General features: G+C 75.4%; 55 protein-coding genes, 1 tRNA gene and 1 rRNA gene (1 of these 57 cut by a window edge). 48 read left to right on the top strand and 9 right to left on the bottom strand.

The genetic code is table 11. The features are described 5' to 3' along the window. Positions 1-9 precede the first annotated feature (9 nt). The 3 genes from rrf to ACI790_RS13300 all read left to right on the top strand — a co-directional run bounded on the left by rrf (position 10) and on the right by ACI790_RS13300 (position 2,906). Positions 10-126, top strand: a 5S ribosomal RNA gene (rrf, locus tag ACI790_RS13290). A gap of 1,319 nt (positions 127-1,445) precedes the next feature. After that, positions 1,446-2,447, top strand: coding sequence for a tetratricopeptide repeat protein (locus tag ACI790_RS13295; protein ID WP_456570246.1), 1,002 nt, complete (start codon positions 1,446-1,448; stop codon positions 2,445-2,447). Positions 2,448-2,546: 99 nt separating this feature from the next. Beyond that, entirely contained in the window at positions 2,547-2,906 is a 360-nt protein-coding gene (locus ACI790_RS13300; RefSeq protein ID WP_456570247.1) for a single-stranded DNA-binding protein, read from the top strand. Positions 2,907-2,924: 18 nt separating this feature from the next. Here the strand turns inward: ACI790_RS13300 and ACI790_RS13305 are convergent, their stop codons facing one another. Next, positions 2,925-4,235, bottom strand: coding sequence for a DUF1015 domain-containing protein (locus tag ACI790_RS13305; protein WP_456570248.1), 1,311 nt, complete (start codon positions 4,233-4,235; stop codon positions 2,925-2,927). A gap of 107 nt (positions 4,236-4,342) precedes the next feature. Between ACI790_RS13305 and ACI790_RS13310 the strand changes: the two genes are divergently transcribed. Together ACI790_RS13310 and ACI790_RS13315 are read left to right on the top strand one after the other, a co-directional pair. Further along, positions 4,343-4,768 (top strand): tetratricopeptide repeat protein, encoded by a 426-nt coding sequence (locus ACI790_RS13310; protein WP_456570249.1) that lies wholly within the window; start codon positions 4,343-4,345, stop codon positions 4,766-4,768. After that, positions 4,765-5,880: an HAD-IIA family hydrolase gene (locus ACI790_RS13315; RefSeq protein ID WP_456570250.1), complete on the top strand. Its 1,116-nt coding sequence runs from the start codon at positions 4,765-4,767 to the stop codon at positions 5,878-5,880. The genes ACI790_RS13310 and ACI790_RS13315 overlap by 4 nt, the downstream gene beginning before the upstream one ends. Positions 5,881-5,890: 10 nt before the next feature. Here the strand turns inward: ACI790_RS13315 and ACI790_RS13320 are convergent, their stop codons facing one another. Continuing rightward, positions 5,891-6,208, bottom strand: a complete 318-nt coding sequence (locus tag ACI790_RS13320; RefSeq protein WP_456570251.1) for an alkyl sulfatase C-terminal domain-containing protein — start codon at positions 6,206-6,208, stop codon at positions 5,891-5,893. A 200-nt stretch (positions 6,209-6,408) separates the two neighbouring features. Here ACI790_RS13320 and ACI790_RS13325 point away from each other — a divergent pair, with 200 nt between their 5' ends. The 5 genes from ACI790_RS13325 to ACI790_RS13345 all read left to right on the top strand — a co-directional run bounded on the left by ACI790_RS13325 (position 6,409) and on the right by ACI790_RS13345 (position 11,094). Next, positions 6,409-6,714: a hypothetical protein gene (locus ACI790_RS13325; protein ID WP_456570252.1), complete on the top strand. Its 306-nt coding sequence runs from the start codon at positions 6,409-6,411 to the stop codon at positions 6,712-6,714. Then, positions 6,714-7,511 carry a TlyA family RNA methyltransferase gene (locus ACI790_RS13330; protein ID WP_456570253.1) on the top strand — a complete coding sequence of 266 codons (798 nt, stop codon included), beginning with the start codon at positions 6,714-6,716 and terminating at the stop codon, positions 7,509-7,511. The genes ACI790_RS13325 and ACI790_RS13330 overlap by 1 nt, the downstream gene beginning before the upstream one ends. Then, complete coding sequence (locus ACI790_RS13335; RefSeq protein ID WP_456570254.1) at positions 7,508-8,557, top strand: NAD kinase; 1,050 nt, start codon at positions 7,508-7,510, stop codon at positions 8,555-8,557. The genes ACI790_RS13330 and ACI790_RS13335 overlap by 4 nt, the downstream gene beginning before the upstream one ends. Beyond that, entirely contained in the window at positions 8,532-10,313 is a 1,782-nt protein-coding gene (gene recN, locus ACI790_RS13340) for a DNA repair protein RecN (RefSeq protein ID WP_456570255.1), read from the top strand. The genes ACI790_RS13335 and recN overlap by 26 nt, the downstream gene beginning before the upstream one ends. A gap of 64 nt (positions 10,314-10,377) precedes the next feature. Further along, positions 10,378-11,094, top strand: a complete 717-nt coding sequence (locus ACI790_RS13345; protein ID WP_456570256.1) for a methylase — start codon at positions 10,378-10,380, stop codon at positions 11,092-11,094. Positions 11,095-11,236: 142 nt separating this feature from the next. Here ACI790_RS13345 and ACI790_RS13350 read toward each other — a convergent pair whose 3' ends face one another. Continuing rightward, positions 11,237-12,238, bottom strand: a complete 1,002-nt coding sequence (locus tag ACI790_RS13350) for a TetR/AcrR family transcriptional regulator (protein WP_456570257.1) — start codon at positions 12,236-12,238, stop codon at positions 11,237-11,239. A gap of 165 nt (positions 12,239-12,403) precedes the next feature. Here ACI790_RS13350 and steA point away from each other — a divergent pair, with 165 nt between their 5' ends. The 8 genes from steA to ACI790_RS13390 are packed head-to-tail and all read left to right on the top strand — an operon-like array spanning position 12,404 to position 22,847. Beyond that, positions 12,404-13,591 carry a putative cytokinetic ring protein SteA gene (steA, locus tag ACI790_RS13355; protein WP_456570258.1) on the top strand — a complete coding sequence of 396 codons (1,188 nt, stop codon included), beginning with the start codon at positions 12,404-12,406 and terminating at the stop codon, positions 13,589-13,591. Further along, a complete protein-coding gene (locus ACI790_RS13360; protein ID WP_456570259.1) occupies positions 13,588-14,535 on the top strand; it encodes a copper transporter in 948 nt (315 codons plus the stop codon). The genes steA and ACI790_RS13360 overlap by 4 nt, the downstream gene beginning before the upstream one ends. Then, on the top strand, positions 14,532-15,371 hold the full coding sequence (locus ACI790_RS13365; RefSeq protein WP_456570260.1) for a hypothetical protein: 840 nt from the start codon (positions 14,532-14,534) through the stop codon (positions 15,369-15,371). Before ACI790_RS13360 ends, ACI790_RS13365 begins: the two co-directional genes overlap by 4 nt. Continuing rightward, positions 15,368-16,993: a murein biosynthesis integral membrane protein MurJ gene (gene murJ / locus ACI790_RS13370; protein ID WP_456570261.1), complete on the top strand. Its 1,626-nt coding sequence runs from the start codon at positions 15,368-15,370 to the stop codon at positions 16,991-16,993. Before ACI790_RS13365 ends, murJ begins: the two co-directional genes overlap by 4 nt. Then, positions 16,986-18,131 (top strand): glycosyltransferase family 4 protein, encoded by a 1,146-nt coding sequence (locus ACI790_RS13375; protein ID WP_456570262.1) that lies wholly within the window; start codon positions 16,986-16,988, stop codon positions 18,129-18,131. The genes murJ and ACI790_RS13375 overlap by 8 nt, the downstream gene beginning before the upstream one ends. Beyond that, positions 18,128-20,545 (top strand): hypothetical protein, encoded by a 2,418-nt coding sequence (locus ACI790_RS13380; protein ID WP_456570263.1) that lies wholly within the window; start codon positions 18,128-18,130, stop codon positions 20,543-20,545. Before ACI790_RS13375 ends, ACI790_RS13380 begins: the two co-directional genes overlap by 4 nt. Before the next feature lie 10 nt (positions 20,546-20,555). Continuing rightward, the gene (locus ACI790_RS13385) at positions 20,556-22,244 is read left to right on the top strand and encodes a CTP synthase (RefSeq protein WP_456570264.1); all 1,689 of its coding nucleotides are present in this window, start codon (positions 20,556-20,558) and stop codon (positions 22,242-22,244) included. Between the two features lie 3 nt (positions 22,245-22,247). Beyond that, complete coding sequence (locus ACI790_RS13390; RefSeq protein WP_456570265.1) at positions 22,248-22,847, top strand: NUDIX domain-containing protein; 600 nt, start codon at positions 22,248-22,250, stop codon at positions 22,845-22,847. A gap of 13 nt (positions 22,848-22,860) precedes the next feature. Here ACI790_RS13390 and ACI790_RS13395 read toward each other — a convergent pair whose 3' ends face one another. Beyond that, positions 22,861-23,517 carry a hypothetical protein gene (locus ACI790_RS13395; protein WP_456570266.1) on the bottom strand — a complete coding sequence of 219 codons (657 nt, stop codon included), beginning with the start codon at positions 23,515-23,517 and terminating at the stop codon, positions 22,861-22,863. Between the two features lie 245 nt (positions 23,518-23,762). Between ACI790_RS13395 and ald the strand changes: the two genes are divergently transcribed. The 11 genes from ald (at position 23,763) to ACI790_RS13450 (ending at position 33,042) form a co-directional block, all read left to right on the top strand. Continuing rightward, complete coding sequence (ald, locus tag ACI790_RS13400; RefSeq protein WP_456570267.1) at positions 23,763-24,878, top strand: alanine dehydrogenase; 1,116 nt, start codon at positions 23,763-23,765, stop codon at positions 24,876-24,878. Between the two features lie 38 nt (positions 24,879-24,916). Further along, positions 24,917-25,843 (top strand): site-specific tyrosine recombinase XerD, encoded by a 927-nt coding sequence (locus ACI790_RS13405; RefSeq protein ID WP_456570268.1) that lies wholly within the window; start codon positions 24,917-24,919, stop codon positions 25,841-25,843. Positions 25,844-26,056: 213 nt separating this feature from the next. Beyond that, positions 26,057-26,962, top strand: a complete 906-nt coding sequence (locus ACI790_RS13410; protein ID WP_456570269.1) for a ParA family protein — start codon at positions 26,057-26,059, stop codon at positions 26,960-26,962. 73 nt (positions 26,963-27,035) lie between these two features. After that, positions 27,036-27,548, top strand: a complete 513-nt coding sequence (locus tag ACI790_RS13415; protein ID WP_456570270.1) for a hypothetical protein — start codon at positions 27,036-27,038, stop codon at positions 27,546-27,548. Positions 27,549-27,574: 26 nt separating this feature from the next. After that, on the top strand, positions 27,575-28,417 hold the full coding sequence (locus ACI790_RS13420) for a segregation and condensation protein A (RefSeq protein ID WP_456570271.1): 843 nt from the start codon (positions 27,575-27,577) through the stop codon (positions 28,415-28,417). Beyond that, entirely contained in the window at positions 28,414-29,232 is an 819-nt protein-coding gene (scpB, locus tag ACI790_RS13425; RefSeq protein WP_456570272.1) for an SMC-Scp complex subunit ScpB, read from the top strand. The genes ACI790_RS13420 and scpB overlap by 4 nt, the downstream gene beginning before the upstream one ends. Before the next feature lie 51 nt (positions 29,233-29,283). Then, entirely contained in the window at positions 29,284-30,129 is an 846-nt protein-coding gene (locus ACI790_RS13430; RefSeq protein ID WP_456570273.1) for a pseudouridine synthase, read from the top strand. 261 nt (positions 30,130-30,390) lie between these two features. Then, entirely contained in the window at positions 30,391-30,753 is a 363-nt protein-coding gene (gene aroH / locus ACI790_RS13435; RefSeq protein ID WP_456570274.1) for a chorismate mutase, read from the top strand. A 96-nt stretch (positions 30,754-30,849) separates the two neighbouring features. After that, the gene (gene cmk / locus ACI790_RS13440) at positions 30,850-31,539 is read left to right on the top strand and encodes a (d)CMP kinase (protein WP_456570275.1); all 690 of its coding nucleotides are present in this window, start codon (positions 30,850-30,852) and stop codon (positions 31,537-31,539) included. Next, on the top strand, positions 31,536-32,882 hold the full coding sequence (gene der / locus ACI790_RS13445; RefSeq protein WP_456570276.1) for a ribosome biogenesis GTPase Der: 1,347 nt from the start codon (positions 31,536-31,538) through the stop codon (positions 32,880-32,882). Before cmk ends, der begins: the two co-directional genes overlap by 4 nt. 86 nt (positions 32,883-32,968) lie before the next feature. Next, positions 32,969-33,042 (top strand) — tRNA-Pro (locus tag ACI790_RS13450). Between the two features lie 78 nt (positions 33,043-33,120). On the opposite strand, the gene ACI790_RS13455 is transcribed toward ACI790_RS13450, so the two are convergent. Next, entirely contained in the window at positions 33,121-33,720 is a 600-nt protein-coding gene (locus ACI790_RS13455) for a PaaI family thioesterase (RefSeq protein ID WP_456570277.1), read from the bottom strand. A 103-nt stretch (positions 33,721-33,823) separates the two neighbouring features. On the opposite strand from ACI790_RS13455, the gene ACI790_RS13460 reads away from it, so the two are divergent. From ACI790_RS13460 to ACI790_RS13485, 6 genes are all read left to right on the top strand, one after another. After that, positions 33,824-35,056: an acetyl-CoA hydrolase/transferase family protein gene (locus ACI790_RS13460; protein WP_456570278.1), complete on the top strand. Its 1,233-nt coding sequence runs from the start codon at positions 33,824-33,826 to the stop codon at positions 35,054-35,056. 238 nt (positions 35,057-35,294) lie between these two features. After that, positions 35,295-36,080: an SDR family NAD(P)-dependent oxidoreductase gene (locus ACI790_RS13465; protein ID WP_456570279.1), complete on the top strand. Its 786-nt coding sequence runs from the start codon at positions 35,295-35,297 to the stop codon at positions 36,078-36,080. Continuing rightward, on the top strand, positions 36,073-36,255 hold the full coding sequence (locus ACI790_RS13470) for a hypothetical protein (RefSeq protein WP_456570280.1): 183 nt from the start codon (positions 36,073-36,075) through the stop codon (positions 36,253-36,255). The genes ACI790_RS13465 and ACI790_RS13470 overlap by 8 nt, the downstream gene beginning before the upstream one ends. Positions 36,256-36,280: 25 nt before the next feature. Further along, entirely contained in the window at positions 36,281-37,051 is a 771-nt protein-coding gene (locus tag ACI790_RS13475) for an SDR family NAD(P)-dependent oxidoreductase (RefSeq protein WP_456570281.1), read from the top strand. 62 nt (positions 37,052-37,113) lie between these two features. Then, on the top strand, positions 37,114-38,295 hold the full coding sequence (locus tag ACI790_RS13480; protein WP_456570282.1) for a CaiB/BaiF CoA transferase family protein: 1,182 nt from the start codon (positions 37,114-37,116) through the stop codon (positions 38,293-38,295). An 18-nt stretch (positions 38,296-38,313) separates the two neighbouring features. After that, positions 38,314-39,078, top strand: a complete 765-nt coding sequence (locus ACI790_RS13485; RefSeq protein WP_456570283.1) for a crotonase/enoyl-CoA hydratase family protein — start codon at positions 38,314-38,316, stop codon at positions 39,076-39,078. 54 nt (positions 39,079-39,132) lie between these two features. On the opposite strand, the gene ACI790_RS13490 is transcribed toward ACI790_RS13485, so the two are convergent. Together ACI790_RS13490 and ACI790_RS13495 are read right to left on the bottom strand one after the other, a co-directional pair. Continuing rightward, complete coding sequence (locus ACI790_RS13490) at positions 39,133-40,617, bottom strand: FadR/GntR family transcriptional regulator (protein WP_456570284.1); 1,485 nt, start codon at positions 40,615-40,617, stop codon at positions 39,133-39,135. 124 nt (positions 40,618-40,741) lie between these two features. Further along, positions 40,742-41,407: an SDR family oxidoreductase gene (locus ACI790_RS13495; protein ID WP_456570285.1), complete on the bottom strand. Its 666-nt coding sequence runs from the start codon at positions 41,405-41,407 to the stop codon at positions 40,742-40,744. Positions 41,408-41,517: 110 nt separating this feature from the next. Here ACI790_RS13495 and ACI790_RS13500 point away from each other — a divergent pair, with 110 nt between their 5' ends. Next, positions 41,518-42,666 carry a thiolase family protein gene (locus ACI790_RS13500; protein ID WP_456570286.1) on the top strand — a complete coding sequence of 383 codons (1,149 nt, stop codon included), beginning with the start codon at positions 41,518-41,520 and terminating at the stop codon, positions 42,664-42,666. Positions 42,667-42,960: 294 nt separating this feature from the next. Here the strand turns inward: ACI790_RS13500 and ACI790_RS13505 are convergent, their stop codons facing one another. Together ACI790_RS13505 and ACI790_RS13510 are read right to left on the bottom strand one after the other, a co-directional pair. Then, on the bottom strand, positions 42,961-43,992 hold the full coding sequence (locus ACI790_RS13505) for an ornithine cyclodeaminase (protein WP_456570287.1): 1,032 nt from the start codon (positions 43,990-43,992) through the stop codon (positions 42,961-42,963). A gap of 227 nt (positions 43,993-44,219) precedes the next feature. Continuing rightward, a complete protein-coding gene (locus ACI790_RS13510; protein ID WP_456570288.1) occupies positions 44,220-44,420 on the bottom strand; it encodes a hypothetical protein in 201 nt (66 codons plus the stop codon). 56 nt (positions 44,421-44,476) lie between these two features. On the opposite strand from ACI790_RS13510, the gene ACI790_RS13515 reads away from it, so the two are divergent. The 12 genes from ACI790_RS13515 to gcvP all read left to right on the top strand — a co-directional run. Then, complete coding sequence (locus ACI790_RS13515) at positions 44,477-45,004, top strand: DUF2243 domain-containing protein (RefSeq protein WP_456570289.1); 528 nt, start codon at positions 44,477-44,479, stop codon at positions 45,002-45,004. A 189-nt stretch (positions 45,005-45,193) separates the two neighbouring features. Then, positions 45,194-47,284, top strand: coding sequence for an elongation factor G-like protein EF-G2 (locus ACI790_RS13520; RefSeq protein WP_456570290.1), 2,091 nt, complete (start codon positions 45,194-45,196; stop codon positions 47,282-47,284). Positions 47,285-47,473: 189 nt separating this feature from the next. Then, the gene (locus ACI790_RS13525) at positions 47,474-48,076 is read left to right on the top strand and encodes a CDP-alcohol phosphatidyltransferase family protein (protein ID WP_456570291.1); all 603 of its coding nucleotides are present in this window, start codon (positions 47,474-47,476) and stop codon (positions 48,074-48,076) included. After that, the gene (locus ACI790_RS13530; protein ID WP_456570292.1) at positions 48,073-48,975 is read left to right on the top strand and encodes a DUF881 domain-containing protein; all 903 of its coding nucleotides are present in this window, start codon (positions 48,073-48,075) and stop codon (positions 48,973-48,975) included. Before ACI790_RS13525 ends, ACI790_RS13530 begins: the two co-directional genes overlap by 4 nt. Positions 48,976-48,979: 4 nt before the next feature. Beyond that, positions 48,980-49,312, top strand: a complete 333-nt coding sequence (locus ACI790_RS13535; RefSeq protein ID WP_456570293.1) for a small basic family protein — start codon at positions 48,980-48,982, stop codon at positions 49,310-49,312. Further along, positions 49,309-50,100 carry a DUF881 domain-containing protein gene (locus tag ACI790_RS13540; protein ID WP_456570294.1) on the top strand — a complete coding sequence of 264 codons (792 nt, stop codon included), beginning with the start codon at positions 49,309-49,311 and terminating at the stop codon, positions 50,098-50,100. Before ACI790_RS13535 ends, ACI790_RS13540 begins: the two co-directional genes overlap by 4 nt. Before the next feature lie 59 nt (positions 50,101-50,159). Continuing rightward, on the top strand, positions 50,160-50,564 hold the full coding sequence (gene gcvH / locus ACI790_RS13545; protein WP_456570295.1) for a glycine cleavage system protein GcvH: 405 nt from the start codon (positions 50,160-50,162) through the stop codon (positions 50,562-50,564). A gap of 264 nt (positions 50,565-50,828) precedes the next feature. After that, positions 50,829-51,344 carry an oxoglutarate dehydrogenase inhibitor Odhl gene (gene odhI / locus ACI790_RS13550; RefSeq protein WP_456570296.1) on the top strand — a complete coding sequence of 172 codons (516 nt, stop codon included), beginning with the start codon at positions 50,829-50,831 and terminating at the stop codon, positions 51,342-51,344. 85 nt (positions 51,345-51,429) lie between these two features. Beyond that, positions 51,430-52,155, top strand: a complete 726-nt coding sequence (gene ftsR, locus ACI790_RS13555) for a transcriptional regulator FtsR (protein ID WP_456570297.1) — start codon at positions 51,430-51,432, stop codon at positions 52,153-52,155. Between the two features lie 113 nt (positions 52,156-52,268). Beyond that, positions 52,269-52,760 carry a bifunctional nuclease family protein gene (locus ACI790_RS13560; protein WP_456570298.1) on the top strand — a complete coding sequence of 164 codons (492 nt, stop codon included), beginning with the start codon at positions 52,269-52,271 and terminating at the stop codon, positions 52,758-52,760. Positions 52,761-53,009: 249 nt separating this feature from the next. Then, positions 53,010-53,585 (top strand): MerR family transcriptional regulator, encoded by a 576-nt coding sequence (locus tag ACI790_RS13565; RefSeq protein ID WP_456570299.1) that lies wholly within the window; start codon positions 53,010-53,012, stop codon positions 53,583-53,585. Positions 53,586-53,732: 147 nt separating this feature from the next. Next, positions 53,733-56,716 carry the 5' portion of an aminomethyl-transferring glycine dehydrogenase gene (gene gcvP, locus ACI790_RS13570; protein WP_456570300.1) on the top strand. It continues 67 nt past the right edge of the window, so the window shows 2,984 of its 3,051 coding nt (coding positions 1-2,984); the start codon lies at positions 53,733-53,735; its stop codon lies beyond the right edge, outside the window.

Raw genomic sequence — 56,716 nt, forward strand, 5'->3', positions numbered from 1 at the left:
TCACAGAGTTACGGCGGCCATGGCGAGAGGGAAACGCCCGGTCACATTCCGAACCCGGAAGCTAAGCCTTTCAGCGCCGATGGTACTGCCCTGGAGACGGGGTGGGAGAGTAGGACGCCGCCGGACATACTTCACCGAACGGGGGTCAGAGCGAGCGCTCTGACCCCCGTTCGTTTTTTCCATTCCGCCGCCGGCCGTTCCGGTCGTGTGCGGCGTCGAGCGAAGAGGTACCCAGAACAATGACTGCTCCGCGACGCGGTTCCGGCGGCGCCGGCTCCGGCGACGGACGACCGGCATCCCGCGGCTCACGCCCTCAGGGCAACCGCGGATCCGGCGCGGCCGCCGGCCACCGCGGGAGCTCCCAGGGCGACCGTCCCCAGCGTGCAGACCGTCCGCAGGGTGCTCGTTCCCAGAGCAGTTGGCAGGATCGTCGCCCCCAGGGTGATCGTCCGCAGCGCTCGGATCGTCCGCAGGGTGACCGTCCTCGTGCGGACTGGCAGGATCGCCGCCCGCAGGGTGATCGTCCGCAGCGGTCGGACCGTCCGCAGGGCAGATGGCAGGACCGTCGCCCCCAGGGGGACCGCCCGCAGCGGTCGGATCGTCCGCAGGGTGACCGTCCCCGTGGCGACTGGCAGGACCGTCGCCCCCAGGGGGACCGGCCGCAGCGGTCGGATCGTCCACAGGGTGACCGTCCCCGTGGTGACTGGCAGGACCGTCGCCCCCAGAATGACCGCCCCCGCGGTGACTGGCAGGACCGTCGGTCGCAGGGTGACCGCCCGCAGCGATCGGACCGGCCGCAGGGCAGCTGGCAGGACCGTCGCCCCCAAGGTGATCGTTCGCAGCGGTCGGATCGTCCGCAGGGTGACCATCCTCGTGGTGACTGGCAGGACCGTCGGTCGCAGGGTGACCGCCCGCAGCGATCGGACCGGCCGCAGGGCAGCTGGCAGGACCGCCGCCCGCAGGGTGATCGTCCGCAGCGGTCGGACCGTCCGCAGGGCAGTTGGCAGGACCGTCGGCCGCAGGGTGATCGTCCGCAGCGGTCGGATCGTCCGCAGGGTGACCGTCCTCGTGCGGACTGGCAGGATCGCCGCCCGCAGGGTGATCGTCCGCAGCGCTCGGATCGCCCGCAGGGCAGTTGGCAGGACCGGCGTCCCCAGGGTGGTGACCGTCCGCAGCGCTCGGATCGCCCGCAGGGCACTTGGCAGGACCGGCGTCCCCAGGGTGGTGACCGTCCGCAGCGCTCGGATCGACCCCAGGGTGATCGTCCGCAGCGCTCGGATCGCCCGCAGGGCACTTGGCAGGATCGCCGGCCGCAGGGCGACCGCCCTCGTGGTGACTGGCAGGACCGGCGCCCGCAGGGTGATCGTCCGCAGCGCTCGGACCGTCCCCAGGGGAGCTGGCAGGACCGACGGCCCTCCAGGGACGTGGCCGACCGTCGTCCGCCCGTGCCGGCCGGCCCGGAGATCCCCGAGTGGGCCGACCCGCGGGAGCTGGATCCTGCGATCCGCGCCGCCCTCCGCGGGTTGGACCCGCGCAACTCTGCCGTGGTCGCCGGACACCTCGTGGTGGCCGGGACGCTCGTCGACGAGGACCCGCAGACCGCACTCGCACACGCTCGGGCCGCACGCGACCGGGCTTCGCGCCTGGCCGTCGTCCGGGAGGCGGTGGGGGTCGCGGCCTACCACGCCGGTGACTTCGCCGAGGCCGCGCGGGAGATCCGGGCCTATCGCCGGATGAGCGGGGACCAGGGGTACCGCGCGGTCCTCGCCGACTGCGAGCGCGCGCTCGGCCGCCCCGAGGTCGCGATCCGCCTCGTCAACGAGGCGCTGACCGAGGACGTCGACTCGGCGGAGACGGTCGAACTGCGGCTGGTCGAGGCCGGCGCGCGCCGCGATCTCGGCGAGGAGGCGGCGGCGCGACTGGTGCTCGAGGCGGCACTGGGTGGCCGCCCGGATCCGACGGACCTCCGCGTCGGGGACGAGGGCCGGCTGCGGCTCGCGGCCGCCTACGCCGACCTCCTCGACGCCCAGGGAGAGACGGCTCGGGCCGAGGAATGGCTCGGTGCTGTCGCGGAGATCGACCCCGAGCTGGCCGGTGCGGATCTCGGCGTGGAGTTCTCCGAGCTCGACGACGAAGAACTCGACGAAGAACTCGACGACGAGCTCGGAGACGAGGAGTCCGGGGGCGACGACGAACTCGCGAGCGCGGTCCAGCTCCAGGAGGACGACGAGCCTGACGAGGATCCCGAGGGCGAGGCTGCAGAGCTCGGCGATGTCGAGGTCCACGCTTCGGACGCGTTCGCCGCCGACGCCGAGGGTGCGGGGCAGCGCCGGCTGAGCTTCGACGAGGAGGTCGAGGCGGAGGTCGCCGAGCTGCTCGGTGAGACCGGCGACGCCGAACCGGATGTGGCCACGGACGCTTCGTCCGAGGAGACCCCCGAGCACTGATCCCCGACGGGACGGCTCCGGTCGTCCACATGCCGGTGTCGCGTCCACAGATCGCTCCGGTGCGCCCGCAGCAGCACCGCCGGCGGCCAGGCTTCGGTCATGACCGTGGCTGTGATCGATCGCAACGACGTGGTTCTGCGGGGGCGGGTGTCCGCCCCCGCAGAACTGCGGACCCTCCCCAGCGGTGACACGCTGCTGACCTTCCGGCTGGTGGTCCGGAGACCGGCACCGAGGGTGCGGGGCCAGTCGGTGGACGTGCTCACCTGCATCACCTACGACCGGGGCCTGCAACGGCGCATCGCCGTCTGGCAGCCCGGCGACGTGGTCGAGGTCGAGGGTGCGCTGCAGCGGCGGTTCTGGCGCACGGGATCGGGCACGGCCTCGGTGTGCGAGGTGAACTGCCGGCGGGGACGCAAGATCCCCCGGTCCGCCGCGCGGACAGCCGAGGAGACCGCGTGAACTCCGCCGGCGTCCCGATCAGTCCGGCAGCGGGCGCAGCACCAGACCGGTTCGGGGCTTCGGTACGAACAGGGTCGACTTCCTGGGCATCCGGGCTCCGGCGCGTGCGACGGCGGCGACGTCCGTGGGGGAGGGGGCCCGCAGCAGCAGCGCCACGCCGGACCGGTCGAGCGCCGTCCGCACCGCTTCCTCGAGGCTGTGCGCGATGAGCACCGAGTCCACCGTGTCGGGGCGATCCCACAGCCGCCCCATCAGCCCGTGGTGAGCCAGCACCACGTCGAGGTCGCGCCAGGCCGGCGGGGCCTCCGCCGGCACCGCGGCACGGACCTCCGGTGTGGCGGCGGTCAGCCGCACCAGGCGGACGCCGTCGCTGAGCAGCAGGCCTCGCTCGGCGGGATCCCCGAGCCAGGCGCGCGCCGCCGCGACGACGGCATCCGGTCCCGATCCGTCGACCGTCAGCTCAGCTGTGACGAAACCCCGCCCGGCAGCCGTGACGGCAGCGCTGAAGGGCAGCGCGGGAACCACGCGGTGGATCGGGTCCACCCGGAGTCCGCCCGGGCCCATGGGCGTGACGAGAGCCAGGACGGCGTCGGTCCCGGACGCGCACCGCTGGGCGCGGGCATTCGCGCGCGCCGCAGCGAACCGGTGGTGGCCGTCGGCGATGACAGCCCGCGTCCGGTGCAGTGCCGAGGAGACGGCGTCGACCGTCGCGTCGTCGGTCACCCGCCAGAGCCGGTGCGCGACGCCGTCGGCGTCCCGCAGCTCGAGGGTGCGCGGCGTCCGGCGCACCGCCTCCGTCACCTGGGCCACCGCCGGCTCGGGATCGTGCGCGAGCACGATGGGCTCGAGGTCCGTCCGCGTCGCGGCCAGCAGCGCGCGCCGGCCCTCGACGGCCGCTGGATAGGTGTCCTCGTGCGGGAGCACGGCCGTCGAGTCCGCCGGTGGCAGGGTGACCGTACCGAGCCAGCCCAGCGTCGCCGCCCCGCCGTCGGCCGGCCGCAGCTCGTACAGCCACAGCGCCGGCAGCTCGTCGCGCACCAGCACGCCCTCGGCCTCCCACGCCCGCAGGGTCGCCGCCGCCAGGTCCGCGGACCCGTCGCGCTCCCCGAGGCCGGTGTCCGGCTGCGGCAGGATCAGCCGGACGACGTTGTGCGGGTCGGCATCGGCCAGCCGATCCCGGCCGGCGGGGGTGACCAGGTCGTAGGCTGGCGAGCTGACGCGGGCCAGGTACTCGGGATCGCGCTCCCGGTAGGTGAGTGCCCGGAACGGCCGGACGTCCAGCCCCGGGGCCGGTCGAGGAGTCCGGGGGCCTGGCGACGACGGGAGCACGACGAGAATCGTAGGAGCGGCACGGCGAGCCGTGGTCGGCCGCTCGTGATCGGCCCGGGGGCCGGCGCGGGAGACCGGCGCCGGAGCGGTCCAGGAGAGGAGCAGCGTTGCCGGAGGCCAGCCCGCCCGAGGAGCGTCCCGAGGCCCGCGAGACGCCCCGCGGCGGCGTCTACGAGTGGTACCGCCGGGGTCTGGAGCTGCTCGCGGACCGTCATCCGGAGGCTGCGGCCACGCTCCTCGCGCGCGCCGCCGAGGCCGAACCCGGCTCCCGCAGCATCCGGGAGGCCCTCGCACGCGCCCAGTACGACGCACGACGGTACCGCGAGGCGATGACCAGTTTCGCCAGTCTCATCGCGGCCAACCCCACCGACGACTACGCCCAGTTCGGTCTCGGTCTGGCCGCCGGCCGGGCCGGCGACCTCGCCGTCGCCGCCGAGCACCTGGCGCTCGCGGTCGCCATGCGGCCGGAGTCGGCCCACTACGCGCGGGCGCTGCGCGAGGTCCGCGCCCGCCAGACCCGGGAGTCAGCGTGACCGGACCAGCCCTTCCCCCGTCCGTGACCGGCGTGGCCGCCGGGTCTGCCGAACCGCCCGTGCGGCGGTACGACGTCGCGCTGCTGGACCTGGACGGAGTCGTCTACGTCGGCCCCGACGCCGTTCCCGGAGTGCCGGCGGCCCTGGCGGCCGCCCGTGCCGCCGGCATGCGGCTGGGGTTCGTCACGAACAACGCCGCCCGCACCCCCGAGCAGGTGGCCGCGCACCTCACTGAGCTGCACGTCGCGGCCGAGCCGGCGGACGTGATCACCAGCTCCCAGGCGGCCGCGACCGTCGTCGCCGGCCTGCTCGGCGAGGGAGCGCGCGTCCTCCCGGTCGGTGGCCCGGGGGTCGCGGCCGCGCTCACGGCCGCCGGGCTCGCCGTCGTCGACGGCGCCGACGACCGACCGGAAGCGGTGGTCCAGGGCTACGGCCGCGAGGTCGGCTGGGCGCAGCTGGCCGAGGCGGTGGTCGCCGTGCGGAACGGGGCCCGGCACGTCGCCACGAACGCCGACGCCAGCATCCCCTCGCCCCGCGGTCCGCTCCCGGGGAACGGCGCCATGGTGGCGGTGGTCCGCGGGATCACCGGGCGGGAGCCGCTGGTCACCGGAAAGCCGGACCCGGCGATGCATGCCGAGTGCGTCCGGCGCACGGGTGCCCGGCGCCCCCTCGTCGTGGGCGACCGGCTGGACACCGACATCGAGGGAGCGCGCCGCGCCGGGGCGGCCAGCCTGCTCGTCCTCACGGGCGTCACCGACCCGGCGACGTTGCTCGCCGCGGAGCCGTCCCACCGGCCGGACCTGCTGGCCGCCGACGCCTCCGGACTGCTGCACGCCCATCCCGCGGTGACCAGCGAGGGCCGGGCGTGGCGGTGCGGTGGCTGGACGGTCCGGACGGTCGAGGGCGGAGCCGGACTGGAGCTGGCCGGACCGGACGGCGACGAGCCGGCAGGGGGCGGGGACTCCGACGGCCTCGACGGCCTGCGTGCGCTGTGCGTCGCCCACTGGGCGGCGCACCCCGACGAGGGGACGCCGGCGCGGGTGATCGGCACCGGCGCGGCGGCCACCGCTGCCGTGGCGAGCTGGGGGCTCGCGTCGCCGGAGGAAGGCTGAGCTGCCGCTGTCAGAGCAGCTTGCGCAGCCGCAGCAGATCCCGCAGGCCCGCCTCGAGCTTCACCCTGCCGCTGGCCCATGCCGAGCCGAACGACAGGCGGTTCTCGGTGAGCGCCACCAGGTCGTCGCTGGTCATGGTGAGCCGGATGTCGGCCTTCGGGACGGCTGGACCGTCGGGGACCGCGTGCAGATCCTTGACCGTGCCGGAGCTCAGCCGGCCGAGCACCACCTGCTCCAGGTCGGTGAGCCGGCAGGAGAGGCTGCGGTCCAGCCCTTCGGCCGCCGGGTTCGCGGCGAGATCGCCGAGGATCCCGGTCAGGGCGGTCATGCACTGATCCATCGTGGCCACGCGGGCAGGTCTCCCAGGAGTCGTCGGCGGGTGCGCTCCCCCCGACGCTATCGCGCTGCTCCGTCCGGCCCGTCCGTGTCGTCGCCGGCCGGTAACCTCCGCAGGAGACGCACGCAGGGGGCGGCGCCCCGGTCCGACGCGTCCGCCCGCCACCCGACCCCGTACCCGAGAGGCGCACCATGACCGAGCCGACCGTGCCGCGACCGGTACCCGGGCCGTACCGGCCCGGGCCCCGGCCTGCGCCGGTCGCCGGTCCCGGAGCCGCTTCGTCCCCGGCCGCAGCCGCCCGCGGCGACGCCGACGCCCCGCGCACGGACGCCGAGCCCGACCGGGCCGGGGCTACGGACGGGCCGACGGCGTCGGGCGCCGACGCCCGGGGTGGGCTGACCGGGCTCGGTGAGCTGCCCGTGGCCGAGCACGTCGCCGTCTTCGAGTCCGAGCACGCGCGCCTGCAGCGCGAGCTCGGCACGATCGACCCCCGCTGATGGCCCGTCGCACCCGGCTGGACGCCGAGCTGGTCCGGCGCGGCCTGGCCCGGTCCCGCGAGCACGCCGTCGCGCTCATCGCGGAGGGGCGGGTCGCCGTCGCCGGTCAGGCCGCGACCAAGCCGGCCACCGGCGTGGAGGCCGGCACCCCCGTCGTGGTGCGCACCGACCCCGACCAGCCGTCGTGGGTCTCCCGGGGCGCGCACAAGCTGCTGGGCGCGCTCGAGGCGTTCCCCGTCCCCGTCGAGGGGCGCCGCGCGCTGGACGCCGGCGCCTCCACCGGCGGGTTCACCGAGGTGCTGCTGCGCGGGGGTGCGGCGGAGGTCGTCGCCGTCGACGTCGGGTACGGCGAGCTGGCGTGGTCGTTGCGCACCGACGACCGCGTCCGGGTGCACGAGCGCACCAACGTCCGCACGCTCACGCCGGAGGCGATCGGCGGGCCGGTCGACCTCGTCGTCGCCGACCTGTCCTTCATCTCGCTCCACCTGGTGCTGCCCGCGCTGACCGCGTGCGCCGGCTCCGGCGCCGACCTGCTGCCCATGGTCAAGCCCCAGTTCGAGGTCGGCCGGGAGCGCTTGGGCGCCGGCGGGGTCGTGCGCGACCCCGAGCACCGCGTGCAGGCGGTGCTCGAGGTGGGCAGAGCAGCAGGAGCGCTCGGCTGGGGAACCGCCGGCGTGGTGGCCAGCCCGTTGCCGGGCCCCGCCGGCAACGTGGAGTTCTTCCTCTGGCTCCGGTCCGACGCCGGGCCGATCGAGGAGGACACCGTCCGTCGAGCAGTCCAGGAGGGACCGCAGTGAGCGAGTCGAGCACGGCATCACCCGACGGGCAGGGGGCCCGGCGGGTCCTGCTCACCGTGCACACGGGGCGGCAGGACATCGTCGAGCTGGCCCAGACCTCCGCGGCCCGGCTGCTCCGCGGCGGCATCGGGGTGAAGATCCTCGAGGACGAGGCGCCCGAGCTCGACATCCCCGGCGCCGAGGTGGTGCCCTGCGACGAGGCTGCCGCCCAGAACGCCGAGATCGTCATGGTCTTCGGCGGCGACGGCACCTTCCTGCGCGCCGCCGAGCTGGCCCGGTACACCGACGCCGCGTTGATGGGCGTCAACCTCGGCCGCGTCGGGTTCCTCGCCGAGACCGAGCCCGAGGCGGTGGAGGAGACGCTCACCGCCATCGAGGACTGCGAGTACTCGGTCGAGGAGCGGCTGGCCATCCGGGTCGACGTCCTCGATTGCGACGGCGCGGTCGTCGGCGGCACGTGGGCGCTCAACGAGGTGTCGGTGGAGAAGGCCGAGCGCTCCCGGGTGCTCGACGTCGTCATCGCGATCGACGGCCGGCCGCTGACCAGCTTCGGCTGCGACGGCGTGCTCTGCGCCACGCCCACCGGCTCCACCGCCTACGCCTTCTCCGCCGGTGGCCCGGTCGTCTGGCCCGACGTCGAGGCGCTCCTCCTGGTCCCCACCAACGCGCACGCGCTCTTCGCCCGGCCCCTGGTCACCTCGCCGAACTCGGTGCTCACGATCGCCATCCCGGCCGACGGCAACCGGGCGCGGGTGTCGGCCGACGGACGGCGCATGGTCGAGGTCCCCGACGGCGGCCGGGTCGACGTGCGCCGGGCCAACCGGCCGGTGCGGATCGCCCGGGTGCACGCGGCGACCTTCGGCGACCGGCTGGTGGCGAAGTTCGGCCTCCCGGTGCGCGGCTTCCGGGAGGCCCGGCACGCCGGACCGGGCCACGAGCTCTTCACCAGCCGGAACGTCCTCGCCCGCGACGTCGTCACGGCCGACGACGTCGCGGACGCCGCGGCGCGGGAGGTGAGCGGTGGCGGCACGCACGACGACGCCTGACCGGCCCGCCCCGGCGGCGACCGCGACCGGGCGGCTCACGGAGCTGCGCATCCGGGGCCTCGGCGCCATCGACGACGTCACCCTCGAGCTCGGGCGTGGCCTGACGGTCGTGACGGGGGAGACCGGCGCCGGCAAGACCATGGTCGTGACCGGCCTGACCCTGCTGTTCGGTGGGCGCGCCGACCCCGGACGGGTCCGGGCGAACGGGCGCGCCGGTGTGGAGGGGCGGCTGGAGCTCCCGCCGGACTCGTCGGCCTGGGCCCGCGCCACTGACGCCGGAGCCGACCCCGACGACGACGGCAGCCTCATCCTGGCCCGCACGGTCAGCGCCGAGGGCCGGTCCCGTGCCTACCTCGGCGGGCGCAGCGTCCCGGTCGGGGTGGTGGCGGAGCTGGCGGAGAGCCTGCTGGCCGTGCACGGGCAGACCGACCAGCTCCGGCTCTCGCGGCCGGCCGAGCAGCGCCGGGCGCTGGACCGGTACGCCGGCGCCGACCACCTGGCCCTGCTGGAGCGCTACCGCGAGGCCTACCAGCGCTGGCGCGCGCTCGCGGCCGACCTGGAGCGCCGGCACGGCCAGGCCCGGGAGCTCGCGCAGGCCGCCGACGTGCTGCGGCACGGCCTGGAGGAGATCGAGGCGGTGGCGCCCGAGCCGGGCGAGGAGGAGGCGCTCGACACGCAGGCCAAGCGGCTCAGCGACGCGGACGCGCTGCGGGCCGCCGCCGACGAGGCGCGCATGGCGCTGCTCGGCGACGTGACCGGCGACCTGGGCGGGGGCGAGCTGCCCCAGGACGCCACCGCCGCGCTGGCCATCGCGGAGCGGGCGCTGGCCGCCTCCGACGACCCCACCCTCGTGCTGCTCGCCCAGGACCTCGCCGACGCCGTGGCCGTGGTGTCCGACGTCGCCGGCCAGCTCGCCGGGTACGTGGCCGACCTCGACGCCGACCCCGGCCGGCTGGCCGAGGTGCTCGACCGGCGGGCGGTCATCACCGCGCTGGTCCGCAAGTACGCCGACGCCGGAGCGGGCGTGGCCGGAGTGCTGGCGTGGGCGGAGGACGCGCAGCGCCGGCTCGCCGAGCTGGACGTCTCCGACGAGGCGCTGGAGGCGCTGGCGGCCGAACGCGACGCCGCCCGTGCCGACGTCGACCGGCTCGGCGCGGAGATCTCGGCGGGCCGCCGGGCCGCCGCGGAGGGCTTCGCGGCGGAGGTCGGGACGGAGCTGGCCGGGCTGGCGATGAAGAGCGCCCGGGTCTCCTTCAGCATCGACAGCCATCCCGACGACCCCGGCGCCGACGGCATCGACGAGGTGGCGCTGCTGCTCGCCGCCCATCCGGGCGCGCCGGCGCGGCCGGTGCACAAGGGCGCCTCCGGTGGTGAGCTGTCCCGGGTCATGCTGGCGATCGAGGTCGTCTTCGCAGGTGCGGACCCGGTGCCCGTGATGGTCTTCGACGAGGTCGACGCCGGTGTGGGTGGTCAGGCCGCCGGGGAGATCGGGCGGCGGCTGGCCCGGCTGGCCCGCGACCACCAGGTCGTCGTCGTCACCCACCTGGCGCAGGTGGCGGCGTTCGCCGACACCCACCTCGTGGTGGACAAGTCACCGGACACCGGCGCGGGGGTCACCGCCACCGACATCCGCTCGGTCGACGGCGAGGACCGGGTCCGCGAGCTGGCCCGGATGCTCTCCGGCCTGGCCGACAGCGACACCGGTCAGGCGCACGCCCGGGAGCTGCTCGCCGTCGCCGTGGACGCCGCCCGCTGACCCGCCCTCGCCGGGTCGGGTGACGCGGGGAGTGCCGGGGTGTACCCCTGGGTAAGGAGCGCCGGTGACCTGCTTCTCCTCCACCGATGAGTCCGCGCACTACGGCTTCTCGGTGTGCATGCTGCTCGACCAGTACCGCGACCAGTTGCACTGGGCGGAGGAGGGCGTCGACGAGCTGGGCACCGGTGACGCCACCGCCATCGCCGACGTCGTGCGGGCCCTTCCGGGCCTGCGGGTGCGCAGCTACGACATCAGCGCCCCGTCGGTCGAGCAGGCGCGGGTCAACATCGCCGAGCGCGGGGTGGCCGACCGCTACACCGTCGAGCTGGGCGACTTCTTCGACCAGGCCGACTCGGCCGGCGGGCTGCAGGCGTCCACGGTGATCTCCAACCCGCCCTACATCCCGGCGCCCGATCGCGACATCCTGATGCCCGAGCTGTGGGGTGGGGTCCGCGGCAACGACCTGGTGCTCCAGCTGCTCAAGGCCGGGTACACCAACGTCATCGCCGCCGTGGCCAGCTACTCCGATCCGCTGGGAACCGTGCGCACCGCGCAGGAACTCGGCTACCGGGTCGTGAACTTCCTCGCCATGGGGCTGGACTTCGGGCCCTACAGCAGAGAGCCGAAGGTGCGCGAGCACATCCGCCGGCTCTGCGCGGACGGCCACGGCTGGGCGGGGGAGGACGGCTACATGGTCGCGGTCGCCCTGCTCACCCGGGACCCGGACCTCCCCGGCGACCGCGCCGACCAGCTGCTGGGTTCATTGCAGATCACTCCGTGATCTGACCGCGACCAGGTGCCGTTCCCCTGGTCCGCTGAGCCGTTGCCGACCCTCCTCGAAGAGCCCTCCGGGCCCCGCTCGTCAGGCCGCCTCGCGGGGCGCGCCCGTGACCTCCTCGGGGACCCTCCGGGCTCCTCGTCGGTCAGCGCCGCTTGGCGTAGCCGGCCAGGCCGAACTGCAGGAGCGCCAGGCCGCGGCGGCCCTGCCGGCGCAGCTCCGCCGACAGCTCGGGCCCGCTGACCCCGTCGAGCACCCGGTCCCGGGCCAGCTCCAGCAGCGACGCGTACAAGCCCAGGACGGCGTGCGCGGCCAGCCACGGCTCGATCTGGCCGGGCTTCGCGGCGGTCTCCTCGGCGATGAGGTCGGCCAGCGAGCCGGTGAGCTCGCCGAGTATCTCGCGCTCGCGGATCTGCAGGGTGCGGCTGCCGCGGATGACCCGGGCCATCTGCGCCACGCCGTCGGCCGCCTCCGGCGTGCCGAGCAGGCTGATCGCGGCGACGACGAAGCTCCCGGCGGCGGCGGCGACCGACTCGCCCGCGGGGCGGCGGCGCACGGCGTCCAGCAGGGCGGCGCGCATGGGCGGATCGGCGTCGAAGACCAGCCCCTCCTTGACCGGGAAGTGGTTGAAGACCGTCTTCTCCACGACGCCGGCCCGCTGGGCGATCTCCACGACGCTGACCGCGTCGAAGCCGCGCTCGGTGAACAGCTCCGTGGCGGCGTCGACGATCCGGTTGCGGGTCTGCTGGCGACGGCGCTCGCGGATGCCGCTGCCGCGCAGGGCCCGTCGCGCCCGCGGCGGCCCGGTCGAGTCACCGTCGGTCACCGCGGCCGGGGAGGTGGCGACCGGCGGTGGCACCGCCCCACGGGGGATCAGCTCCGCCGGCACGTCGCCGGCCACCCCGCTGGGGGCGCCGTCCCGATCGGTGCCCGCGGGAGCAGCCGCGGTGCCCGCCCGCTCGGCTGCGGCCGGGGCGGCAGCGGCCGCCTCCTCCGCCGCGGGGCCCGGCTCCGGCTGCGCGGCCCGTTCGTCCAGCTCAGCTCCCGGTACCGCCCGGATCGCCGCGACGCCGAGGGGCGCCGGAGCGTCCTCGTCGGTCCGCGGAAGGGACGCTGCGGTCGTCAGGGCTCCAGCCACTCCAGTCACGTGCGCCACGCTAGTCACAACTCGATAACGGTCCCGCGCGGCGCGCGCGAGGAACGCGACCGGCGTGTCGGCCGGACCCGGTGTCGCGCACGGTGCGTGACCGGAAGGTCGCCGAGGCGCGTCGGAGGATCGGCCTGATCGCGGCGCGTGGCAGCATGCGGAGTCATGCGCATCGGCACCGTTCGCCGCGGCCGGGCACAGGAGACGGGGCCCGGCGTCGCCGGCACCGTCCGCCTGGACCGCCGCACCAAGAACCTGACGAAGCGACTGCGCCCCGGCGACATCGCCGTCATCGACCACGTCGACATCGACCGGGTGAGCGCCGACGCGCTCGTCGGGTGCAAGGTGGCCGGGGTCGTCAACGCCGCGCCCAGCATCTCCGGCCGGTACCCGAACCTGGGTCCGGAGATCCTCATCAACGCCGGCATCCCGCTGCTCGACGACGTCGGCAAGGACGTGTTCGCCAAGCTCAAGGAGGGCGCGACGGTCCGCCTCGACGGCGACCAGCTCGTCACCGAGGACGGCACGGTCGTGGCCGAGGGTGCCGCGCACGACACCGACACGGTGGCGGCCGCCATGGCCGACGCCAAGGCCGGTCTGTCGGTGCAGCTGGAGGCGTTCGCCGCCAACACCATGGAGTACATGAAGCGCGAGCGCGCGCTCCTGCTCGACGGTGTCGGCGTCCCCGACGTCACCACGTCCATCGAGGGCCGGCACGTGCTCGTGGTCGTCCGCGGCTACGACTACAAGGAGGACCTGCACGCCCTCCGCTCCTACATCCGCGACTACCGCCCGGTCCTCATCGGCGTCGACGGCGGCGCGGACGCGCTGGTCGAGGCCGGCTACTCGCCCGACATGATCATCGGCGACATGGACTCGGTGAGCGACGACGTCCTGCGCTCCGGCGCCGAGGTGGTCGTGCACGCCTACGCCGACGGCCGCGCCCCGGGCCTGGCCCGCGTGCAGGACCTGGGCGTGGAGGCCATCACCTTCCCGGCCGCCGCCACCAGCGAGGACATCGCGATGCTGCTCGCCGACGAGAAGGGCGCCACGCTCATCGTCGCCGTCGGCACCCACGCCACCCTCGTGGAGTTCCTGGACAAGGGCCGCGGCGGCATGGCCTCGACCTTCCTCACCCGCCTGCGGCTGGGCGGCAAGCTCGTCGACGCCAAGGGCGTCAGCCGGCTCTACCGCAGCCGCATCTCGACCACCGCACTCGTGATCCTCGTGCTCGCCGCCCTGCTCGCCATCGGATCGGCGCTGGCCCTCTCCGCGGCCGGGCGCGTCTACCTGGATCTGCTGCTCGACCAATGGAACAGCTTCATGTTCTGGCTGGAGAACCTCTTCTCGTGATCGACTTCCGCTACCACCTGGTCTCGCTGATCGCGGTCTTCCTGGCCGTCGCGCTGGGCATCGTCATCGGCACGACCGCGCTCAACGAGCCGATCCTGGCCGACATCGAGAACCAGGTCGCCGATCTCGAGCAGGACAAGCGGGCCCTGGAGGACCGCACCCGGGAGCTGCAGGCTCAGCTGGACACCTCCGTCGAGTTCGAGCAGGCCGTGGCCCCCGCGCTGGTCGAGGGCACCCTCACCGACCGCACCGTGCTGCTCGTCCCCACCAACGACAGCGTCACCGCGGAGACGGTGGAGACGATCACCGCCCTGGTCGGCCAGGCCGGCGGCTCGGTCAGCGGCGTGGTGCGGCTCGAGCCCGAGTACAGCGACCCGGCGACCGGCGCGGCGCTGCAGAGCTACGTCACCGGATCCGGCCTTCCCGCGGGGGTGCAGCTGCCCGAGAGCGGCGACGCCGACGCCCTGGTGGCCTCGCTGCTGGCGCAGGTCCTGATGATCCCGCCGGGCGGGGCGGCCCCCGACACCGCGGCGGTCTCCTCGGTCCTCGCCGGCCTCAGCTCGCTGGACGTGCTGATCCCCGAGGGCGCCTCCGTCTCGCCCGCCGACCACGCGGTGCTGCTCACCGGCAGCGGCTTCACCGGCGACGACGCCGAGCGCCGCAACGCCGCCCTGGTCGAGCTGGCCACCGCGCTGGACGCCCAGGGGCAGGGCGCCGTCGTGGCCGGCGACGCACCGTCGGCCCGCCCGAACGGGCTGATCGGCGTCGTCCGCGCCGACCCGACGCTCGCCGCCGCCGTCTCCACCGTCGACAACGTCGGCACGGTCGTCGGCCGGATCAGCGCCGTCCTGGCGCTCGGTCAGGAGTCGCAGGGCACGTCGGGCAAGTACGGGACCGGCGAGGACACCCAGCCGGTGCCGCCGGTGCCCGCTGCCGCGCAGTGAGCGGCCGGCGCCCCGCGCTGCTCGCGCTCGCCGGTGCGGGGGCGGCGCGCGCCGCCCTCGCGGGCGCCGCCGCGCTGACGGCCCGACCCGCCGGTGCGCCGTGGCGGCGGACCAACTACGCCGGCCGCCCGGTCAGCCTCCTCGGCGGCCCGGCGCTCGCGCTCTCGGCCACGGCGGGCGCGGTACTCGGTGCCCCGCCCGGCACCCGGGCCGCGGCCGCCGTCGTCGGCACCGTGTCCGGCCTGGTGGGCGGCTACGACGACCTCGCCGGCGCCCGACCGGAGCAGTCCCGGGACAAGGGGCTGGCCGGGCACCTGCGGGCGCTGCGGGAGGGCCGGGTCTCGGCCGGCGCGGTGAAGGTGGCCGGCATCGGTGCGGCCGCGGCCGCCGCCGCGGTGCTGACCCGCGGTCCGGGCCGGGGGACCGGCGCCCTGGCCGACGGCGTCCTCACCACCGGCCTGGTCGCCGGGACAGCCAACCTGCTCAACCTGCTGGACCTGCGCCCCGGGCGTGCGGCCAAGGCCGCGGCGATCGCCGCGGTGGCCGGTCTCGGCGGGCCGGCCGGCGGCCTGGTCGCCGGGCCGCTGGGGGCGACCGTCGCGGTGCTGCCCGACGACCTCGGCGAGCGGATCATGCTGGGTGACTGCGGCGCGAACGCCCTCGGCGCCCTCCTCGGCCTGCGGCTGGCCGGGGCGCCGTCCCGGGGCGCCCGCGCCGGTGCGCTGGTCGTGATCACCGGGCTCACCCTGGCCAGCGAGCGGATCAGCTTCACCCGCGTCATCGAGGCCACCCCCGGCCTCCGGGAGCTGGACCGCCTCGGTCGCCTGCGCCCGTGAGTGCCCGGCAGGTGGCGCGCGGGGTGGCCGGAGCGGCCGTCCTGATCGCCGGGCTCACCGTCCTGGCGCGGCTGGCCGGCTTCGGCCGCACGCTGGTGTTCACCAACACGGTGGGTCCCGGCAGCACCGGTGACGCCTATCTGGCGGCCAACAACGTCCCGAACATCGTCTTCGAGGTCGTCGCCGGCGGGGCGCTGGCGAGCCTGGTGGTGCCGATGCTCGCCGGCGGCATCGCCACCGGGGACCGCGAGCAGGTGCGGCGCACGGCGTCGGCCCTGCTCGGCTGGACCCTGCTGCTGCTGGTCCCGCTGGCGGTCCTGCTGGCCGTGCTCGCCGAGCCGATCGCCCGGCTGCTGCTCGGCGGCGGCGACGAGGCGGAGGTGGAGCTGGCCAGCCGGTTCCTGCTGGTCTTCGCGCCCCAGGTGGTGCTCTACGGGATCGGCATCGTGCTCACCGGCGTGCTGCAGGCGCACCGGCGGTTCGCCGGGCCCGCGCTGGCGCCGCTGCTGTCCAGCGTGGTGGTGGCGGGGACGTACCTCGTCTTCGCCGCGATGGGCGGGGAGGGGGACGTGACCGCGCTGTCCACCCCGGCCGAGCTGGTCCTCGGCGTCGGGACGACGCTCGGCGTGGCGGCCCTGAGCCTGAGCCTGCTGCTGCCCGTGCGCGGGCTGCGCCTGGGGCTGCGGCCCGCGCTGCGCTTCCCGGTCGGCGCCGCGCCCCGGGTGCGCCGGCTCGCCGTGGCCGGCGTGCTGACCCTCGCCGGGCAGCAGCTGGTGGCCGCCGTCGCCATCCGGCTGGCCAACGACGGCGCCCCCGACGGCACCCAGGTGATCTACGCGGCCGGCCTCACCGTCTTCCTCCTGCCCTGGGCCGCCCTCGCCGTCCCGCTCGCGACGTCGGCCTATCCCGGGCTGGCCGAGCGCGCGGAGAGCGGCGACGAGGCCGGCTACCGCCGCGCGCTGGCGCCGGTCACCGTGCTCACGGTGGCCGCGGCCGCCGTCGCCGCCGCCGCCCTGGTCGCGATCGCCGGGCCGATGGCGCGCGTCTTCCTGGGCTCGGGCACCGACGCCCAGGTGGCCGCGCTGCGGGACACCATCGTGGCCTTCGCCCCGGGGCTGCTCGGCTACGGGCTGGTGGCGCTGCTGACCCGCGCGCTCTACGCCCGGGGGCTGTGGAAGGCCCCGACCGTCTGCGTGCTCGGTGGCTGGCTGCTCGCCGTCGTCGCCGACGTCGTCCTCGCCCGGGTGCTGCCCGTCGAGGACCGCGCGCTGGCCCTGGGCCTGGGGCACACGCTGGGCGTCACCGTCGCCGGCGCCGGTCTGCTGCTGGTGGTCGCCCGGGTGGCCGGCCGGCCGGCGCTGGCGGGGCTGGCCCGCACCGGCAGCGTGGCGCTCCTGGCCGGCGCGCTGGGCGGTGCGGCCGGGCTGTGGCTGGCCCGCGCGCTGGGTGCGGACCCGGTGCCCGACGGCGGGCTGCTCGGCACGCTCGGGGCCGGGATCCTGGCCGGGGGCACCGTGCTCGTCGTGGCGCTGGCCGTCATGATGGGGACGGCCCGCGCGCACCTGGTGGGGGCGTTCCGGGAGTTGCGGTCGACGGGCGAGCAGGAGGTACGCAGTGGCTGAGCCGGCCCTGCGGGACCGCCGGATCACCGAGGTGCTGGCCACCAGCACCGGCGGGGTCGGCACCCACGTGCGCTCGGTGCTGCCGACTCTCGTCGCCGCCGGCGCCGCCGTCGGCGTCTGCGGCCCCCGGGCCACCGACGAGCTGTTCGGCTTCTCCGGCCGGGGCGCCGGCTTCACCCCGGTGGAGATCTCGGCCGGGCTCGCACCCGCGGCCGACGCCCGGGCGGTGCAGGCGCTGCGGCGCGCGCTGGCCGGCAGCGACCTGGTGCACGCCCACGGCCTGCGGGCCGGCCTCGTCGCCGCGGCCGCGCGCCGGCTGGGCGCCCCCTCGGCCCGGCTCGTGCTCACCCTGCACAACGCGCTCCCCGAGGGCGGCGGGCTGCGCCGGCGGGTGCTGGAGCAGGCGGAGCGGGCCACCGTCCGCGCCGCCGACGTCGTGCTCGCCGCCTCGGCGGACCTGGCGGAGAACGCCCGGCGGCTGGGCGCCCGGGACGTGCGCCTGGCCCCGGTGTCCGCGCCGCCGCTGCCGGCGGCCGGCCGCGCGCCCGGTGCCGTCCGCGCGGAGCTCGGGCTCGTCGACGACCGGGCGCTGGTCGTGGCGGTCGGCCGGCTGCACCCGCAGAAGGGCTACGACGTGCTGCTGGACGCGGTGGCCCGCTGGTCGGCCGACCAGCGCCTGCGCCCCGCGCCCCTGGTGGTCGTCGCCGGCGACGGGCCGCTGCACGACGAGCTGGCCGGCCGGATCCGGGCCCAAGGGCTGCCGGTGACCCTGCTGGGCCGGCGCGACGACGTCGCCGACCTGCTCGCCGCCGCCGACCTGTGCGTGCTGCCCTCGCGCTGGGAGGCCCGATCCCTCACCGCCCAGGAGGCCCTGCGCGCGGGTGTGCCGCTGGTGGCCACCCGCACCGGCGGGCTCCCCGAGCTGCTCGGCACCGCCGCCGAGCTGGTGCCGGTCGGCGACCCGGCGGCGCTGGCCGAGGCCGTCGTGCGGGTGCTCTGCGACAGCGCGCACGCCGCCGAGCTCGCCGAGGCGGGGCTCCGGCAGGCGGCGAGCTGGCCCGACGAGGAGGGCACGGCCGCGCAGCTGGTCGAGGTCTACCGCGAGCTGCTGGGAACGCCGGCCCGGCCCGGCGCATGACCGGCCCGGCCGTGCGGACGGCGCGCCGGGCGGCCGCCCTCCTGGCGCTGGTGGGGCTCCTCCTGGTGGGCCTGCCGGCCGGGGCGGGGGCGCGAGCGCAGGCGGACCGCCACGCCGCCGACCACGTCGTGGTGGTGGGCGTGCCTGGCCTCACCTGGGCCGACCTCGACCCGGGCACGACCCCGCAGCTGTGGGCCCTGGCCGAGGAGTCGGCCATCGGGGCGACCTCGGTGCGGGCCGCCCGCTCGACCAGCTGCCTGCTCGACGGCTGGGCGACCCTGGGCGCGGGCAACCGGGCGCGCTTCCCGGGGACGGACGAGGGCCTGCCACCGGTGCCCGTACCCGAGGGCACGGACGAGTCCGGGGACGCCCCGGTGCGCGACGCGGAGGACGCGGGCGACGGCGAGGAGCCGGCGGACGAGGAGCCGCGGCTGGACACCTCGCTCACGCACTGCGGCCTGCAGGAGCGGGTGGCCGGGGTGGCCCTGGGCGATCCGCAGGCCACCGTCGCGCGGATCGCCGAGGACGAGGGCACCGTCCGCTTCGGCGCCGAGCCCGGGGCGCTGGGGGAGGCGGTCGGCTGCGCCGCGGTCGTCGGCCGGGCCCCCGCCCTGGCGGTCGCCGCGCCGGGCGTGCCGCTCGCCGCGGCGCCCGCCGTGCCGGGGGAGCCGGAGGAGCTGACCGAGCTGCTCGGCGCCTGCCCGCTGGGGCTGATCTCCCTCGACCAGCTCACCGATGCCGGCGCGCCCGGGGCCGAGCCCACCGACGACGGCACCCGGCCCGAGCCGCGGGCCGCCGCGCTGGGCCGGATCGACGAGGCGCTGGAGCGCGTGCGCGCCGCCGTCGACGCGCTGCCGGGGAACACCCTGCTGCTGCTCGCCGGCATCTCGGAGGTCAACGACGGCCGTCCCCAGCTGCACGTCGGGATGGCCCGCGGCCCGGGGTTCGAGGAGGGGTGGCTGACCTCGGCGAGCACCGGTCGGGCGCCGTTCGTGCAGCTGATCGACGTGGCGCCGACCGCCCTGCGCGCCCTCGGCATCGCGCCGCCGCCGTCGATGAACGGGCAGCCGTGGCGGAGCACGGGGGAGCGGCCGGCCCTGGCCGAGGCGGTCGCCGAGCTGGAGCGGGTCAACACCGCGGCGATCACCCACCACCGCAACACCGGCGGCTTCTTCTGGACCTTCGTGCTCGTCGGCGCCGCGGTCGTCGGGCTGGGGATCCTCGTGGTCGCCACCGGCCGGCGGGGGCGGCCGCCCGGCACCTGGCCGGCGGCCGGGCGGGCGCTGCGGCTGTTCTGCCTGGCGGCGGCCGCGCTGCCCGTGGCGACCTACCTGGCCGGGATCGCGCCGTGGGAGCGGGCCGGGGCGCCGCTGGCCGCGCTCGTGGCCGCCGTCGTCGTCGCCGACCTGCTCGTGGCGGCCGTCGCGGCCCTGGGCCCGTGGCGGCGGCGCCCGCTGGGCCCGCCGCTGGTGATCCTGGCCATCACCCTCGGCACCCTGGTCGCCGACGTGCTCATCGGCTCGCCGCTGGAGCTGAACGGGCCGCTCGGGTACGACGCGGTCGTCGCCGGGCGGTTCACCGGCTACGGCAACCTCACCTTCGGGTTGCTGTCGGTGAGCGCGCTGACGGTCACCGCCGCCCTCGCCACGGCGGTGGGCCGGCGGGCCGCCCCGGAGCGGCGCGCGTCCCGCACCGGGGCGGTGGTCGTAGGCGCCGGGCTCCTCGCCGTCGTCCTCATCGGTGCGCCCCCGCTCGGCCGCGACTTCGGCGGGGTGCTGGCGGCCCTGCCCGGGTTCCTGCTGCTGGCCATGCTGCTGGCCCGGGTGCGGGTCACCGTCGTCCGGCTGGTCGCGATCCTCGCCGCCGCCGTCGTCGCCGTGGGGACGGTCGCGGTCCTGGACTGGCTGCGCCCGGCCGGTGAACGCACCCACCTCGGGCGCTTCGTCGAGCAGGTCCTCAGCGGTGAGGCGTGGACGGTGGTGAGCCGGAAGGCCGCGGCCAACCTCGGCATCCTGCTCGGCAGCCCGCTGGCCTGGATGCTCCCGGTCGCGCTCGTGGCCGCCGTCTGGCTGCTGCGGCCCGGCGGTCCGCTGCGCACCTCCGCGGACCGGCCCGGTGCCCCGCCGCGGGGGCCGGCCGGGCTGTCCCCGGCCGACACCGCCGTGCTGCGGTCGGCGCTGCTGGCCGTCGCGCTGAGCCTGACCATCGGCGCGGCGGTGAACGACTCCGGCGTGGCGCTGCCCGCGACGGCGGCCGCGCTGCTGGTCCCCCTGCTGGTGTGGCTGGCGGTCGTCCCCTCCGCCGGGGCCCCCGGGACGGGGGAGACGCCGGGTGGCGCTCCCCACTCCGGTCCGGCGGACGGCGCCGACCGTGTTACGGTCGTCTCCCGTGGGTCGACCGTCTGGAACACGTGATCTCGGGCTCTTGCGCAACTCCCAGCCGACGAAGTTCGTCTTCGTCACCGGCGGTGTTGTGTCCTCTCTCGGCAAGGGGTTGACGGCCAGTTCGCTGGGCGCCCTCCTGGCCAGCCGTGGCCTGCGGGTCACGATGCAGAAGCTGGACCCCTACCTTAACGTCGATCCCGGGACGATGAACCCGTTCCAGCACGGCGAGGTGTTCGTCACCGAGGACGGCGCCGAGACCGACCTGGACGTGGGGCACTACGAGCGGTTCCTGGACATCGACCTGTCGGGCCGGGCCAACGTCACCACCGGCCAGGTGTACTCGGACGTGATCGCCAAGGAGCGGCGCGGGGAGTACCTCGGCGACACGGTGCAGGTCATCCCGCACATCACCAACGAGATCAAGGCCCGGATCATGGCCGGCGCGGAGAGCGCCGAGCGCGTGGACGTGGTGATCACCGAGATCGGTGGCACGGTCGGCGACATCGAGTCGCTGCCCTTCCTCGAGGCCGCCCGCCAGGTGCGGCACGAGATCGGCCGGGACAACTGCTTCTTCCTGCACATCTCGCTGATCCCCTACATCGCGCCGTCGGGCGAGCTGAAGACCAAGCCGACGCAGCACTCGGTCGCCGCGCTGCGCAGCATCGGCATCCAGCCCGACGCCCTGGTCTGCCGCTCGGACCGGGAGATCTCCGAGGGCCTCAAGCGCAAGATCAGCCTGATGTGCGACACCGACGCCGAAGGGGTCATCTCCTGCCCCGACGCGCCGTCGATCTACGACATCCCGAAGGTGCTGCACCGCGAGGGCCTCGACGCCTACGTCGTCCGCCGGCTGGGCCTGCCGTTCCGGGACGTCGACTGGACGGTGTGGGGCGACCTGCTGGACCGGGTGCACGCGCCCAAGCAGACGGTCACCGTCGCGCTGGTCGGCAAGTACATCGACCTGCCCGACGCCTACCTCTCGGTCACCGAGGCGCTGCGGGCCGGCGGCTTCGCGCACCGCAGCCGGGTGCAGATCCGCTGGGTCCCCTCGGACGACTGCGAGACCCCCGAGGGTGCGGAGAAGGCGCTCGCCGGCGTCGACGGCGTCTGCATCCCCGGCGGGTTCGGCGTCCGCGGCATCGACGGCAAGCTCGGCGCCATCCGGTACGCCCGGGTGAACGGCGTCCCCACGCTGGGGCTGTGCCTGGGCCTGCAGTGCATGGTCATCGAGTACGCCCGCGACGTGGCCGGCCTGGAGAAGGCCAACTCGGCGGAGTTCGACCCCGAGACCCCCGACGCGGTCATCGCGACCATGGCCAGCCAGGTCGACGTCATCGCCGGTGAGCGCGGGCTCGGCGGCACCATGCGCCTGGGCAGCTACCCGGCGGCCCTGCAGCCGGGCTCGGTCACCGCCGCCGCCTACGGCGCCACCGAGATCACCGAGCGGCACCGGCACCGCTACGAGGTCGCCAACGCCTACCGGGACCGGCTCACCGACGCCGGGCTGGTGTTCTCCGGCACCTCGCCCGACGGCCTGCTGGTCGAGTTCGCCGAGCTGCCGCGCGAGGTGCACCCGTTCTTCGTCGGCACCCAGGCCCACCCCGAGCTGAAGAGCCGCCCGACCCGCCCGCACCCGCTCTTCGCCGCCTTCGTGCAGGCGGCCGTCGACTACCAGGAGGCCGCCCGGCTGCCGGTGCCGGTCGACGAGGCCGAGAAGGTCGGTATCTGAGCAGTGGACGACGAGCCGGCGCCGCACGAGTACCGCGTCCTCGCCACCGAACCGGTCTACGAAGGCCGGGTCATCCGGCTGGCCAAGGACACCGTGGCCATGCCCGGCGGCGGGGACAGCGTCCGCGAGGTGGTCCACCACCCCGGCGCCGTCGCCGTCGTGGCGCTCGACGACGAGGGGAACGTGGTGCTGCTGCGGCAGTACCGGCACCCGGTCGGGAACTACCTCTGGGAGCTCCCGGCCGGCCTCCGGGACGCCGACGGCGAACCGCCCCTGGAGACCGCGAAGCGGGAGCTCGCCGAGGAGACCCGGCTCGCCGCCCAGCGGTGGTCGCTGCTGACGACGCACTACAGCAGCCCCGGGTTCTGCGACGAGATGGTGCTGGTCTACCTGGCCGAGGGGCTCAGCGACGTCGACCGGCCCGAGGGGTTCACCGTCGAGCACGAGGAACTGGACATGACCGTCGAGCGGGTGCCGCTCGGCGACGCCGTCCAGCGGGTGTTCGACGGCGACATCCGGAACGCCGCCGCGGTCGTCGGGCTGCTCGCCGCGGCGCAGGCGCGGGCCACCGGGCCGCGGCTGCGACCGGTCGACGCCACCTGAGCCGGACCGCCGCTCAGCCGAGCGTCGCCGGAGCCGGGGTGGCGCCGCTGCCGGGAGCGGCGCCCGCCCCGGGCGGGCGCAGCCCGAGGCGGCGCAGCTCCAGCCCGGCCAGCTCCCGCGTCGCGGCCGGATCACCGGAGCGCCACGCGGCGCCGGTGCCCGGCGGCAGCGCCGCGAGCAGGGGCAGGGGCGCGGTCGCGGCCGCCCGCAGCGCCAGCATCTCCAGGTCGGCGCCGGAGGTCCGCAGCCGGGTGGCCGCCGCCGCGTCGCGGGCGTAGCGCAGCCGCCAGGGCAGCCAGCGCAGCAGCAGCCAGCCGACCGGCAGCAGCACGAGGGCGACGGCCAGGATCGTCGCCAGCGTCTCGACGGCGTCCTGCACCGACCGGCCGGCGCCGCGCACCGAGCCGCTGGCGCCGGCGAGCGCGCCGAACGGCGCGGCCAGCTCCTCCCCGACGAGCGGCACGCCCTCGGCGGCGGAGGCGGCCGAGGTCATGGACCCCGACACCGACCGGCCGAGGTCCTCGACCGCGCGCCCCGGCTCGGCCAGCAGCAGGACCGCTCCGTGCGCGGCCCGCGCCACGAGGACCCACAGCACCGTCCACGCCAGGATGCCCACGTCGGCGGCCAGCTGGCGCGCCCGGAGGGCGGGGTGCTCGGCGTAGCAGCGCATGGGCGGTCCTCCGGGAAGACGGGTGGGGTGCCCCGTCATCGTGGATCAGCGCCGCCGCCCCGGCAGCACGGCGGCCGGCCCGCACGCGGGGGCGCGGAACGGTCACGAATCGGCGCACGGCCCGGGACGGGGACGGCGGGCGTGCCTACACTCCGGCCGAGGCCCGCCCCCGACCGGGCGGCCCACGACGCGGTGGGGTGTCCCGTCACGCTCGGGAGCGGCCTGCCGGGACCAGGAGTGAGTCGATGCGGGTCGGGGTTCCCCGAGAGGTCAAGAACCGGGAGTACCGGGTGGCGCTCACCCCTGCCGGGGTGACGGAGCTGACGCGGGCCGGGCACACGGTGCTGGTCGAGCAGCACGCGGGCGAGGGGTCCTCGATCCCCGACGCCGACTTCGCCGCCGCCGGCGCGCGGATCGTCGCCTCCGCCGACGACGTGTGGGCCGACGCCGACCTGCTGCTCAAGGTCAAGGAGCCGGTGGCCGAGGAGTACGGCCGCCTGCGCGCGGACCAGACGCTGTTCACCTACCTGCACCTGGCCGCGTCGAAGGAGTGCACCGACGCCCTGGTCGCCTCCGGCACGACCGCGATCGCCTACGAGACGGTGCAGACCGCCGACGGCGCGCTGCCGCTGCTGGCGCCCATGTCGGAGGTCGCCGGCCGCATGGCGCCGCAGGTCGGCGCGCACTGCCTGGAGCGGGTGCACGGCGGCCGCGGCGTCCTGCTCGGTGGCGTCTCCGGGGTGTACGCCGCCACGGTGGTCGTCATCGGTGCCGGGGTCTCCGGCATGAACGCCGCGGCGATCGCGCTGGGCATGCAGGCCGAGGTGGTCGTGCTCGACCGCGACATCGACAAGCTGCGCGCCGCCGACCGCATCTACCAGGGGCACCTGCAGACCGTGGCGTCGAACGCCTACGAGGTCGAGCGGGCGGTGCTGGACGCCGACCTGGTCATCGGCGCGGTGCTCGTGCCCGGGGCCAAGGCGCCCACCCTGGTGAGCAACGAGCTGGTGTCCCGGATGCGGCCCGGCTCGGTGCTGGTCGACATCGCCGTCGACCAGGGGGGCTGCTTCGAGGACAGCCGGCCCACCACCCACGACGAGCCGACGTTCCGCGTGCACGACTCGGTGTTCTACTGCGTGGCGAACATGCCCGGTGCGGTCCCCAACACCTCCACCCACGCGCTCACCAACGTGACGCTGCCCTACGTGATGGCGCTGGCCGCGGAGGGCACCGCGGCCGCCGTCCGGCGCGACCCGGCGCTCGCGCACGGGGTGAACGTGGTGGCCGGTCAGGTGGTCCTCCCGGAGGTGGCCGAGGCCCACGGCATGGCTGCCGCCCCCCTGCAGGAGGTGCTCCCCTGACGAGCGCGCTGTCCGCCGGTCCCGACCTCGAGCGGGTCGTGACCGGGTACCTCGACCACCTGACCGTCGAGCGGGGCCTGGCGGCCAACACCATCGCCTCCTACCGGCGGGACCTGCGGCGCTACACCGCCTACCTGGCGGCCGCCGGGGTCAGCGGCCTGCGGGAGGTCGCCGAGTCCGACGTCGCGGGCTTCCTCGGCGCGCTGCGCCGGGGCGACGACGACCACCCGCCGCTGTCGGCGACCTCCGCGGCCCGCGCCGTCGTGGCGGTGCGCGGGCTGCACAGGTTCGCGCTGCTCGACGGGCTGGTGCCGGACGACGTCGCGCACGAGGTGCGCCCGCCCACGCCGGCCCGGCGGCTGCCGAAGGCGGTCTCGGTGGAGGCGGTGGTGGCGCTGATCGAGGCCGCCGGGGCGCTGGAGGGCCCCCGCGGGCTGCGCGACCGGGCGCTGCTGGAGGTGCTCTACGGCACCGGTGCGCGCATCTCCGAGGCGGTGGGTCTCGCCGTCGACGACCTCGACCGGGGGCAGCGCACCGTCCGGCTGGCGGGCAAGGGCGGCAAGGAGCGGGTGGTGCCGGTCGGCAGCTACGCGCTGCGGGCCGTCGAGGAGTACCTGGTGCGGGCGCGCCCCGCGCTGGCGGCCGGCGGTACGGCCGGCGTGCGGGGTGGCGCACTGTTCCTCAACGTGCGCGGCGGGCCGCTCTCCCGGCAGAGCGCGTGGTCGATCCTCCGGACGGCGGCGGAGCGGGCGGCCGGGGCAGGTGGGCTGGACCCGGCGGCGATCTCCCCGCACACCCTGCGGCACTGCTTCGCGACGCACCTGCTCGACGGCGGCGCCGACGTCCGCGTCGTCCAGGAACTGCTCGGCCACGCGTCGGTGACGACCACGCAGGTGTACACGCTGGTGACCGTGGACCGGCTCCGCGAGGTGTACGCCACCAGCCATCCCCGCGCCCTGACCTGACATCGCCGATGCCCACAGTTCGGCAGAACCTGTTCCCGTTTCGGCTTGAGCAGTCACACTGGTTGGCATTCGTCGCCATGTCGACACGTCGACGGCGTGCCGCCTTGGGAACCTCTGCCCACCTCCTTAGCGTCTGTTCCACCCGAGCGGACAGGACGGCTGACCGCGCACCCGGAACGTCCGGACCGGGCACGAGCTGGAGGCGACAGACCCATGGCGATCCGAGCGGACGCGGCCTCGGCCGTCGCGCGCCCGCACGACACCGACCCCGAGATGGGGGCGGCCGCGCTGCGACTGGACCCGGCACGGGCGCGTCAGCGCCCCCTGCCCGACCCCAAGCCGCTGACCCAGCACGGCCCCGCCCGCGTCATCGCGATGTGCAACCAGAAGGGTGGCGTCGGCAAGACGACGTCGACCATCAACCTCGGTGCCGCGCTGGTCGAGTTCGGCCGCAAGGTGCTGCTCATCGACCTCGACCCGCAGGGCGCGCTCTCGGTGGGGCTGGGGGTGCCGGCGCAGGCCATGGACCGGACCATCTACAACGCCCTCATGGAGCGGCGGACCACGCTCCGCGACGTCCGGGTGGCCACCGACATCCCGGGCCTGGACCTGGTGCCCAGCAACATCGACCTCTCCGCCGCGGAGGTTCAGCTGGTCAGCGAGGTCGCCCGCGAGCAGACCCTGCTGCGCGTGCTCGCCGACGTCGTCGACGAGTACGACTACGTCCTCATCGACTGCCAGCCCTCCCTGGGCCTGCTAACGGTCAACGCGCTCACCGCCGCCCAGGGCGTGGTCATCCCGCTGGAGTGCGAGTTCTTCTCCCTGCGCGGGGTGGCCCTGCTCGTCGACACGATCGACAAGGTCAAGGAGCGGCTCAACCCGTCGCTGGAGATCAACGGCATCCTCGCCACCATGTACGACTCCCGGACCGTGCACTGCCGGGAGGTGTTCAGCCGGGTCGTCGAGGCGTTCGGCGACACCGTCTTCCAGACCGTCATCCAGCGCACCGTGCGGTTCCCGGAGACCACGGTCGCCGGGCAGCCGATCACCACGTGGGCCCCCACGTCGACGGGCGCCGCGGCGTACCGCGACCTCGCCAAGGAGGTGCTGGCACTGTGATCGAGCGTGCGAGATCGCTCACGGGCGCAGCGACGCACGTCATGCTGCCGACGAGCGCCGAGGCGGTGTCGGCATGACGCGCCGGCCCGTCCTCCCCGGTGCCTCGGAGCTGTTCCGCCGCACCGACACCGCATCGGCCGCCGAGGTGACCGAGCTGCCCAGCCTGCCGACGCCGGCGAGCTCCCCGGCGCTGCGCAGCGCCCGTCGCAGCGGCGAGTCCGCCGCCGAGGCGGCCGCCTCGCTGACCCTCGTCCCGGGGGGCGCGCAGCCGTCCGACGACCTCGCCGCCTTCCGCGGCGCGGCTCCGGAGCCGGCGCCGGCGCCGGTCCTGCAGCCGAGGGTCGCCACGCGTGGGCGGCCGGCCCGGGGCCGCGCGGAGCGGACCAAGCACGACGAGAAGATCACCGTCTACATCTCCGCCGACGAGCTGCTGGCCCTGGAGTCCGCCCGGCTGACGCTGCGCGCCCACCACGGCGTGGCCGCCGACCGCGGCCGGATCGTCCGCGAGGCGATCTCGGTGCTGCTGGCCGACCTCACCGAGCGCGGCGAGGACGCCGTCCTGGTCCGCCGCCTCCGGGGGAAGTGAGCGGCGGCCGCCTACCCTCGGCGACCGTGGACGAGGAGACCGGAGCGGCTCCGCCGGCCGATCAGGCCGGCGGGGCCGCTCCGGCTCGTTTCACCGTCAGGCTCACGAACTTCGAGGGCCCGTTCGACCTGCTGCTGCAGCTGATCGGCAAGCACAAGCTCGACGTCACCGAGATCGCGCTGTCGACGGTCACCGACGAGTTCATCGCGCACCTGCGGGCGCTCGGCGACGAGCTCGACCTCGACCAGGCCAGCGAGTTCCTGGTGGTCGCCTCCACGCTGCTCGACCTCAAGGCCGCCCGGCTGCTGCCGGCCGCGGAGGTCGACGACGAGGAGGACCTGGAGCTGCTCGAGGCCCGCGACCTGCTCTTCGCCCGGCTGCTGCAGTACAAGGCCTACAAGCAGGCCGCCGCGTTCCTGCGGGACCGCGAGACCGAGGCGGCCCGGCGGTTCCCCCGGGCGGCGGGGCTCGAGCCGCGGTTCGCCGAGCTGGTGCCGGAGGTCTCGCTGGACCTCACACCCGAGCAGTTCGCCGCCCTGGCCGCGAAGGCGCTGGCGCCCAAGGTGCCCGAGACGGTGAGCGTCTCCCACCTGCACGCGCCGCCGGTGAGCGTCGCCGAGCAGCTGCTGCTGGTGCGCAACCAGCTGGTCCGCGCGGGCACGGCCAGCTTCCGCGGCCTGACCGCCGACTGCGGCCACACCCTCGAGGTGGTGGCCCGGTTCCTGGCGCTCCTGGAGCTGTACCGGCAGCAGCGCGTGGTGTTCGAGCAGCTGACCCCGCTGGGCGAGCTGCACGTGCGGTGGACCGGCGACGCCGTCCCCGACCCGGCCGGTGCGCCGGCCACCGATGCCGACGAGGAGTACGGGTGACCGACGAGCGCCCCGACCACGACCGCGCCCCCATCTCCTGGGACGCGCTCGCCGCCGAGCTGGCCGCCACCCGGGAGGAGGCCACCCGGCGCGGCGACGACGACCCCGCCGCCTGGGACGCCGTCGCCGCCGAGCTCGCCGCGCGGGTCGCGGAGCGCCCGGTGGAGGAGCAGCCGGTGCCCGCCGTCCCGGCCGAGGACGAGCCGGCGCCGGCCCGGGAACCGGAGCCGGTGCCCGCGCCGGAACCCGAGCCGCTGGAGCTGCTCGACCCGGCCGAGCTGCTCGGCGGCCTGGAGGCGCTGCTGTTCGTCATGGACGACCCGGTGGACGAGGGCACGCTGGCCGCCGCGCTGCGCTGCCCGCCCGACCAGGTGCGCGCGGGGCTGGCCGAGCTGGCGGCCGGCTACGACCAGCGGTCGGCCGGCATCACGCTGCGCCGGGTGGGGGAGGGGTGGCGGCTCTACACCCGCGCGGAGCACGCCGCCGTCGTCGAGCGGCACCTGGTGGACGGCCAGCGCAGCCGGCTCACCCAGGCGGCCCTGGAGACCCTCGCGGTCATCGCCTACCGGCAGCCGGTCACCCGCGCCCGGGTGTCGGCCATCCGCGGCGTCGGGGTTGACGGCGTCATGCGCACCCTGATCGCGCGCGGGCTGGTGCACGAGGTGGGCAGCGATCCCGACAGCGGTGGCGGGCTGTACGCGACGACGCCGCTGTTCCTCGAGCGGCTGGGGCTCACCGGCCTCGACCAGCTGCCCGCGCTGGCTCCGCTGCTGCCGGAGACCGCCACCGTGCTCGACGAGCACCCCGACGCCTGACCGCGGCGGCGCGGCGGGGCGCGGTCCCGGCAGGTGGGAGACTGGACGGCGATGAGCGACGCGAACCGGAACGACGAGAGCACCACCGCAGCCAGCGACGGCTGGTCCGAGGACATGGAGCTGGCCCCGGCGCACCCGGGTGACCGGCCCGCCGCCGACCCCTCCGACGACCGGCAGGGGGAGCGGCTGCAGAAGGTGCTGGCCCGGGCCGGTGTCGCGTCGCGCCGCGTGGTCGAGGACATGATCGACGCCGGCCGGATCGCGGTGAACGGCGCGCAGGTGCGCGTCCAGGGCATGCGGGTCGACCCACACCACGACAAGATCGCCGTCGACGGCGTGCGGTTGGAGATCCGGGACGACCGGGTCACCTACGCGCTGAACAAGCCGCCGGGCGTGCTCACCGCGATGAGCGACGACCGGAACCGCCCGACCGTCGGCGACATGGTGGGTGACCTGGCCAAGGGCCTGGTCCACGTCGGCCGGCTGGACCAGGACACCGAGGGGCTGCTGCTGGTCACCAGCGACGGCGAGCTGGCCCACCGCCTGGCGCACCCGAGCTACGGGGTCCGCAAGACCTACCTGGCCCAGGTGTCGGGGTCGGTGCCCCGTGACCTGGCCAAGCGGCTGCGGTCGGGCATCGACCTGGAGGACGGGCCGGTGAAGGTCGACTCGTTCCGGGTGGTCGACACCCACGCCGGCCAGTCGGTGGTCGAGGTCGTCCTGCACGAGGGCCGCAAGCACATCGTGCGCCGGTTGCTGGCCGCGGTGAACCTGCCGGTCTCCCGGCTGACCCGCACCGCGGTCGGCCCGATCGAGCTGCGGGCCATGCGTTCGGGCTCCATCCGCAAGCTCAGCCGGCAGGAGATCGGCGCCCTCGAGGAGCTCGTCGGGCTCTGAGGGGGGACCGGATCCACCGGGCGCGCATCCAGGCCGGGAGCGGAGGTGCGGCGAGCGCCTCGGCGACGGGTCCGGAGGCCCCGCACGGTGCCGCGGGGCAGCGAGCGGAGGCGTGGTGGCGGGGGCTCCTTAGACTCGACCGAGGCGCCCGGGCACCGGTGTGCCGACGGAGCCGCCCGGTCGTGCCCTCCGCCCGCGCGCAGCGGGCGGTCGGCGGACCGACCGCCGCGGCACCGGAGCCTGAGCCGAGGAGGAGAGCGCATGGCCGTCCGAGCCATCCGGGGAGCCACCCAGGTCGATGCCGACGACCGGGACCAGGTGCTCGTGGCGACCCGCGAGCTGGTCGCCACGGTCATGGAGCGCAACCAGCTGCGCGCCGATGACCTGATCAGCATCCTCTTCACGGCCACGCCCGACCTGGTGTCGGAGTTCCCGGCGCTCGCCGCACGCGAGCTGGGCCTCGGGGACGTGCCGCTGATGTGCGCCACCGAGATCGCCGTGCCGCACGCGCTCCCGCGCGTCCTGCGGCTCATGGCGCACGCCGAGGTCGACACCCCGCGCGCCGAGATCCACCACGTCTACCTGCGGGGCGCGGCCGCGCTCCGCCGCGACATCGCCCAGTGAGCGAGCACCGCAGCGAGGTCCCGCCGGGGCCGCCCTGCGCCGGCAGTGCGATGAGAGTGCCCGGGAACCCGGGCACGGAGAGCAGTGAGTGAGCAGATGACATTCCGAGGCCAGGTGACCCTGGACGGACCGTCGGGCACCGGCAAGTCCAGCGTGGCGCGCGGCGTCGCCGCCCGCCTGGGCGCCGACTACCTCGACACCGGCGCCATGTACCGGGCGGCCACCGTCGCGGTGCTCGACGCCGGGGTCGACCCCGCGGACGTCGACGCCGTGGCCCGCACGGTGGCCGCGGCCCGCATCGAGGTCGGCACCGACGCCGCCACCGAGACCGTCCGGGTCGACGGCGCCGACGTCGCGGCCCGCATCCGGGGCGCCGAGGTCACCCGCTGGGTGTCCGCGGTGTCGGCGGTGCCGGCCGTCCGCCGCCAGCTGGTCGACCAGCAGCGCACGCTGGTCGCCTCGGCTCCCGCGGTGGTCGTGGAGGGGCGGGACATCGGCACCGTCGTCCTGCCCGGGGCGACGGTGAAGATCTACCTGACCGCGGCCCCGGAGGCCCGCGCCCGGCGCCGGGCCGCCCAGCTGGGCATCGCCGAGCCGGCCGAGATCGCCGCGCTCGCCGAGGACCTGCGCCGCCGGGACGAGTTCGACAGCAGCCGCGCCGACAGCCCGCTGCGGCCGGCCGACGACGCCGTCGTCGTCGACAGCACCGAGCTGGACCAGCAGGGCGTCGTCGAGCGGGTCGTCGCCCTGGTCGACGCCGCGGTGCCGGCGGGGGAGCGGGCATGACCGAGGAGAGCACCGGGCCGCTGCCCGTCGTCGCCATCGTCGGCCGGCCCAACGTCGGCAAGTCGACGCTGGTCAACCGCATCCTCGGCCGCCGCGCGGCCGTCGTGCAGGACACCCCCGGCGTCACCCGGGACCGCATCGCCTACGAGGCGCTGTGGAACGGCAAGCGGTTCACCGTGGTCGACACCGGTGGGTGGGACCCCAAGGCCGCCGGGCTCGGGGCCGCCATCACCCGGCAGGCCGACTACGCGATGAAGACCGCCGACGTCATCGTCTTCGTCGTCGACAGCCAGGTGGGCGCCACCGAGACCGATCTCGCCGCCGCCCGCGTGCTCCGCCGCAGCGACCGGCCGGTGATCCTGGTGGCCAACAAGGTCGACGACGAGCGCAGCGAGGCCAACGCCGCCGAGCTGTGGTCGCTGGGCGTCGGGGAGCCGCAGGCGGTCAGCGCGCTGCACGGCCGCTCCAGCGGCGACCTGCTCGACCTCATCCTCGACGCGATGCCCGAGGCGCCGCGCGAGCAGGAGGAGGAGGGCGGGCCCCGCCGCGTGGCGCTGGTCGGCCGGCCGAACGTCGGCAAGTCCAGCCTGATCAACCGGCTGGCCAAGGAGGAGCGCTCGGTCGTCGATTCCGTCGCCGGCACCACCGTCGACCCGGTCGACTCGATCGTCTCCCTCGGCGGCGAGGACTGGCGGTTCGTCGACACCGCCGGGCTGCGGCGCAAGGTGAACACCGCCAGCGGGATGGAGTACTACGCCAGCCTGCGCACCGAGGCCGCCATCCAGGCCGCCGAGGTCTGCGTCGTCCTGCTGGCCGCCGACGAGGTGATCAGCGAGCAGGACCAGCGGGTCATCACCCAGGTCGTCGAGGCCGGCCGCGCGCTGGTCCTGGCCTTCAACAAGTGGGACACCCTCGACGAGGACCGGCACGCCCAGCTCGAGCGGGAGATCGATCGCGACCTCGCGCACGTGAAGTGGGCGACGCGGGTCAACATCTCCGCGTCCACCGGCCGCGGCGTGGGCAAGCTGGCCGACCACCTCCGCGCCGCGATCGCGTCGTGGGAGACCCGCGTGCCGACGGCGGAGCTGAACACGTTCGTCCGCGCGCTGGTGCAGGAGACGCCGCCGCCGGCGCGTGGTGGGCGTGCTCCGAAGATCAAGTACGTGACGCAGGCCGATGTGCGGCCGCCGCGGTTCGTCGTCTTCTCCACCGGGTTCCTGGAGGCCGGCTACCGCCGGTTCCTGCAGCGCAAGCTGCGCGAGCAGTGGGGCTTCCAGGGCACCCCGGTCGAGATCTCGGTGAAGGTGCGCGAGGGCCGGGAGAAGGACGGCAAGCGCGGCTGACCACCGTCGAGGCGGGCGACGACCGTGCGGTAATCTTCCGGAGCGGTCGTCGCACCGCCGGGGGAACCCGGCGCACGGACGGCGCGCGGGCTGTAGCGCAGCTTGGTAGCGCACTTGACTGGGGGTCAAGGGGTCGCAGGTTCAAATCCTGTCAGCCCGACAGAGCAGGTACAGGGGCCGTTCCGGAGAGATCCGGGGCGGCCCCTGCCGCATGCCGGGGTCAGTTCGTGGAGACCGTCTACCGCGAGGCCTGACCGATCGGCGTCAGCACGAACAGGGCCTCGGCCTCGGCGCAGACGCGGTCGCCGTCGCGGAGGACGCCGGTGACGAAGCGCTTGCGGCCCTCCGCCCGGATCAGCGAGCCCTCGACCGCCAGCTCCGCCCCGGCCGGTGTGAGGCTCCGGTACGCCACGTTCAGGTACGCGGTGCGCGGCAGCTGCCGGGTGCCCCCGGACGCCAGCCGTCCGAGGAGCTCGTCGAAGACGATCGACAGCGCGCCGCCGTGGACCGCGCCCACGCCTACGTGGAAGCGGCCGAAGACCACCCGGGCCCGGAGGCGGACCTCGTCGACCTCGTCGACCTCCGGGACCGGTACCAGCGTGTGCCCGCGGCCGGGGGCACGGTCCAGCCGGCCGGCCAGCTGGGCCAGCGGGTCGACGGCCCACGGCCGCAGCAGCTCGGCGGCCGCCCGCAGGTGCGCCACCGCCGCGTCCGAGACCTCCGGCGGCGGTACCGCCGCGGCCACGCGGTCCTGGAGGTCGCGGAGCCCGTCGGACAGGGCCAGGTACCGCCGCACCGTTCCGGGGGCGAGCCTGGGCTGCGCCTGTTCCGCCTCCATGCCGGTGACGTTAGCCGAGCGGCTGCCCCCGGATGACCGTGCCCGGAGCAGCACGGTGCGGACGGCGCCAGCCCCGGACGGCGCGACGATAGGGTGATCATTGATGACACTCTTCCTCGACGGTGTGGCGGATCTCGACCTGAGCCGGTGGGTCCGGCCCGGCGACGGGCTGGTCTGGGGGCAGGCCTGCGCCGAGCCGGTCGCGCTGCTGCGCGCGCTCACCGGGCAGGCGCCGGCGCTGGGGCCGCTGCAGGCGTTCATCGGCGCCGCGTACACCGACGCGTTCGACCCGGTCGCCGCGCCGGACGTCCGGGTGCGCTCCTACGGGGGCAGCGGGCGCAACCGGGCGTGGGTCGAGGCCGGCCTGGTCGAGACGCTGCCGGTGCACTACTCGGCCCTGCCCGGGCTGTTCCGCCGGCGGGTCGTCCCGGCCGACGTCGTCCTGGTCACCGCGAGCGGCCCCGATCCCGAGGGCTGCTACGCGCTGAGCCCGGCCGACGAGTACCTGTCCGCTGCCATCGACACCGCCCGCGTGGTCATCGCCGAGGTGGGGCCGTGGGCACCGCGCATCCCGGGCAGCCGGGTGCTGGACCCTGCGACGCTGGCCGCCGTCGTCCGCACCGACCGGGCGCCGGTCACCCTGGACGCGCCCGAGCCCACCGACGTCGACCTGGCCCTGGCCCGGCAGATCGCGGCGGTGGTGCCCGACGGCGCCGTCCTGCAGGTCGGCATCGGCGCCCTGCCCGCAGCGGTGCTCGCGGCGTTCGGCGAGCACAACGACCTCGGAATCCACTCCGGCCTGTTCGCCGACGGGATGGTCGACCTGGTGGAGAGCGGCGTGGTCACCAACCGGACCAAGCCGCGGGACCGGGGGATCAGCGTCGGCGGGGTGGTGATGGGCGGGGCCCGGCTGCTCAGGTGGCTCGACGGCAACCCGCGGGTGGCACTGCGGGAGACCGGCTACGTGCACGACGTCGCGGTACTGGGCTCGATCCCGCGGTTCACGTCGATCAACACCGCGCTGGAGGTGGATCTCACCGGCCAGGTCAACGCGGAGGTCGTGGGCGGCCGGTACGTCGGGGCGATCGGCGGCATGCTCGACTTCAGCCGGGGCGCCGCCCGCTCCGACGGCGGCCTGCCGATCGTCGCGCTGCCGGCCTCGAGCCGCGGCCGCAGCCGGATCGTCGAGCGGCTGCAGGGACCGGTGACGACCGGCCGCGGGGACGTCGGGATCGTCGTCACCGAGTTCGGCGCCGCCGACCTGCGCGGCCTCTCCCTCGCCGCCCGCCGTGAGGCGCTGCTGGCGATCAGCGACCCCGACTGCGCGCCCGCCTGACCGCCGCCGGCGCCCATGGCCCGATGGTGCCCGACCCCGGGCGGATCGGCCGGCCCGACGACTGCCCGGCCGGCGGTGCGGATGGCCAAGCACGACTTCCTCCACGGCGAGGTGATCCGGCTGGACGGCGCGCTGAGGCCCAGCGCTCGCTGACGGGGAGGTGCCGGACTCGCTACGGTCCGCGGACCACAGTCCTGAGCACACAGCGCCGGGCCGACCCGGCAGGAGGAGGCACCTGGTGAGCGGAGCGGACGGGCAGCGCCGGGTCGCGCTCGTGACCGGCGGGGGGCGCGGCATCGGCGCGGCGATCGCACGCCGGCTGGCCGCGGACGGCTTCGACGTCGCCGTGAACTACCGCCGGGACGAGCAGGCGGCGGCCGAGGTGGTCGCGGCGATCGAGTCGGGCGGGGGCCGGGCGCGCGCCTACCGGGCCGACGTCGCCTCCTACGCGGAGGACCGCGAGCTGGTCGAGCACGTGGTCACCGACCACGGCCGCCTCGACGTGCTGGTCTGCAACGCCGGCATCGCCAGCCGGGGGCGCACCGTCGTCGACACCGACCCGGAGGAGCCGGCCCGGCTGATCGGCGTGCACGCCGTCGGCGCCCACCACCTGGCCGCGCTGGCCCTCCCGCACCTGCGGCAGCAGCCGTGCAGCGACGTCGTGCTGATCTCCAGCATCGCGGCGACCCACCCGGCACCGGGTGGCGCGCCGTACACGATGGCCAAGGCCGCGCTCGAGGCGCTCGGCGCCACGCTCGCGCTGGAGGAGGGCAGGCACGGGGTGCGGGTGAACGTCGTGGCGCCCGGGCTGACGGTCACCGACATGGGTGACCGGCTGGCCCGGGCGGTGACCGGCGTCCCCGGGGCCGCCGACCTCGACGACGCCACGCCGTTCGGCCGGGTGACCCGGCCCGAGGACGTGGCGGGCGTGGTGAGCTTCCTCGTCTCCCCCGACGCGGCGATGGTCACCGGGCAGCGCATCGAGGTCACCAGCGGCAACCCCACGGGGCGGCCCCGTGGCTGATCCGCTCCTCGTCGACGACGACGGTGCCGTCCGGACGCTCACCCTGGACCGGCCGGAGGCCCGCAACGCGCTCTCCGGCGACCTGGTGCGCGCGCTGCCCGCCCGGGTGGCCCGCATCCACGGCGGGACGAGCGAGGTCATGAGGACCATCATCAGCAAGTCGCTGGGCCTCTGACCCGCGACCCTCTCCAGGGAGATCCATGCGCATCGACGGCATCTCGGCACTGGTCACCGGCGGGGCCTCCGGTCTCGGCCTGGCCACCGCGCGGCAGCTGCTGGACAAGGGGGCGGCGTCCGTCGTGCTCCTGGACCTGCCCAGCTCGCCGGGGGAGGAGGCCGCGGCCGGGCTGGGCACGGCGGCGCGCTTCGTCGCCGGCGACATCACCGACGAGGCCGGCGTGGAGGCCGCCCTCGACGCCGCCGAGGAGGCCGGGCCGCTGCGTGCGGTCGTGCACTGCGCCGGCCGCGGGGGCGACCGGGTGCGGATCCTGGACAAGGAACGCATCCCCGGTGCGCTCGACACCTTCGAGCAGGTGCTCAAGGTCAATCTGGTCGGCACCTACAACGTGCTGCGGCTGGCCGCGGCGCGGATGAGCGGCAACGAGATCGAGGACGGCGACCGCGGCGCGATCGTGCTCACCGCGTCGGTGGCCGCGTTCGACGGGCAGATCGGGCAGACGTCGTACTCGGCGTCCAAGGCCGGCGTCCACGGCATCACCCTGGTGGCCGCGCGCGACCTGGCCTCGTGGGCGATCCGGGTGAACACCATCGCCCCCGGGGTCTTCGACACCCCCATGCTGGCGCGGCTGCGCGACGACATCCGCGACGGGCTGGCGGCGTCGGTGCCGCACCCGAGGCGGCTGGGCGACCCGGAGGACTACGCCCACATGGCGGTCAGCCTGCTGGAGAACGGCTACGTCAACGGGCACACCCTCCGGCTGGACGGCGCGATCCGCATGGCGCCGCGATGACCGTTCCGGCAAAACCGCGCCGGGGGTAAATGAGCATCCTTTTCCCTGCTAGCGTGCGGGACATGCAGCCGCCTACCGGCCCGTTGACGGGCCTCCGTGTCGTGGAGCTCGCCGGGCTGGGACCAGCCCCCTACGCCTGCATGCTGCTGGCCGAGCTCGGTGCCGAGGTCGTCAAGGTCGACCGCCCCTCGGGTGCGGCGTCCTCGGTCGCCGACACCGACAAGGAGCTGCTGCACCGCAGCCGGCCGAGCATCGCCGTCGACCTGAAGAACCCGCAGGGGCGCGAGGTCGTCCTGCGGATGATCGAGTCCGCCGACGTCCTCGTCGAGGGCCTGCGCCCCGGCGTCACCGAGCGGCTGGGTCTGGGCCCCGACGAGTGCCTGGCCCGCAACCCCCGCCTGGTCTACGGCCGGATGACCGGCTGGGGCCAGGACGGGCCGTGGGCGCACACTGCCGGGCACGACATCAACTACCTGGGCCTCACCGGCGCCCTGCACGCCATCGGCCCGGCCGAGCGGCCGGTCCCGCCGCTCAACATCGGCGCCGACTTCGGCGGCGGGGCGATGTTCCTGCTGGTCGGCGTCCTCGCCGCGCTGCACGAGCGGACCGCCAGCGGCCGCGGCCAGGTGGTCGACGCGGCGATGGTCGACGGGGCCAGCTCGCTGATCACCATGATGTACGGCTTCCTCGCGGCCGGCCGCTGGGTCGACCGGCGCGAGTCGAACATGCTCGACGGCGGCGCGCCGTTCTACCGCACCTACGCGTGCGCCGACGGCGGGCACATGGCCGTCGGCGCGATCGAGCCGCAGTTCTACGCGCTGTTCCTCGAGGGGCTGGGCCTCGCCGGGCAGCTGCCGGGCGCCCAGCACGACCAGGCGGCGTGGCCGGAGCACCAGCGGCTGATCGCCGAGCGGTTCGCGGAGCGCACGCGCGACGAGTGGGCCGAGGTCTTCGCCGGCACCGATGCGTGCGTCACCCCGGTGCTCGGCCTCACGGAGGCGGCCACCCACCCCCACATGGCGGCGCGGGGCACGTTCCTCGACAACGACGGCACCCCCCAGCCGCAGCCGGCGCCGCGGTTCTCCCGCACGCCCGGGGCCGTGCGCGGCCGGCCCCGCCGGGCCGGCGCCGACACCGTCGACGTGCTCTCCGCCTGGGGCTTCGCCGGCGACGAGCTCAGCACGCTGCTGGAGACCGGTGCGGTCCTCCAGGCACCCCCGGCCGGCGACCAGCCGGCCGGCTGACGAGGAAGAGGTCCTTTCATGGCGGACGAGGTCCGGGTCGAGCGGCGCGACGGCGTGCAGCTCATCACGATCAACCGGCCCGAGGCGAAGAACGCGCTGAATCTGGCGGTCGCCCAGGGGATCGCGGCGGCGGTCGACGAACTCGACGGCGACGACGACCTGCGGGTGGGCGTGCTCACCGGCGCCGGCGGCACCTTCTCGGCCGGCATGGACCTCAAGGGGTTCCTGCGCGGCGAGAGCCCGGCGATCGAGGGTCGCGGCCTGTGCGGCATCACCCAGACCCCGCCGCGCAAGCCGCTCATCGGCGCGGTCGAGGGCTGGGCGCTGGCCGGCGGCTTCGAGCTGCTGCTCGCCTGCGACCTGGTCGTCGCCGCCGAGACCGCGCGGTTCGGCGTCCCCGAGGTCAAGCGGTCGCTCGTGGCCGGCGCCGGGGCGGCGCTGCTGCTGCCGCGCCGCGTGCCCTTCGCGATCGCGCTGGAGCTGCTGCTCACCGGTGACCCGCTGCCGGCGCCGCGGGCGGCGGAGATCGGCCTGGTCAACCGGCTGACGCCGGAAGGGGGCGCGCTGGAGGGGGCGCTCGCGCTCGCCGCCGTCATCGCCGAGAACGGCCCGCTCGCGGTCGCCGCGACCAAGGCGATCGCACGGGGGAGCAGCGACTGGACCCTCGACGAGGGCTGGGGCAAGCAGTCCGAGCTCATGGCCCCGGTCTTCGCCAGCGAGGACGCCCGCGAGGGCGCCACCGCCTTCGCCGAGAAGCGCAAGCCGGTCTGGAAGGGCCGCTGAGCCGGGAGCGCGTCGTCGGACAGCGCGCCCGACAGGTACCGGGGAGCTGCTGGGTCAGTGCCACCATTCCGTGAGGGCGGTGAGGTGCCGGCGCATCCGGTGCCGCGCGAGCCCCTCGTCGCCGGCGATCACCGCGTCGGCGATCCGCCGGTGCACCCACTGCACCTCGGCCAGGGACTCCTCCGGCACCGGCCGGCGACCGGTCTCGGAGTGGCGCCGCCACAGCTCGGTGAGGATGCGCAGGAACAGGGCGAGGACGGGGTTGCCGCCGAGCTCGGACATGACCTGGTGGAAATGGTCGGCCCGGTCCTGGCCGTCGGGATCCCCGGATCCCTCCCAGTCCAAAGCGGCTTCGAGCTCCGCGGCCACGTCCGGGTCGTCGTGCCGGGCCGTCACGCGGGTGAGGACGCCGAGCTCGATCGCGTCGCGGACGGCGACGAGGTCGGCGCCGGAGACCCGCATGTGCGCCAGGTACAGCGCCATGGTCTCGACGATGGCCTGCGGCTCCGGCGTGGTGACGACGAGCCCGCCACCGGGTCCGCGGCGCATGCGGGCCACCGAGTGGTACTCCAGCAGGCGCACGGCCTCGCGCAGCACGGCGCGGCTGATGCCGTAGCGGGTCAGCAGGTCGGTCTCCGAGCCCACGACCTCGCCGACCGGCCAGCCGGCGGCCGCGATGTCGTCGCGCAGCCGGCCGGCCACGACCTCGGCCAGCTTGGCCCGCGGCTGGTCGCCGGGCACGCCGGCGGCCACGGGCCGCGGGGCTCCGGAGGCGCGGGTCCGGTGGTGCGAGCGCATCCAGGCGGCGACGCCGTCGAGGTATTCGCCCAGGCGCGCCTCGGCCCGGCCGCCGTCGCCGGCGATGACCGCATCGGCGATCTCGGCGTGGAAGCGCAGGGCGGCCTCGCGCGCCCGCCGGTAGGCGCGCTCGGTGGCGCCCGAGGGCTCGGAGAACCGTTCGGTCAACCGGATGAGGACGTCGACGAACAGCTGCAGCACCGGGTTGGCGGACAGCTCGCCGAGCACGAGGTGCAGCTGCTCGACCGCGGCCTCGAGGGGCACCTCGTCGACGGTCTCGGCGTCGACCGTCCGGCGGAGCAGGGCGATGCCGTCCTCGGTGAGCCGTTCGGCGGCCAGCCGGGCGGCCAGAGGTTCCAGCAGCCGGCGCGCCTGCATGAGGTCCGCGACGCTGGTGCCGGCGTACTCGAGATAGATGACCAGGGCCCGGGCGGCCGGGCCGGCGTCCGGCGCGACCACGAACAGCCCGCCGTTGGGGCCGCGGCGCATCCGGGCCACCTGGTGGTGCTCCACCAGGCGGACGGCCTCGCGCAGCACCGAGCGGCTGACGCCGTAGCGGGCGCGCAGATCCGGCTCGGAGCCGAGCGACTCCCCGACCGGCCAGCCGCGCCGGACAACTTCGGTCTCGATCCGGCGGGCGACCCGGGCCGCGAGCTTCCCGACCGTGGGGTCGACGCTCCGCTCCGCGGCGGTGGCGTCGTCCGGCACGGCCGCGGACGTGCCGGGGTCGGCGGTCGCCATGGTCGAGCTCCTCGCGAATCGGGGATACTCAGTTTAGGTGCCACCGGACGGGCCGGGCGTCGAGACGGCCTGCCCGTGCCACCGGGTACCCCGATCTCACTCCTCGGGGTGCCCGGCGCCGGGGTCAGCGGGGGGCGAAGCGCTGCCCGGCGTCGAGCCGCAGGCACTGCCCGTTGAGCATCGGGGTGTCCACGATGGTCAGCGCCAGCTGCGCGTACTCCGCGGGCCGCCCCATGCGCTTGGGGATCGCGGCGTCCTCGGTGAGCGCCAGGGCCATCTCGTCGGGCACCTTGGCGGTGATGCCGGTGGGGGACAGGCTCGGCGCGATGGCCAGCACCCGGATGCCCAGCGAGCCGAGATCGCGGGCCGTCGTGAGGCACATGCCGGCGACGGCCGCCTTGGCCGCGGTGTAGGCCACCTGGCCGATCTCGCCCTCGAAAGCGGCGATCGAGGAGGTGTTGTTGATGACGCCGCGCTCGTCGTCCTCGGGCTCGTTGCCGGCCATGTGCGCCGCGGCGAGCCGGGAGATGTTGAACGTGGCGACGGTGTTGAGGTCGAGCACGTCGCGGAAGGCCTGAAGGTCGTGCGGGCCGCTCTTGCCGACGGTCCGTGCGGCGATGCCGCCACCGGCCGTCGTCACGATCGCGTGCAGCCCGCCGAGCTCGCCGACGGCGTCGGCCAGGGCCTGCTCGGTGCCGGCGAAGTCGGTGACGTCGACCGGCAGGAACCGGCCTCCGAAGCCCTTGGCGACGTCCTCACCGCCCGAGCCCGGCCGGTCGAGCACGGCCACGTCGGCGCCGCGGACCGTCGAGAGCGATCCCTTACGGTCGGACCGGTATTCAGGGTACGGATCTGGCCGTATGGTCATGGGGCCAGACCACACCGGACGAGGGGTAGGACATGCGGGACGCAGTGATCGTGGAGGCCGTGCGCACGCCGGTCGGCAAGCGCAACGGTGGGCTCTCGGGCGTGCACCCGGCCGATCTGTCGGCGCACGTGCTCAACGCCCTCGTCGGGCGGGCGGGGGTGGACCCCGCGCTGGTCGACGACGTGATCTGGGGCTGCGTCGGCCAGGTGGGCGAGCAGACCTTCGACATCGCGCGGACCGCCGCGCTGACCGCCGGCTGGCCGGAGACCGTCACCGGCGTGACCGTCGACCGCCAGTGCGGGTCGTCGCAGCAGTCAGTGCACTTCGCCGCGGCGGGGCTGATCGCCGGGCAGTACGACGTCGTGGTCGCCGGTGGCGTGGAGTCGATGAGCCGGGTGCCGATGGGCTCGGCGATCCCCGAAGGCATGGGCTTCCCGTACTCCGAGGCGTACCTGGACCGCTACGACGGCATCCGCCCCAACCAGGGCATCGGCGCGGAGATGATCGCCGAGCAGTGGGGCCTGTCCCGCCAGCAGCTCGACGAGTTCTCCGTCACCTCGCACGAGAAGGCTGCCGCCGCCCGCGCCGAGGGCCGCTTCGACGCCCAGATCGCGCCGGTCACCACCGACGCCGGTCTGGTGCAGCACGACGAGGGCATCCGGGAGTCGACCGTGGAGAAGCTCGGCACCCTCAAGACGGTCTTCAAGCCCGAGGGCGGGGTCATCACCGCCGGCAACTCCTCGCAGATCTCCGACGGCTCCGCCGCACTGCTGATGATGACCAGCGAGAAGGCCCGCGAACTCGGGCTCACCCCGATCGCCCGCGTGCACACCGCCGTGCTGGCCGGTGCCGACCCGGTGATCATGCTGACCGCGCCGATCCCGGCGACCCAGAAGGCGCTGCAGAAGTCCGGCCTCTCGGTCGACGAGATCGGCGCGTTCGAGGTCAACGAGGCCTTCGCCCCGGTGCCGCTGGCCTGGCTGGCCGAGCTCGGCGCCGACGCCAAGGCGGTCAACCCCAACGGTGGTGCGATCGCCCTGGGCCACCCGCTCGGCGGCTCCGGCGCCCGGATCATGACCACGCTGGTGCACCACATGCGCGACAACGGCATCCGCTACGGGCTGCAGACCATGTGCGAGGGCGGCGGCCAGGCCAACGCCACCATCCTCGAGCTGCTCTGATCCGACCCGTCCCGCGAGGGCCGGACGCGGGCAGCCGGCCCGGGTCCGGCCCTCGCCGCGCACCGGGAGCTCCCGTGCTGGTCGAGGAGCACGGCTGGCCCACGACGTCGGTGCGGCCGTGCAATTGCCCGGCCGCACCGACGAGCGGGTGCGCGAGCACCGCACCGCAGCGGGCCTGGCGAGGCGGCGACCGCCGAGCGGGTCGAGGTGGTCGCCGGGTTGCTGCGCACGCCGGAGGGGAGGATCCAGGAGTCCTGCTGCGGCGGTCGGTGACCTGGGAGGCGCTCCGGCCGGTCACACGCCGATCGGCGCCGGCGCGGTGACCATGCCGAAGAGGTCCTTGGGGTCGTCGGGCTCGGCGACGAGGTCGATGCGGTCGACCCACGGCGTCCCCCGGACGGCGTCGCGCAGGTAGCGCAGCGCCGAGAAGTCCTCCACCGCGAAGCCCACCGAGTCGAAGACCGTCACCTGGTCCGCCGAGGTACGTCCCGGCCGGCGGCCGGTGAGGACCTCCCACAGCTCCGTGACGGGGAAGTCGGGCCCGAGGGCCTGGATCTCGCCCTCGACGCGGGTCTGCGGGGTGTACTCGACGAAGACGCCGGCGCGGCGCAGGATCGCCGGGTCGAGCTCGGTCTTGCCCGGACAGTCGCCGCCGATCGCGTTGACGTGCATGCCGGGTTCGACCCAGGCGGCGGGCAGCACGGTGGCCAGCGCCTTGTCCGCGGTGCAGGTGGTCACCACGTCGGCGCCGCGGACCGCGTCACGGCCGGAGCGGGCCAGGGTGACGTCGAGCGCCAGCGGCTCGAGGTTGCGCGCGAGCTTGACCAGCGCGGCCGGGTCGATGTCCCAGGCGGTCACCTCGGCGATGCCCAGCGCGCTCCGCATCGCCAGCGCCTGGAACTCCGCCTGGCTGCCCGCCCCGATCAGGGCCAGGCGCCGGGACCCCGGGCGGGCCAGGGCCGCGGCCGCGACAGCCGAGGCGGCCGCCGTCCGCAGTGCGGTGAGCAGCGTCATCTCGGCGAGGAACACCGGGTAGCCGGTCGACACGTCGGCGAGCGCGCCGAAGGCGGTGACGGTCTGGAAGCCGCGGGCCGGGTTGGCGGGGTGGCCTTTGACGTACTTGAAGGCATAGGTCACCGAGTCGCTGGTGGGCATGAGCTCGATGACGCCGAAGGGCGTGTGGCTGGCCGTGCGCGGCGTCTTGTCGAAGGCCGGCCAGCGGCAGAAGTCCTCGCGGAGGTAGCCGGCGATCCCGGCGACGGCGGCCTCGACCCCGGTCGCGGTGAGCCACCGGACCATGTTGCCCACGCCGACGAACTCGGTCATCCCGTGCGTCCCTCCCGGTGTCCGGACGCCGGGACCGGCCCGGTCCCGGCGTGCGCGACGGTAGGTGCCGTACCCCAGCTTGCCACCGACAGCGGTGATGCGGGCCTCCGCTCGGAGGCATCCGAACGATGCGGCGAGGCCGGCACGACGCCCCGCCATACCGTTATCCCCAACAACAACGCAAACACCGGCAAGACACACCACCGGCAATGAGAGGGAAGACCCCCTCAGGACTCAGTGATCCGCCGGCAGTCGGGGCAGGGGTCGGCCGAGCCCACGCCCCTCGGGCCGTCCCAGCGGCCCTGCACCACGCCGACGGAGGCTCCGCACACGGCCGCCCAGGGAGCCGGCAGATCGGCCGTGGCCCGCAGGACGGCGTGCGCCCGCCCGGTCTCCTGGTCGCGGCCGGCCGCGTGGTCGCTGGTCATGGGCTCCAGCATGCGACCCGCGCGTGCACCCGGATCGAGCGGGTAGCCCAGCGGCCATGGCCACCGCGCGCGACACCGATCCGAGGACCCGGCGGATGCCCACCCGCTCGACCGGCCTGCTGTACGGCCTCGGCTTCGGCGGGTTCGTCGACGGGATCGTGCTGCACCAGATCCTGCAGTGGCACCACATGGTGAGCGCGGTGCCCGGCCGGGAGCCGACGACGCTGGCCGGGCTGGAGGTCAACACGCTGGCCGACGGCTTCTTCCACGTGGCCACCTGGGTGCTCGCCTTCGCCGGCACCATCACCGCGCTGATCGCCTGGCGGCAGGACCGCCTGGCGCCGAGCTGGAGCTTCCACTTCGGCCTCGTCCTCGCCGGGTGGGGCCTGTTCAACCTGGTCGAGGGACTGATCGACCACCAACTCCTCGGCGTCCACCACGTGCGCGACGACCTGGGCGGGCCGCTGAGCTGGGACCTGGGGTTCCTGGCGTCCGGCGTGCTGCTGATCGCGGGCGGCTGGCTGCTGCACCGCCGCGGCGTGCGCGAGCTCGCCCGCCGGAGGGCGGCCCGGCCGGTGGCCTGATCCCTGCGGTGGGCGCCCGCCGAGGGAGGGGGCTCGGGCCTCTTGATCCTCCGCGGAGGCGGAGGCAGGCTGTGACCCAGTTCACAGCATCCGGGGAGGCCCCGTGGAAGCCCACCACCCGGACCGGGCGATCGCCCGGTTCCCGCGTCGTCCAGTGCCCGCCGGGCCGTGCTCCGCGGCGGACGCGGCATGAGCCGGGCGATGGGGAAGGAGACGCCCGCACCGGCGCCGCGGCCGCCGGCGCAGGTGCGCAACGTGGCGCTGGTCGGCCGGGCCGGGGCGGGGAAGACGACGCTCGCCGAGGCGCTCCTCGCCGCCACCGGCGCGGTGGCGCGGCCCGGGCGGGTGGAGGAGGGCACCACCTGCCTCGACAGCGAGGAGGTCGAGGTCCGCCAGCAGCGGTCGGTCTCGCTGGGCGTGGCCGCCGTCGAGCACGCCGGTCACCGGATCACCCTCCTGGACACCCCCGGAGCGCCGGACTTCGTGGGCGAGCTGCGGGCCGGGCTGCGCGCCGCGGACTCGGCGCTGTTCGTCGTCTCCGCGGTGAGCGGGGTCGACGCCGCGACCGTGCAGCTGTGGGAGGAGTGCGCCGCGGTCGGGATGCCGCGCGCCGTCGTCCTCACCCAGATCGACCGGCCGCGGGCCGACGTCGACGAGGCCGTCCGGCTGTGCCAGCTGATGCTGGGGGAGGGGGTCTACCCCCTGCACCTGGTCGACCGCGGGCCCGACGGTGCGGCCCGTGGGCTGGTCTCGCTGCTGGAGCCCGACGTCGACGCGACCCGGGCCGCGAACCCCGATGCCGACCGCCTCCGCGCCGAGCTGATCGAGGGGATCATCGGCGAGAGCGAGGACGAGACGCTCATGGAGCGCTACCTCGCCGGCGACGAGCTGTCCGTGCCCGACCTCGTCGCCGACCTGGAGACCGCCGTCGCCCGGGGCCACTTCCACCCGGTGCTGTGCGTCTCGCCGCTCACGGGGGTGGGCGTCGGGGAGCTGCTCGACCTGCTGGTCGCCGCCTCGCCGTCCCCCCTGGAGCACTGCTGCCCGCCGGTCACCCGGCCCGACGGCTCCCCGGCCCCGGAGCTGTCCTGCGACCCCGACGGCCCGCTGGTGGCCGAGGTCGTGAAGACGACCACCGACCCCTACGTCGGCCGGGTCTCGCTGGTCCGGGTGTTCTCCGGAACCCTGCGGCCGGACGTCGCGGTGCACGTGTCCGGCCACGGCGCGGCCCACCGAGGGCACCCCGACCACGACGCCGACGAGCGAATCGGGGTCCTCTCCGCGCCGCTGGGCGCCGCCCTGCGGCCGGTCGCGGCGTGCCCGGCGGGGGACATCTGCGCCGTCAGCCGGCTCTCGACCGCCGAGACCGGCGACACCCTCAGCTCACCGGAGGACCCCCGGCTCGTGCCCGCGTGGGAGCTCCCCGTCCCGCAGCTGCCGGTCGCGGTCGAGGCCGCCTCGCGGTCCGACGAGGACCGCATGGCCACCGCACTGGCCCGGCTGGTCGCCGAGGACCCCACCGTGCGCCTGGAGCGGCGCGCCGACACCGGCCAGCTGCTGCTGTGGTGCGTCGGGGAGGCGCACGCGGAGGTGCTGCTCGAGCGGCTCCGCAGCCGGCACGGCGTCGCCGTCACCACCGTTCCGGTCCGGGTGCCGCTGGTGGAGACGCTCTGCGGCTCGGGGCGGGTCACCGGCCGGCACGTCAAGCAGTCCGGCGGGCACGGGCAGTACGCGGTCGTCGTCGTCGAGGGCGAGCCCGGGCCGCCGGGGTCCGGCATCGTCTTCGAGCAGCGCATCGTCGGGGGAACGGTGCCCGCTCAGTTCCACGGCAGCGTGGAGAAGGGCATCCGCGCCCAGGCGCAGCGCGGGGTCCACGGGGACCGGCCCCTCGTGGACCTCCGGGTGACCCTGGTCGACGGCAAGGCGCACTCGGTCGACTCCTCCGACGCCGCCTTCCAGGCCGCCGGAGCGCTGGCGCTGCGCGAGCTGGTCGCCGCGGTGGGCACCCGCGTGCTGGAGCCGTGGTGCGAGATCGAGGTCCGGGTGCCCGCCGAGTACGTCGGCGCGGTGATGAGCGACCTGTCGTCCCGGCGGGCCAGAGTGACCGGCAGCGAGGCGGACCCGGACCGGGACCGCACCACGGTGCGCGCGGAGGTGCCCGAGGTAGAACTGCTCGGCTATCCCGGGGTGCTGCGGTCGGTAACCCACGGCACCGCCGTCTTCGACCGGCGCCCCCTCGGCCACGAGCCCGCTCCGGCGACGGTGGCCGTGCCCGCTTGACCGGCGGGGGCCTCGCGGGCGCCCCGGATTCCGCCGCGGAGGCGGTCCGGGTGCGCCGCCGCCGGGGCCGTGGAAACGGGACACTAACCTCGGGCACGGTCGGGTGCAGGGGCTGGAGGGAACGTGACGTCGTCGAACGGGCCGTCGGCTGCCGCACCCGTACCCGGGAGCAGGTCCGCGGCTCCGGGCGTGGGTGACCGGGAAGCCCTCCCGGACCGCATCTGGACCCTGCCGAACGCCCTCTCGGTGCTCCGCCTGCTCGGCGTGCCGCTGTTCCTGTGGCTGCTGCTGGGGCCGGAGGAGGACGGCTGGGCGCTGGTCGTCCTCATGGTCTCCGGCTTCACCGACTGGCTCGACGGGAAGCTCGCCCGCTGGCTGGACCAGGGCAGCAAGCTGGGCGCCCTGCTGGACCCGGCCGCCGACCGGCTCTACATCGTCTCCACCCTGGTCGCGCTCGCGCTGCGCGAGATCGTGCCGGTGTGGCTGGTGGCGCTGCTCGTCGGCCGGGAGCTGGTGCTCGGCGTCCTGCTGCTGGTGCTGCGGGCGCACGGCTACCCGCCGCTGCAGGTGCACTACCTGGGCAAGGCCGCCACCTTCCTGCTGCTCTACGCCTTCCCGGGGCTCCTCATCGCCACCGGGGACGGCACGCTGGCCACCGTCACGGCGCCGTTCGCCTGGGCGCTCACCATCTGGGGGACGGCGCTGTACCTGCTCGCCGGCCTCTTCTACGTCATCCAGGTGGTCGGGCTGCTGGCCGCCGATCGGTCGGCCCGCACGGGGAGCCGCCGGTGACCCGCAGGCGGCCGCCCGGGGGCGCGCGCTCGCTGGGTGCCTCCCTGCTCGACGACGTGCTCGCCGAGACGCTCGACCCCGCGTACGCGCAGGCCGCCGCCGCACGGGAGGAGCGGGGGGAGCAGCCCCGCCGTGGCCGCGGGCGGGTGCTGGTGGCGCTCACGATGGCCGTGGCCGGACTGCTGGCGACGGTCACCTACGACCAGGCGGCCGACAAGGCGCAGGGCCGGCAGGAGATCCGCGAGGCGCTGGTCCGGGACATCCAGGACGAGTCCGCCCTCAGCGACGAGCTGGCGGCGCAGCTGGAGGAGCTGCGCGCCGAGGTCAGCCGGACCAGCGACGACCTGCTGGCGGCCACCGCGGTGGGCCAGCGGGCGCTGGACGCCCTGGCGCGGGCCGAGCAGGGCACCGCGGCCGTGCCCGTCGCCGGGCCGGGCCTGCTGGTCACCCTCGCCAACGCCGAGGCCGACGCCGACGACGACCCGCTGGGCGGGACGGCGGGGGAGGAGCAGGACGTGCGGGTGGCCGACGGCGACCTGCAGCTGGTGGTGAACGCCCTGTGGGCGGCCGGTGCGGAGGCGATCAGCATCAACGGGCAGCGGCTGGGCCCGACCAGCGCCATCCGGTTCGCCGGCGAGGCGGTGCTCGTGGACTTCCGCCCGGTGACCAACCCGTACGAGGTCCGGGCCATCGGCGACCCGGACGCGCTCGCCAACGCCTTCCTCGCCAACCCCGAGGTGGTGTCCCTCGCGCGGTTCTCCGCGTCCGCGGGCCTGCGTTTCGAGTTCGCCAAGGAGGAGGAGCTGTCCCTGCCCGCCGCCAGCCCGCCCGAGCTCCGCGCCGCCGAACCGGTCGGTGCCCACCGCGCCGCCGGCACCGATCCCACTCCCGGAGGCTGACGCCGTGATCCCGATCCTCGGCCTCGCGGCCGGCGTCATCCTCGGCCTCGTCTTCGACCCGACCGTGCCGCTGTGGCTCCAGCCCTACCTGCCGATCGCCGTCGTCGCGGCCCTGGACGCCGTGTTCGGTGGCTTCCGCGCCCGCCTGGACGGCATCTTCGACGCGAAGGTCTTCGTCATCTCCTTCGTGTCGAACGTTGTGGTGGCCGCGCTGATCGTCTTCCTGGGCGACCAGCTCGGCGTCGGCGCGCAGCTGTCCACCGCGGTCGTCGTCGTCCTCGGCATCCGCATCTTCGGCAACGCCGCGGCCATCCGGCGGCACGTGTTCCGCGCATGAGCGAGCCGCGGCCACCCGGCGCACCGCCACCGGACGGCGCGGACGCCGTCGCCGAGGGTTCCGGGCCGGCCGCCCCGACCAGGCCGGCCGCTCCGGCGCGGCGGCGCCGGGACCTGCTGGCCGCCGCGCTCATCGGCGTCCTGACCCTGCTGCTCGGCTTCGCCCTCGCCGTGCAGGTCCGCAACGCCGACGAGGCGCAGATGCTGGCCGGTGCGCGGGAGGAGGACCTGGTCCGGATCCTGGACGAGCTGGGCAGCCGCGAGGAGCGGCTCCGGGCCCAGCTCGCCGAGCAGCGGGCGGCCCTGCGCGAGCTCGGCGGCTCCGGCAGCCGGACCGGGAACGCCCTGCAGGAGGCGCGCCGGCGCGCGGAGTCCCTCGGCATCCTGAACGGCACCCTGCCCGCCCAGGGGCCCGGGCTCACGCTCGCGATCGCCGACCCCGCGGGCGACGTCCGGGTCTCCGACGTCATCGACGTGATCCAGGAGCTGCGCGGAGCGGGGGCGGAGACGATGCAGGTCGACGGCGTCCGCATCGGCCTGTCGACCGCCGTCACGGGGACCACCGGGAACCTCCGGGTCGACGGCGTGCCGCTGCGCTCCCCGTACGAGTTCGTGGTGCTCGGTGACCCGCAGGGCATGGAGACCGCGATGAACATCCCGGGCGGGGTCGTGCAGCGCATCGAGCGCCGCGGCGGCACCGTCCGGATCACCCAGTCACCCGACCTCGTCGTGGACGCGTTGCGGCCCCTGGACCGCCCTCAATACGCTTCGCCCGACACCGGCGGCTGAACCCGCTCGTGCACCGCACCGACGACCAGCCCCCAGCCAGCCTTGGAGACGAGCGCCGCATGAGCACGCCCGACGACCGCCGTTACACCGACCAGCACGAGTGGGCGCTGGTGCAGGGCACCGACGGCACGTCGACCGTCGTCCGGGTCGGCATCACCGACCACGCGCAGGACGCGCTGGGTGACATCGTCTTCGTGCAGCTGCCCGAGGTGGGCCAGGAGGTGGGCCCGGGGACCGCCATCGGCGAGGTGGAGTCCACCAAGTCCGTCTCCGACGTCTACGCGCCCGTCTCCGGGGTCGTGGCGGCGGTGAACGAGCGCCTCACCGACGCCCCGGAGACCATCAACGCCGATCCCTACGGCGAGGGCTGGCTGGTCGACATCGCGGTGCCGGGAGAGGGTGGCGACCCGATCGGGCAGCTGCTCGACGCCGACGCCTACCAGGCCCTGGTCGACGGGTCGTGACCGGCCCGCCGGGAGGCTGCTTCCCGGCATCGATCACTATGATCCCGCTGGGGTCGGGAACTGCGGGGGAGCTGCCGGGAACCCGCCCGCCCCGGCTCCGCACGTCCGGTTGACCCTCGGGCCGACCGGCTGGTTCCATGACCCACGGTCCGCCGCCCTTCCGCGGCGGCCGACCCACGGCGGGCCGACCGGCCCACCGTCCGCCGGCCGCCCGCGGCCCGTTCGAGGGCCGCGGCGGGCCCCTCGCACCGGAGGAGACGCAACGTGCACTGCACTCGATGTGGCCACGAGAACCCCGAGGGCAGTCGCTTCTGCGCGCAGTGCGGTGCGGCGCTGGCCCCCGAGCGCATCGGCGAGGCCACCAGCGTGATCCCGAAGGTCGGCGGTGAGGACTCCGGCGACCAGCCCGAGGTCACCGAGGCGGCCGACGCGCACGCGGGCGCCGTGGAGTCGCTGCCGGCGGGCTCGGCGCTGCTGGTGGTCAAGCGCGGCCCCAACGCCGGGAGCCGCTTCCTGCTCGACCAGGACGTCACGACGGCCGGCCGGCACCCCGACAGCGACATCTTCCTCGACGACGTCACGGTCAGCCGCCGGCACGTCGAGTTCCACCGCGAGGGCGGCGGATTCTCCGTGCACGACGTGGGCAGCCTCAACGGCACCTACGTCAACCGGGAGCCGGTCGACGTCGCCAACCTCGCCGGTGGCGACGAGGTGCAGATCGGCAAGTTCCGGCTCGTGTACCTGACCGGCCCGCGCACGGGCGAGCCGGCCGCTCGCTAGTGCACCGATCGGCGATCTTCCGCATGTGGGGACCGCGGCCGGGGACACCGCGACGGTGCCCCGGCGAGAGAGGGGCGTGACGGCCGTGCCCGAGCGTGAGCGTGCGCTCGGGGACGCCGGCGACCAGCACGCGCCCCGCCTGACCATCGGCGAGGTGCTGGCTGTCCTTCGCGACGACTTCCCCGACGTGACGATCAGCAAGATCCGCTACCTGGAGTCCGAGGACCTGGTCCACCCGCAGCGCACCCCCTCCGGGTACCGGAAGTTCTCGCGGGCAGACGTCAGCCGGCTGCGGTACGTGCTCACCGCCCAGCGGGACCACTACCTGCCGCTCCGGGTGATCAAGGACCAGCTGGACGCCCTGGACCGCGGTGAGCCGCTGCCCGGCACCGCCGGCGCGTCGGCGCCGCTGCCCCCCGCCTCCACCGGGGAGGGGGCGGTGGCGCCGCTCACCGCCGAGCAGTTCGCCCGGGCCGCCGGGCTGGAGCCGGAGCAGCTGGCCGACTGCGTGCAGTTCGGTCTCCTGGCCACCGACGCCGACGGCCGGCACCCCGCCGCGGACCTGCCCATCGCGCGGGCGGCGGCGGGGCTGGCGCGGCACGGCATCGAGCCGCGGCACCTGCGGGTCTACCGCAGCGCCGTGGAGCGCGAGGCCGGGCTCGTCGAGCAGCTCGTCGCCCCGGTCCTGCGGGCCCGCTCCGAGGAGGCCCGCACCCGGGCGACCGAGAAGCTGCAGGAGCTCGCCGCGCTCTCCGCGCAGCTGCACACGGCACTGCTCGAGACGCGCCTGCGGGACCTCCTGCGCCCCTGAGCGGGCGTACCGTGGACCCGTCGCCGCCCGAGCCCGACCGACGGGCCGACGGGTCACCGGCCGCCTGACCACATCGTCCCGCCCGAACCAGGGCCAGCCGAGGGAGCCGCACCGTGCAGGAGCTTCGAGTCGTCGGCGTCCGCGTCGAACTGCCAGGCAACCAGCCGATCCTGCTGCTGAAGGAGACGCAGGGCGAGCGCTACCTGCCGATCTGGATCGGCGCCGTCGAGGCGGCGGCCATCGCGTTCGAGCAGCAGGGCGTCCGTCCGGCCCGTCCGATGACCCACGACCTCCTCCGCGAGGTGGTGAAGACGCTGGGCGCGGAGCTGGAGGCGGTCAACATCACCGAGATGCGCGACGGCATCTACATCGCCGAGCTGGTCTTCGGGGACGACCGCATCGTCAGCGCCCGGCCGTCGGACGCGGTGGCGCTCGCCGTCCGCACCGGGGCGCCGATCTTCGGCGCCGACGACCTGCTCGACGAGGTCGGCATCGAGATCCCCGACGAGCAGGAGGACGAGGTGGAGAAGTTCCGCGAGTTCCTCGACCAGATCTCGCCCGAGGACTTCGGCGCCGGGTCGGGATCCGGCGGCGGCCCCACCTGATCGAGGGTCCGGAGCCGGCCCTCGCCCGCCGCGTGGCCGGGCCGTTCCCGGCCCAACCGGTGACCATCGGCAGGGGACCGCCGGTCCTCCACCCGAAATGATGAGTGGAGCGACACGCCGCCCCGCTCAGTTGACCGGCCCCCTGGCCCGGCTTACCGTCGGCGAACAACAGCGGTGTGACACCTGGGATCTCGGGTGCCGAGCCGTCGACCTGCCGCAGTCGTGGCGGGACAGAGGAGGACGCTGGACGTGAGCGACCAGAGCAACGGCTCGCAGGGTCAGCTGTTCAGCGACGCCGCAGTCGGGGCGCCGCAGTACGACGAGGTCGACACCGACCTCGTCGGCTACCGCGGACCGACCGCCTGCGCCGCTGCCGGGATCACCTACCGCCAGCTGGACTACTGGGCCCGGACCGGTCTGGTCGCCCCGTCGGTGCGCAGCGCCACCGGATCGGGCACCCAGCGGCTCTACTCCTTCCGCGACATCCTGGTGCTCAAGGTCGTCAAGCGGCTGCTGGACACCGGCGTCTCGCTGCAGAACATCCGCAAGGCCGTCGACCACCTCCGCCAGCGCGGGGTGAAGGAGCTGGCCAACGTCACGCTCTTCTCCGACGGTGCGACGGTCTACGAGTGCACCTCCGCCGAGGAGGTCGTCGACCTGCTCGCCGGCGGGCAGGGCGTCTTCGGCATCGCCGTCTCCGGCGCCCTCCGCGAGCTCTCCGGTGAGCTGGCCGAGCTGCCGGCCGAGCGGATCGACGGCGGCCAGGTCGTCCCCACCGACGACGAGCTGTCGATGCGCCGGCGCCGCCGGGCCGCCACCGCCTGAACCACCCGTCCACGACGGGCCCCGACCGCTCGGCGGTCGGGGCCTTTCGCTTCTCGTGCCGCCGGGTCTGGGTGCGGCCCGTCGCCGGTGGACGCCGCTGCCGGCGGGCGCGGGGAGTTCCTCCGGTGCGCTGGTAGCGTCGTTGCAATGGTCGACCGTGCCGGTGCCATGGCGGAGCCGTCGGGGGAGATCCTCCCGCCGCTCGCCGGGCCGCTGCCCTCCCTGAACGCCCTGGACACCGCCGGTTCCTTCGCCGGCCGCCACATCGGGCCGCGCCCGGGTGACACCGCCGCGATGCTCGAGGCCGTGGGCCATCCGTCGCTGGAGTCGCTGGTCGACGCCTGCGTGCCGGAGGGCGTGCGCGACCGCGCCCCGCTGGACCTGCCACCGGCCGAGGACGAGGCCGCGGTGCTGGCCATGCTCCGCGAACGGGCGGCGGCCAACGAGGTCCTCACCTCGATGATCGGCCTGGGCTACTACGGCACGCTCACCCCGGCGGTCATCCAGCGGACCGTGCTGGAGAACCCGGCCTGGTACACCGCCTACACGCCGTACCAGCCGGAGATCAGCCAGGGCCGGCTCGAGGCGCTGATCAACTTCCAGACGACGGTCGCCGACCTCACCGGCCTGCCGGTCGCCGGCGCCTCGATGCTCGACGAGGCCACCGCCGCGGCCGAGGCCATGACCCTGGTCCGCCGCGCCGGCCGGGCGACGAGCGACGCGGTGTTCGTCGTCGACGCCGACACGCTGCCGCAGACCCTGGGCGTGCTGCGGACCCGTGCCGAGCCGCTGGGCATCCGGCTGCACGTCACCGACCTGTCGGCCGGCTGGCCCACGGACCTGCCCGAGGCCGGCGCGTTCGGCGTCCTGCTGTCCTACCCGGGCGCCAGCGGCGCGGTCCGCGACCACCGGGCGCTGGTGGCGGCGGCGCACGAGGCCGGCGCCGCGGTGGTCGTGGCCGCCGACCTGCTCGCCCTGACGCTGCTGGAGGCCCCGGGGGAGTGGGGCGCCGACGTCGCGTGCGGGACGACCCAGCGCTTCGGCGTCCCGATGGGGTTCGGCGGTCCGCACGCCGGCTACCTGTCGGTCCGCGAGGGCCTGGCCCGCCAGCTGCCCGGCCGCCTGGTCGGCGTCTCGGTGGACGCCGACGGCGACGTCGCCTACCGGCTGGCGCTGCAGACCCGCGAGCAGCACATCCGCCGCGAGAAGGCGACCAGCAACATCTGCACCGCCCAGGTGCTCCTGGCCGTCATGGCCGGCGCCTACGCGGTCTACCACGGCCCGGAGGGGCTGGCGGCGATCGCGGCGCGGGTGCACCGCAGCGCCACCACGCTGGCCGGCTGGCTGACCGCCGGCGGCCTGCGGCTGGCGCACGACCGCTTCTTCGACACCCTCGCCGTGACCGTGCCCGGCCGCGCCGCGGACGTGGTCGCCGCCGCCGCGGAGCGGCGGATCAACCTGCGTCGGGTCGACGACGACACCGTCGCGGTCGCCTGCGACGAGACGACGACGCCGGCGATCCTGCGCGACGTCGCCGCGGCGTTCGGCGTGGCCGCCGACGACACGGCGCCGGCCGACGACGGCGCCGACGCGCTGCCGTCCGGGCTCCGCCGCCGGACGCCGTTCCTCACCCACCCGGTCTTCTCCGCGCACCGCTCGGAGACCGCGATGCTGCGCTACCTGCGCGCGCTCAGCGACAAGGACCTGGCGCTGGACCGCACGATGATCCCGCTGGGCTCGTGCACGATGAAGCTCAACGCCGCGACGGAGATGGCCGCGATCACCTGGCCGGAGTTCGCGAACCTGCACCCGTTCGTGCCCGCCGAGCAGGCGCGGGGCTACGCCCGGCTGATCGAGGAGCTGTGCGCCGGGCTGGCCGAGGTCACCGGGTACGCCGCGGTGAGCGTGCAGCCCAACGCCGGGTCGCAGGGCGAGTTCGCCGGCCTGCTGGCCATCCGCGGCTACCACCGGTCGCGCGGGGACGAGCAGCGCGACGTCTGCCTGATCCCCAGCTCCGCGCACGGCACCAACGCCGCCAGCGCCGTCATGGCAGGCATGCGGGTGGTCGTGGTCGCCTGCGACGAGGCGGGCAACGTCGACCTGGCCGACCTGCGCGCCAAGGTGGATCAGCACGCCGAGCGGCTGGCCGCGATCATGCTCACCTACCCGTCGACCCACGGGGTGTTCGAGACCGAGGTGCAGGAGATCTGCGCCGCGGTGCACGACGCCGGCGGTCAGGTGTACGTCGACGGCGCCAACCTCAACGCGCTGGTCGGGCTGGCCCGGCCGGGCCGGTTCGGCTCCGACGTGAGCCACCTGAACCTGCACAAGACCTTCTGCATCCCGCACGGGGGCGGCGGCCCCGGGGTGGGCCCGATCGGCGTCCGGGAGCACCTGGTGCCGTTCCTGCCCAACCACCCGGTCGTGCCGGCCGCCGGCCCGGAGACCGGTCCGGGACCGGTGTCGGCCGCGCCGTGGGGATCGGCGGACATCCTGCCCATCTCCTGGGCCTACATGCGGCTCATGGGCCCCGACGGGCTGACCCGGGCCACCCAGCACGCCATCCTGGCGGCCAACTACCTGGCCGAGCGGCTCCGCGAGCACTACCCCGTGCTCTACACCGGCACGAACGGGCTCGTGGCGCACGAGTGCATCCTCGACATCCGGCCGCTCACCAAGGCCACCGGCGTCACCAACGACGACATCGCCAAGCGGCTGATCGACTTCGGGTTCCACGCGCCGACGATGAGCTTCCCGGTGGCGGGCACGCTCATGGTCGAGCCCACCGAGAGCGAGGACAAGGCCGAGCTCGACCGGTTCGTCGAGGCGATGGTCACCATCCGCGGCGAGATCGAGAAGGTCGCCACGGGGGAGTTCGACCGCACCGACAACCCGCTGCGCAACGCCCCGCACACGCTGGCGATGCTGGCGGGGGAGTGGGGTCGCCCCTATCCCCGGACGACGGCGGTCTACCCGGTGCGCGGCCTGCAGGGGCGCAGCTACCTCAGCCCGGTCCGGCGGATCGACCAGGCGTACGGCGACCGCAACCTCGTCTGCTCGTGCCCGCCGCCCGAGGCGTTCGCCGAGCACGACTTCGACGAGCACGCCCCGAGCGCGGACGGATCGACCCC

It is taken from the genome of Blastococcus sp. SYSU DS0539 (genome assembly GCF_054050855.1).

Coding starts and splice junctions, on each gene's coding strand:
- ACI790_RS13300 (WP_456570247.1), top strand. CDS start 2,547: ATGACCGTGGCTGTGATCGATCGCAACGACGTGGTTCTGCGGGGGCGG.
- ACI790_RS13320 (WP_456570251.1), bottom strand. CDS start 6,208: ATGACCGCCCTGACCGGGATCCTCGGCGATCTCGCCGCGAACCCGGCG.
- ACI790_RS13325 (WP_456570252.1), top strand. CDS start 6,409: ATGACCGAGCCGACCGTGCCGCGACCGGTACCCGGGCCGTACCGGCCC.
- ACI790_RS13330 (WP_456570253.1), top strand. CDS start 6,714: ATGGCCCGTCGCACCCGGCTGGACGCCGAGCTGGTCCGGCGCGGCCTG.
- steA (WP_456570258.1), top strand. CDS start 12,404: ATGCGCATCGGCACCGTTCGCCGCGGCCGGGCACAGGAGACGGGGCCC.
- ACI790_RS13380 (WP_456570263.1), top strand. CDS start 18,128: ATGACCGGCCCGGCCGTGCGGACGGCGCGCCGGGCGGCCGCCCTCCTG.
- ACI790_RS13395 (WP_456570266.1), bottom strand. CDS start 23,517: ATGCGCTGCTACGCCGAGCACCCCGCCCTCCGGGCGCGCCAGCTGGCC.
- ald (WP_456570267.1), top strand. CDS start 23,763: ATGCGGGTCGGGGTTCCCCGAGAGGTCAAGAACCGGGAGTACCGGGTG.
- ACI790_RS13410 (WP_456570269.1), top strand. CDS start 26,057: ATGGCGATCCGAGCGGACGCGGCCTCGGCCGTCGCGCGCCCGCACGAC.
- ACI790_RS13415 (WP_456570270.1), top strand. CDS start 27,036: ATGACGCGCCGGCCCGTCCTCCCCGGTGCCTCGGAGCTGTTCCGCCGC.
- ACI790_RS13430 (WP_456570273.1), top strand. CDS start 29,284: ATGAGCGACGCGAACCGGAACGACGAGAGCACCACCGCAGCCAGCGAC.
- aroH (WP_456570274.1), top strand. CDS start 30,391: ATGGCCGTCCGAGCCATCCGGGGAGCCACCCAGGTCGATGCCGACGAC.
- cmk (WP_456570275.1), top strand. CDS start 30,850: ATGACATTCCGAGGCCAGGTGACCCTGGACGGACCGTCGGGCACCGGC.
- der (WP_456570276.1), top strand. CDS start 31,536: ATGACCGAGGAGAGCACCGGGCCGCTGCCCGTCGTCGCCATCGTCGGC.
- ACI790_RS13455 (WP_456570277.1), bottom strand. CDS start 33,720: ATGGAGGCGGAACAGGCGCAGCCCAGGCTCGCCCCCGGAACGGTGCGG.
- ACI790_RS13460 (WP_456570278.1), top strand. CDS start 33,824: ATGACACTCTTCCTCGACGGTGTGGCGGATCTCGACCTGAGCCGGTGG.
- ACI790_RS13475 (WP_456570281.1), top strand. CDS start 36,281: ATGCGCATCGACGGCATCTCGGCACTGGTCACCGGCGGGGCCTCCGGT.
- ACI790_RS13480 (WP_456570282.1), top strand. CDS start 37,114: ATGCAGCCGCCTACCGGCCCGTTGACGGGCCTCCGTGTCGTGGAGCTC.
- ACI790_RS13485 (WP_456570283.1), top strand. CDS start 38,314: ATGGCGGACGAGGTCCGGGTCGAGCGGCGCGACGGCGTGCAGCTCATC.
- ACI790_RS13490 (WP_456570284.1), bottom strand. CDS start 40,617: ATGGCGACCGCCGACCCCGGCACGTCCGCGGCCGTGCCGGACGACGCC.
- ACI790_RS13500 (WP_456570286.1), top strand. CDS start 41,518: ATGCGGGACGCAGTGATCGTGGAGGCCGTGCGCACGCCGGTCGGCAAG.
- ACI790_RS13505 (WP_456570287.1), bottom strand. CDS start 43,992: ATGACCGAGTTCGTCGGCGTGGGCAACATGGTCCGGTGGCTCACCGCG.
- ACI790_RS13510 (WP_456570288.1), bottom strand. CDS start 44,420: ATGACCAGCGACCACGCGGCCGGCCGCGACCAGGAGACCGGGCGGGCG.
- ACI790_RS13515 (WP_456570289.1), top strand. CDS start 44,477: ATGGCCACCGCGCGCGACACCGATCCGAGGACCCGGCGGATGCCCACC.
- ACI790_RS13520 (WP_456570290.1), top strand. CDS start 45,194: ATGAGCCGGGCGATGGGGAAGGAGACGCCCGCACCGGCGCCGCGGCCG.
- ACI790_RS13540 (WP_456570294.1), top strand. CDS start 49,309: ATGAGCGAGCCGCGGCCACCCGGCGCACCGCCACCGGACGGCGCGGAC.
- gcvH (WP_456570295.1), top strand. CDS start 50,160: ATGAGCACGCCCGACGACCGCCGTTACACCGACCAGCACGAGTGGGCG.